The organism is Saccharothrix sp. NBAS 001 (genome assembly GCF_056640475.1).
In genome coordinates this window covers 1,765,415-1,823,085 of the sequence record NZ_CM153251.1, presented here as the reverse complement: position 1 = coordinate 1,823,085, position 57,671 = coordinate 1,765,415, and the positions used below count along the sequence as shown (strand labels likewise).

General features: G+C 74.2%; 42 protein-coding genes (2 of these 42 running past the window's edge). 20 read left to right on the top strand and 22 right to left on the bottom strand.

Annotated features, from left to right (window positions below):
- Positions 1-671 carry the 3' portion of an alpha/beta hydrolase gene (locus AC0HI0_RS08000; protein WP_480931634.1) on the top strand. Its footprint begins 505 nt before the window's first position, so 671 of the gene's 1,176 nt are visible here — the last part of the coding sequence; the start codon falls outside the window, past its left edge; the stop codon is at positions 669-671.
- Positions 668-2,752, top strand: coding sequence for a bifunctional lysylphosphatidylglycerol flippase/synthetase MprF (locus tag AC0HI0_RS07995; protein ID WP_480931633.1), 2,085 nt, complete (start codon positions 668-670; stop codon positions 2,750-2,752). The genes AC0HI0_RS08000 and AC0HI0_RS07995 overlap by 4 nt, the downstream gene beginning before the upstream one ends.
- Before the next feature lie 69 nt (positions 2,753-2,821).
- Here the strand turns inward: AC0HI0_RS07995 and AC0HI0_RS07990 are convergent, their stop codons facing one another.
- From AC0HI0_RS07990 to AC0HI0_RS07970, 5 genes are all read right to left on the bottom strand, one after another.
- Entirely contained in the window at positions 2,822-3,265 is a 444-nt protein-coding gene (locus AC0HI0_RS07990) for a hypothetical protein (protein ID WP_480931632.1), read from the bottom strand.
- A 61-nt stretch (positions 3,266-3,326) separates the two neighbouring features.
- Positions 3,327-3,800, bottom strand: coding sequence for a hypothetical protein (locus AC0HI0_RS07985; protein WP_480931631.1), 474 nt, complete (start codon positions 3,798-3,800; stop codon positions 3,327-3,329).
- Positions 3,769-7,893, bottom strand: coding sequence for a DNA polymerase III subunit gamma/tau domain-containing protein (locus tag AC0HI0_RS07980; protein WP_480931630.1), 4,125 nt, complete (start codon positions 7,891-7,893; stop codon positions 3,769-3,771). Before AC0HI0_RS07980 ends, AC0HI0_RS07985 begins: the two co-directional genes overlap by 32 nt.
- Positions 7,893-8,195, bottom strand: a complete 303-nt coding sequence (locus tag AC0HI0_RS07975; RefSeq protein WP_480931629.1) for a type VII secretion target — start codon at positions 8,193-8,195, stop codon at positions 7,893-7,895. The genes AC0HI0_RS07980 and AC0HI0_RS07975 overlap by 1 nt, the downstream gene beginning before the upstream one ends.
- A 435-nt stretch (positions 8,196-8,630) precedes the next feature.
- Positions 8,631-9,233, bottom strand: coding sequence for a TetR/AcrR family transcriptional regulator (locus AC0HI0_RS07970; protein ID WP_480931628.1), 603 nt, complete (start codon positions 9,231-9,233; stop codon positions 8,631-8,633).
- Positions 9,234-9,335: 102 nt separating this feature from the next.
- Between AC0HI0_RS07970 and AC0HI0_RS07965 the strand changes: the two genes are divergently transcribed.
- On the top strand, positions 9,336-10,061 hold the full coding sequence (locus AC0HI0_RS07965; protein WP_480931627.1) for an SDR family NAD(P)-dependent oxidoreductase: 726 nt from the start codon (positions 9,336-9,338) through the stop codon (positions 10,059-10,061).
- Positions 10,062-10,102: 41 nt separating this feature from the next.
- A complete protein-coding gene (locus AC0HI0_RS07960; RefSeq protein ID WP_480931626.1) occupies positions 10,103-11,149 on the top strand; it encodes a hypothetical protein in 1,047 nt (348 codons plus the stop codon).
- A gap of 5 nt (positions 11,150-11,154) precedes the next feature.
- Here the strand turns inward: AC0HI0_RS07960 and AC0HI0_RS07955 are convergent, their stop codons facing one another.
- On the bottom strand, positions 11,155-11,913 hold the full coding sequence (locus tag AC0HI0_RS07955) for an SGNH/GDSL hydrolase family protein (RefSeq protein WP_480931625.1): 759 nt from the start codon (positions 11,911-11,913) through the stop codon (positions 11,155-11,157).
- A gap of 91 nt (positions 11,914-12,004) precedes the next feature.
- On the opposite strand from AC0HI0_RS07955, the gene AC0HI0_RS07950 reads away from it, so the two are divergent.
- Entirely contained in the window at positions 12,005-13,339 is a 1,335-nt protein-coding gene (locus AC0HI0_RS07950; protein WP_480931624.1) for a CoA transferase, read from the top strand.
- Positions 13,340-13,429: 90 nt separating this feature from the next.
- On the top strand, positions 13,430-14,548 hold the full coding sequence (locus tag AC0HI0_RS07945; protein WP_480931623.1) for a hypothetical protein: 1,119 nt from the start codon (positions 13,430-13,432) through the stop codon (positions 14,546-14,548).
- Positions 14,549-14,887: 339 nt separating this feature from the next.
- Here the strand turns inward: AC0HI0_RS07945 and AC0HI0_RS07940 are convergent, their stop codons facing one another.
- From AC0HI0_RS07940 to AC0HI0_RS07925, 4 genes are read right to left on the bottom strand one after another with little or no spacing between them, the layout of a single operon-like run.
- A complete protein-coding gene (locus tag AC0HI0_RS07940) occupies positions 14,888-16,072 on the bottom strand; it encodes a CHAT domain-containing protein (protein WP_480931622.1) in 1,185 nt (394 codons plus the stop codon).
- Positions 16,066-18,147 (bottom strand): hypothetical protein, encoded by a 2,082-nt coding sequence (locus tag AC0HI0_RS07935; RefSeq protein ID WP_480931621.1) that lies wholly within the window; start codon positions 18,145-18,147, stop codon positions 16,066-16,068. The genes AC0HI0_RS07940 and AC0HI0_RS07935 overlap by 7 nt, the downstream gene beginning before the upstream one ends.
- Complete coding sequence (locus tag AC0HI0_RS07930; protein ID WP_480931620.1) at positions 18,144-19,118, bottom strand: hypothetical protein; 975 nt, start codon at positions 19,116-19,118, stop codon at positions 18,144-18,146. The genes AC0HI0_RS07935 and AC0HI0_RS07930 overlap by 4 nt, the downstream gene beginning before the upstream one ends.
- A 2-nt stretch (positions 19,119-19,120) precedes the next feature.
- Positions 19,121-20,461 carry a hypothetical protein gene (locus tag AC0HI0_RS07925; RefSeq protein ID WP_480931619.1) on the bottom strand — a complete coding sequence of 447 codons (1,341 nt, stop codon included), beginning with the start codon at positions 20,459-20,461 and terminating at the stop codon, positions 19,121-19,123.
- Positions 20,462-20,560: 99 nt separating this feature from the next.
- Here AC0HI0_RS07925 and AC0HI0_RS07920 point away from each other — a divergent pair, with 99 nt between their 5' ends.
- The 3 genes from AC0HI0_RS07920 (at position 20,561) to AC0HI0_RS07910 (ending at position 25,287) form a co-directional block, all read left to right on the top strand.
- Positions 20,561-21,676 (top strand): PA2928 family protein, encoded by a 1,116-nt coding sequence (locus AC0HI0_RS07920; RefSeq protein WP_480931618.1) that lies wholly within the window; start codon positions 20,561-20,563, stop codon positions 21,674-21,676.
- A 44-nt stretch (positions 21,677-21,720) separates the two neighbouring features.
- A complete protein-coding gene (locus AC0HI0_RS07915; protein ID WP_480931617.1) occupies positions 21,721-22,494 on the top strand; it encodes a hypothetical protein in 774 nt (257 codons plus the stop codon).
- Positions 22,495-22,587: 93 nt separating this feature from the next.
- Positions 22,588-25,287 carry an AfsR/SARP family transcriptional regulator gene (locus AC0HI0_RS07910; RefSeq protein ID WP_480931616.1) on the top strand — a complete coding sequence of 900 codons (2,700 nt, stop codon included), beginning with the start codon at positions 22,588-22,590 and terminating at the stop codon, positions 25,285-25,287.
- A gap of 26 nt (positions 25,288-25,313) precedes the next feature.
- Here the strand turns inward: AC0HI0_RS07910 and AC0HI0_RS07905 are convergent, their stop codons facing one another.
- From AC0HI0_RS07905 to AC0HI0_RS07890, 4 genes are all read right to left on the bottom strand, one after another.
- Positions 25,314-27,944, bottom strand: coding sequence for a CHAT domain-containing protein (locus tag AC0HI0_RS07905; RefSeq protein ID WP_480931615.1), 2,631 nt, complete (start codon positions 27,942-27,944; stop codon positions 25,314-25,316).
- A gap of 89 nt (positions 27,945-28,033) precedes the next feature.
- Complete coding sequence (locus tag AC0HI0_RS07900; protein WP_480931614.1) at positions 28,034-28,237, bottom strand: hypothetical protein; 204 nt, start codon at positions 28,235-28,237, stop codon at positions 28,034-28,036.
- 260 nt (positions 28,238-28,497) lie between these two features.
- Positions 28,498-30,954, bottom strand: a complete 2,457-nt coding sequence (locus AC0HI0_RS07895; RefSeq protein WP_480931613.1) for a VIT domain-containing protein — start codon at positions 30,952-30,954, stop codon at positions 28,498-28,500.
- On the bottom strand, positions 30,951-31,532 hold the full coding sequence (locus AC0HI0_RS07890; protein ID WP_480931612.1) for a helix-turn-helix domain-containing protein: 582 nt from the start codon (positions 31,530-31,532) through the stop codon (positions 30,951-30,953). Before AC0HI0_RS07890 ends, AC0HI0_RS07895 begins: the two co-directional genes overlap by 4 nt.
- 275 nt (positions 31,533-31,807) lie before the next feature.
- Here AC0HI0_RS07890 and AC0HI0_RS07885 point away from each other — a divergent pair, with 275 nt between their 5' ends.
- The 4 genes from AC0HI0_RS07885 to AC0HI0_RS07870 all read left to right on the top strand — a co-directional run bounded on the left by AC0HI0_RS07885 (position 31,808) and on the right by AC0HI0_RS07870 (position 36,541).
- The gene (locus tag AC0HI0_RS07885) at positions 31,808-33,028 is read left to right on the top strand and encodes an alpha/beta hydrolase family protein (protein ID WP_480931611.1); all 1,221 of its coding nucleotides are present in this window, start codon (positions 31,808-31,810) and stop codon (positions 33,026-33,028) included.
- Positions 33,029-33,663: 635 nt separating this feature from the next.
- A complete protein-coding gene (locus AC0HI0_RS07880) occupies positions 33,664-35,358 on the top strand; it encodes a serine/threonine-protein kinase (RefSeq protein ID WP_480931610.1) in 1,695 nt (564 codons plus the stop codon).
- 70 nt (positions 35,359-35,428) lie between these two features.
- Positions 35,429-35,965, top strand: coding sequence for a hypothetical protein (locus tag AC0HI0_RS07875; RefSeq protein ID WP_480931609.1), 537 nt, complete (start codon positions 35,429-35,431; stop codon positions 35,963-35,965).
- An 87-nt stretch (positions 35,966-36,052) separates the two neighbouring features.
- Complete coding sequence (locus AC0HI0_RS07870; RefSeq protein WP_480931608.1) at positions 36,053-36,541, top strand: hypothetical protein; 489 nt, start codon at positions 36,053-36,055, stop codon at positions 36,539-36,541.
- On the opposite strand, the gene AC0HI0_RS07865 is transcribed toward AC0HI0_RS07870, so the two are convergent.
- Positions 36,486-37,451: a GntR family transcriptional regulator gene (locus tag AC0HI0_RS07865; protein WP_480931607.1), complete on the bottom strand. Its 966-nt coding sequence runs from the start codon at positions 37,449-37,451 to the stop codon at positions 36,486-36,488. The two genes, AC0HI0_RS07870 and AC0HI0_RS07865, sit on opposite strands and share 56 nt — an antisense overlap.
- Positions 37,452-37,617: 166 nt before the next feature.
- On the opposite strand from AC0HI0_RS07865, the gene AC0HI0_RS07860 reads away from it, so the two are divergent.
- Both AC0HI0_RS07860 and AC0HI0_RS07855 read left to right on the top strand, forming a co-directional pair.
- Positions 37,618-39,555 (top strand): sensor histidine kinase, encoded by a 1,938-nt coding sequence (locus AC0HI0_RS07860; RefSeq protein ID WP_480931606.1) that lies wholly within the window; start codon positions 37,618-37,620, stop codon positions 39,553-39,555.
- Between the two features lie 17 nt (positions 39,556-39,572).
- The gene (locus tag AC0HI0_RS07855) at positions 39,573-40,235 is read left to right on the top strand and encodes a response regulator (RefSeq protein WP_480931605.1); all 663 of its coding nucleotides are present in this window, start codon (positions 39,573-39,575) and stop codon (positions 40,233-40,235) included.
- Between the two features lie 6 nt (positions 40,236-40,241).
- On the opposite strand, the gene AC0HI0_RS07850 is transcribed toward AC0HI0_RS07855, so the two are convergent.
- Positions 40,242-41,717 (bottom strand): alpha/beta fold hydrolase, encoded by a 1,476-nt coding sequence (locus AC0HI0_RS07850; protein WP_480931604.1) that lies wholly within the window; start codon positions 41,715-41,717, stop codon positions 40,242-40,244.
- A 493-nt stretch (positions 41,718-42,210) separates the two neighbouring features.
- On the opposite strand from AC0HI0_RS07850, the gene helR reads away from it, so the two are divergent.
- Positions 42,211-44,406: an RNA polymerase recycling motor ATPase HelR gene (helR, locus tag AC0HI0_RS07845; protein ID WP_480931603.1), complete on the top strand. Its 2,196-nt coding sequence runs from the start codon at positions 42,211-42,213 to the stop codon at positions 44,404-44,406.
- A gap of 34 nt (positions 44,407-44,440) precedes the next feature.
- On the opposite strand, the gene AC0HI0_RS07840 is transcribed toward helR, so the two are convergent.
- Positions 44,441-45,031 (bottom strand): chloramphenicol phosphotransferase CPT family protein, encoded by a 591-nt coding sequence (locus AC0HI0_RS07840; protein ID WP_480931602.1) that lies wholly within the window; start codon positions 45,029-45,031, stop codon positions 44,441-44,443.
- 90 nt (positions 45,032-45,121) lie between these two features.
- On the opposite strand from AC0HI0_RS07840, the gene AC0HI0_RS07835 reads away from it, so the two are divergent.
- Both AC0HI0_RS07835 and AC0HI0_RS07830 read left to right on the top strand, forming a co-directional pair.
- Positions 45,122-46,219: a hypothetical protein gene (locus AC0HI0_RS07835; RefSeq protein WP_480931601.1), complete on the top strand. Its 1,098-nt coding sequence runs from the start codon at positions 45,122-45,124 to the stop codon at positions 46,217-46,219.
- Positions 46,220-46,397: 178 nt separating this feature from the next.
- Positions 46,398-47,297: an aminoglycoside phosphotransferase family protein gene (locus tag AC0HI0_RS07830; RefSeq protein ID WP_480931600.1), complete on the top strand. Its 900-nt coding sequence runs from the start codon at positions 46,398-46,400 to the stop codon at positions 47,295-47,297.
- 56 nt (positions 47,298-47,353) lie between these two features.
- Here the strand turns inward: AC0HI0_RS07830 and AC0HI0_RS07825 are convergent, their stop codons facing one another.
- The 3 genes from AC0HI0_RS07825 to aspT (AC0HI0_RS07815) all read right to left on the bottom strand — a co-directional run bounded on the left by AC0HI0_RS07825 (position 47,354) and on the right by aspT (AC0HI0_RS07815) (position 52,466).
- Positions 47,354-48,817, bottom strand: a complete 1,464-nt coding sequence (locus tag AC0HI0_RS07825; protein ID WP_480931599.1) for a trypsin-like serine protease — start codon at positions 48,815-48,817, stop codon at positions 47,354-47,356.
- 283 nt (positions 48,818-49,100) lie between these two features.
- Positions 49,101-50,735 (bottom strand): bifunctional aspartate transaminase/aspartate 4-decarboxylase, encoded by a 1,635-nt coding sequence (locus AC0HI0_RS07820; RefSeq protein ID WP_480931598.1) that lies wholly within the window; start codon positions 50,733-50,735, stop codon positions 49,101-49,103.
- A 30-nt stretch (positions 50,736-50,765) separates the two neighbouring features.
- Positions 50,766-52,466, bottom strand: coding sequence for an aspartate-alanine antiporter (gene aspT / locus AC0HI0_RS07815; protein WP_480931597.1), 1,701 nt, complete (start codon positions 52,464-52,466; stop codon positions 50,766-50,768).
- A 247-nt stretch (positions 52,467-52,713) separates the two neighbouring features.
- Between aspT (AC0HI0_RS07815) and aspT (AC0HI0_RS07810) the strand changes: the two genes are divergently transcribed.
- A complete protein-coding gene (aspT, locus tag AC0HI0_RS07810; RefSeq protein WP_480931596.1) occupies positions 52,714-54,363 on the top strand; it encodes an aspartate-alanine antiporter in 1,650 nt (549 codons plus the stop codon).
- A 38-nt stretch (positions 54,364-54,401) separates the two neighbouring features.
- Here aspT (AC0HI0_RS07810) and AC0HI0_RS07805 read toward each other — a convergent pair whose 3' ends face one another.
- Together AC0HI0_RS07805 and AC0HI0_RS07800 are read right to left on the bottom strand one after the other, a co-directional pair.
- Positions 54,402-55,376, bottom strand: coding sequence for a hypothetical protein (locus AC0HI0_RS07805; protein WP_480931595.1), 975 nt, complete (start codon positions 55,374-55,376; stop codon positions 54,402-54,404).
- A 427-nt stretch (positions 55,377-55,803) separates the two neighbouring features.
- Positions 55,804-56,619 carry a CPBP family intramembrane glutamic endopeptidase gene (locus AC0HI0_RS07800; RefSeq protein WP_480931594.1) on the bottom strand — a complete coding sequence of 272 codons (816 nt, stop codon included), beginning with the start codon at positions 56,617-56,619 and terminating at the stop codon, positions 55,804-55,806.
- Between the two features lie 239 nt (positions 56,620-56,858).
- On the opposite strand from AC0HI0_RS07800, the gene AC0HI0_RS07795 reads away from it, so the two are divergent.
- A protein-coding gene (locus tag AC0HI0_RS07795; RefSeq protein ID WP_480931593.1) for an FAD/NAD(P)-binding protein crosses the window boundary here: on the top strand, positions 56,859-57,671 show its beginning. The gene runs 1,053 nt beyond the window's last position; the window shows 813 of its 1,866 coding nt (coding positions 1-813); it begins with the start codon at positions 56,859-56,861; the stop codon falls past the right edge of the window.

Below are 57,671 nucleotides of genomic sequence, written 5' to 3'. Positions count from 1 at the left end.
TGCTCGTGCTGGTGACCGGCCAGCCCGGCGCGCCGGAGGACTGGATCGTCTCCGGGCGGCTCCAGGAGCTGCTGGACGACTTCGCCGTGCGGCACCGGGGGCAGGCCCCGGTGACCGTGGTGGTCGACCCGAACGGCGACGAGTTCGGCAACACCATGTGCATGGACTCCGACATCGCCAAGGCCGACACCTACCTGGCGCGGGACGTGCCCGCGTGGATCAGGGCCCACCTCCGGGTGGAGTCCAACCCGCTGAGGTGGGCGTTCGGCGGCTGGTCGTTCGGCGGCACCTGCGCGCTCCAGATGGCCACCCGCCACCCGGAGGTCTACCCGTCGTTCGTCGACCTGGCGGGCGAGCGGGAGCCGGCGATCAGCGAGGACCGCGCCGAGACAATACGGTTGGCCTTCCACGGGGACGTCGGGGCGTTCACCTCGGCGACCCCGTTGGCGTTGATGGCGCGCGGGCGCTACCCGGACGTGTGGGGGTACCTCGCCGCCGGCGGGGACGAGACCGAGGTGCAGGGGTGGATGAACGAGGTGTCGACGGCGGCCCGGAACTCCGGGATGACCGTCCGGACGGAGGTCGTGGCGGGGCAGGGGCACTCGTGGGGCGTGCCGACCAGGTCGCTGCCCGCGGCGCTGGACTGGCTGGCGCCGCGCCTGGGACTGTGACCGGGTTCGAGACCTGGGCGTCCCGCGCGGTCGGCGCGGTGCCGCACCTGGTGCGGCGGGTGCCGTTCACCGGTTCGGTGGTCGCCGTGCTGGTGCTGGTCGGCCTGATCAGCCGCACGGTGTGGCGTCCGCTGTGGCGCGAGCCGTGGTTCCACGAGGTCGCCTACGGGGTGCCCGCGCTGCGCGAGGGCAAGGTCTGGACGTTCGTCGTCGGGTGGTTCTTCACCCTCAACCCGGTCCAGTTCGCCGGCGGGGTGCTGCTGTTCGCGGTGCTGGTCGGCGCGTGCGAGCTGCGGCTGGGCACCAGGCGCGCGGCGTGGGTCGCGGTGGTCGGCCAGTTCGGCGGGATCACGGGCGCCTCGCTGCTGGTGTGGGCGCTGTCCGCGACCCAGTGGACGTGGGCGCAGCACGTGGCGCAGGCGCGCGACGTCGGGTTCACCACCGGCGCGCTCGCGGTCGTCGCGGTCACCTCGGCGACGTTGCGCTCGCCGTGGCGCCTGCGGGTGCGGGCGGCGCTGTGGTTCTACGCGACCGTGGCGTTCCTGTTCGAGGGGACGCTGACCGACGTGTCGCACGGCCTGGCGGTCCTCGTCGGCATGGTGGTCGGGCAGCGGCTGTGGGGTGTCGAGCCCGGCTACGCGCCGCGCACCCGCCGCGAGACCCGGATCCTGGCGTTCGGCGGCCTGCTGGCGCTGGTGGTCGTCGAGCTGGTGGTGCTGCTGTTCCCGGGGCACGGGCCGTTCGGCGAGACCTCCGGCGACGCCGCGCCGCTGGTCGACGTGCTGATCGACCTGGTGCTGGTCGGGTTCGTGGCCAACCAGCTGCGCTACGGCAAGCGGTGGGCCTGGTGGGTGGCGGTCGTGCTCGGCGCGCTCAACGTGCTGGGCGCGGCGTTCGCGCTGCTGCTCATCCTGCTCGACGAACTGCCCGAGGGCGCGCCGGTCGCGTTGAGCAGCGGCCTGCTGTGGCTGGGCGAGCTGGCGCTGCTGCTGTTCAACCGGGGCTCGTTCCGGGTGCCGATGCGCCGCCGGCTGATCGGCGGGGTGGCCGCCGACCAGCTCAACCTCAGCCGGGCCCGCCGGGTGCTGGCCGAGGTGGGCGGTTCGACCATGTCGTGGATGACGGTCTGGCCGGAGAACCGGTTCTACTTCACCCTCGACGGGCGCGGGTACGTCGGCTACCAGCGGCACGCCGGGGTGGCGATCGCGCTGGCCGACCCGGTGGTGCCCGCCGGGACGGCGGCCGAGGCGGTGCGCGAGTTCGCCGCGATGAGCGAGCACGGCGGGCTGGTGCCGTGCCTGTTCTCGGTCACCGACGAGGTGGCGCGGGCCGCGCGGGCCGAGGGCTGGCAGACCGTGCAGATCGCCGAGGACACCGTGGTCGACCTGCCGGGCCTGGCGTTCAAGGGCAAGAAGTGGCAGGACGTCCGGACCGCGCTCAACCACGCCCGGCGCGACGGGCTGGAGTTCCGGCTGGTGCGGCTGGCCGAGCAGCCGTTCGCGATCCTGGCGCAGGTGCGGGCGATCTCCGAGCAGTGGGTGGGCGACAAGGGCCTGCCCGAGATGGGGTTCACCCTGGGCGGCGTGGACGAGGCGCTCGACCCGCAGGTGTGGGTGGGGTTGGCGATCGACGGCACGGGCAGCGTGCACGGCGTGACGTCGTGGCTGCCGGTGTTCGGGCCGGGCGGCGTGGCGCGCGGGTGGACGCTGGACGTCATGCGCCGGCGCACCGACGGGTTCCGGCCGGTGATGGAGTTCATGATCGCGTCGGCGTGCCTGGAGCTGCGCGACAAGGGCGCGGAGTTCGTCTCGCTGTCCGGCGCGCCGCTGGCCCGGGGCGGCTCGGCCGACCTGGAGGGCGTCGACCGGGTGCTGGACAAGCTGGGCGGCGCGATGGAGCCGCTGTACGGGTTCCGCTCGCTGCACGCGTTCAAGGCGAAGTTCTCGCCCCGCTACGAGCCGGTGCACATGGCCTACCGGGACGAGGCCGACCTGCCGAGGATCGGCTTGGCGCTGGTCCGCGCCTACCTGCCCGACGCGTCGACCCGCCAGCTGCTGGCCGCCTCGTTCAGCAAACCCTGACCTTTGAAGTCCACTGTGGACGTCCGAAGTGGACGTCCACAGTGGACTTGAACCCGGCGGTCGGCCGGGTCAGGAAACCTGGTCGCCGAGACCTTCGCGGAACCACGACGTCATGTTCGCCTCGGTGCGCGGGAACCAGCGGTTCTCGGTGGCGAAGTCCTCGGGCGTCGGCGGCGTCCGGAACGCCGGCCGCTCGTCGCGGTTGTAGCGGATCTGGTAGCGGAACGGCGTGTCCACGATGTACTCGAACCCGACCCACGACCCCAGGCCCTCGGCGTACATGCCCTTGCGCAGCTCCTGGAACGCCCGCCACACCTCCGGCGGGACGTCCCAGCCGCGCACCGACTCGTCGGCCATCCGCACGCCCGCCTCGGCCTGGGTGTGCCGCCCGATCATGTCGGCCCGCAGCACCAGGCGCTGCCAGCCCTCGGGCAGCGTGGGGAGCACGGCCTGGGTGATCTCCGCCAGGGCCTGCTGCTGCTCGACGGGGCTGAGCTGCGGCCAGTTCGGCATGGTGTGGTGTCCTCCTCGGACGCGCCCGGTCGGCGGGCGCGGTACTCGTGGCGTCCGCAGCCTACCGCTGCGGTTGCCCGGCTTCCCGGTCGCGCACGGCGGCTTCACCCTCGTCCAGGACCGCCCGCAGCCACGGCGGGACGTGCTCCTCGGTGCGCGGGAACACCTCCAGGTCCCGGACGAACGTCGTCGGGTGCAGCGCGGGCCACCACTTCGGGTCCTCGTCGTAGTTGAACGAGACCTCCGGCTCTCGGCCGCGCCGCAACACCAGCCGCGCGGAGAACCACGTGCCGCGGTCCTCCTCGTACAGCACGCCGCGCAACTCCTGGAACGCGTCGATCACCACCGGCGAGAGCACCACCGTGCCGGGGTCCGCGCCCCGCTCGTCGCGCACCGACACCGCGTAGTCGTAGGCCAGCACGGTCGCGGTGACCGACAGCGCCAGTTCCGACCAGCCCGCCGGGGCGGCCGACGCGAGCGCGTTGGCCGCCTCGGCGACCAGCTCACCGGCCCTTGAAGCGTTCGAGGGGTCCATAGTTCACCTCCGGCTTGTTCGGGAACACCCGTTCCTTGGTGACCACGGAATCCACGATCGGCCTGCGCTGCTCGTCCAGCTCCGGCGTCCCGTCCGGCCCGGTCTTGTAGGTGACCTCCTGCCAGCGCATGGTCACCTCGCCCGGCACGCCGTCCGCGTCGCGCTGCATCCGCACCTGGTAGTTGCGGATGTCCTGGCCGGGAGCCCCGGCGAAGTTCGTCAGCGCCACCTCCTGCGCCCGCCACGACGCCGCGTTCGTCCAGCCGTCCCGGTAGTTGCCGGAGTTCGACGCCGCCATCTGCGGGTGCATGTTGAGGTACTCGCCCAGGCCGCCGAGTTCGTTGGACACCAGGTGCCCGCCCGCCCACTTGACCCGCGCGTCCTGGGCCTCCTGGTCGGTGCGCGGGCGGTCCGGGGTCTCCGGCGGGAACGCCGCCTCGCCCTCCATCTGTGCCCGGCGCTGCGCGCCCCGGTCCTTCTGGTCGTCGCGGTAGTCCGCGGTCTGCCCGCCGGCCTCCACGTCGCCGGTCATCGAGTCGGTCTGCCCGTGGCGGTCGGTGTGGAAGGTGAGGAACAGCTCGTCGTTGTGGTAGTTCGGCACCCGGTACTGGACGTCGGGCAGCAGCGGGTGGCCGAGGTCGGGGTTGAAGCCCGCCCACTTCTGCGCCTCCTTGCCCACCGGGTTGCCCTCCGCGTCCAGCGCGGTGTTCTGCTTCGAGCCCGGCTCGGCCTCGACCCACTTCACGTTGCCGTGCTCGTCGGTGAAGAACGTCGTCCGGGTGCCGTTCGCGTGCACCACCGGGTAGGCGGTGTGCTCGGCCAGCGGGGTGTGCCCGCGCAGCGACGGCGGCACCGGGTCGGGCGTGGTCGGCCGGTGGAAGTCCGGGTCGGCGTTGCCGTCCGGGATCATCGGCCGTTCCTGGTGCGGCACCTGGATCGGCGGGTCGTGCACGGCGATCGGCACCGGCGGGTCCTGCGGCGTCGCACCCGGCCGGTGCGTGGGCCGGTCCCAGTCCACGAACCGCTCGTGGAACGCCGGGTCGTCGGGGTGGATGACCCGGGTCGGCGGCGGCGGGTCGAACGCCGGGTCGTCGGCACCGGGGTCGTCGCCGTCGCCGCGCGCCTGCGCGTCGTCCGGGTCGAGGTCGTGCTTGTCGGCGTCGGGCGTGTCCGGGGTGAACGCGTCGTCGCCCGCCTTGGACGTGCTGCCGTCCGGGTAGTGGGTGTCCCACTCGCCGTTGGGCGGGATGCGGGGAGTGCGGTTGCCGTTGGCGTCCACGTCGTAGTCCGACGAGAACACCCGGCCCTGCGAGTCGGTCCAGGCGGGCTTGTTCGGCGCCAGCACGGGGGTGTCCAGTTCGCGCGACAGCCTGCGGGCGAAGTCGTTGGAACCGGCGTCGCAGCCGATCAGCCGGATCGGCCGGCCGTCGTAGTCGCCGCTGCGGCGCAGGATGTCCGCGAACTCCTCGGGCGAGTAGGTGTGGTCGCCGATCCGCGCCCGGCCGTCCGGGGTGACGTGCACGTCGACGGTGTAGCGGCCGTCCGGGTCGGGCCGCACCCGGTGCGGCAGGTCGCCCATGGCGTCGTCGCCGCGGTGGAAGGACGTGCCGGACGGCGTGGACTCGGCGTGCCGGCGGTTGACCTCGTCCGGACCGGGCCGGTCCTGGGCGGGGTGCTGCGGGCCGTCGGCGTCCGGCCGGTGCTCGGGACCGTCCGGACCGTCGTGGTGCGGCCGACCGTCCCGCCCGTCGCCGTGCCCACCAGGCCGTTCCCCGTCTGGGCGCGCGTGGTCCGGGCCACGACCGGGGCCGGTGTGCTCCGGGGTGCGGGGCGGGCCCGACTGGTGCGGCGCGTTCGAGGTGTGCGGATTCGGCCCGTGCTGGCTCGGCGCGTGCTGGCTGGGCGCGTGCTGGCTGGGCGCGGGGCCGCGGCTGACCGGCGGGGTGTTGCCGGACGGGCCGTGTGCGCCCGACGGGCCGTGGGTGCCGGGAGGCGTCCCGTTGAACGGGCCCTGCGGTCCGTTCGGCCGCGCCGGAGGCATCGGTCCGGGCTGCTGCGGGCGCGGGCCGTGGGGCGTCGGGCCGGTGTTGCCGGGGCCGGCGTGCGACGGGTTGGTGGTCGAGGGGCCCGGGTTCGAGGGGCCGCCGTGTGCCGGTCCGGTGTTGGCCGGGCCCGTGTGCGAAGGGCCTGTCCGGGACGGGCCCGCGTGCGACGGGCCCGCGTGCGACGGGCTCGTCGGCGACGGTCCGGACGACGACGGGCGGGGGCCATCCGGGCTCCGGGGACCGGGCGTGCCCGATCCGAGGTCGCCGCGACTGCCGGGCGTCCCGGTCCAGCCGCCACCACCGCCGGGCCGCGTGCCGCCACCGGGAGCACCACCCGGCGTCGAGCCGGGCGACCCGCCCGGCGAGGTGCCGCCGGGCGCGTGGCCAGGACCGCCGGTCGGCGAGTTCCCTTGCGGCGCAACGGAGTTCGGGTCGCGCGGGGTCGGGGCGTGCGGCTGGTCGGGACGCGCCGGAGCGTCCGGGCTCGCCGCTGTCGACGTCTGCGTGTGATCGGTCCGCACCGGACCCGGGTTCCCGCCAGGCCCACCACGGGTCTCCCCCGCCGGCGAATGCCCGCCGGGAGCGGAGTTCCCACCGGGACCACCCCGCGTCTCACCGACAGGCGCGTGCCCGCCGGGAGCAGGGTTTCCGCCGGGACCACCACGAGTCTCGCCAACAGGCGACTGCCCGCCGGGAGCAGAGTTCGCGCCAGGTCCACCACGGGTCTCACCAACAGGCGCGTGCCCACCAGGCGCAGAGTTCGCGCCAGGTCCACCACGAGTCTCGCCGACGGGCGCATGCCCACCAGGCGCGGGATTCCCGCCCGGCCCACCCCGGGTCTCGCCCACTGGTTGGCGGCCGGCGGGGGTGGTCGTGCCGGGAGGCATGGCGTTCGGGTTGCCGCGCGGCTGGTCGGTGTCGGGGTGGCCGGTGCTGTCACCGCGCCCCGGCCGGGTGCCGGGGGTGCCCGGTGAGCCGGGGTCGCCCGAGCCCGGCCGGGTGCCGGTGTCGGACGGGGTGGAGCCGGAAGTGGTGGTGGTGCCGTCGCCTGGCCTCGGCGACCGGGGGTCGGCCGGATCGGCGGAATTCCCGGTGTCGCCCGGGTTGTCGGTGTCGCCGGGACGGCCGGGGTCGTCCCCGTCGCCGGAACTGCCGCGGGTGCCGCCCGTGGGCGCGTCCACGTCGGTCTTCCCGGTCTGGAGGAAGCCGCCCTTCTTGATGTTCTTGGGGTCGAGCACGTCCAGGCCGGTCGCCTTGCCGGCGAGCTTGCCGACCACCTTCATGACCTTCTCGAAGACCTCGACCAGGCGCTTGAGCATCGGCGAGACCCGCTTGACCGTGTTGAGCAGGTCCTTGACGATCTTCGCGATCTTCGCGGCCCACTTCGAGATCGCGGTCACCGCCTGCGCCACGATCACCGGCGTCCCGAACCCCAGCGAGAACGCCGCCTCCAAGACCCACGCGATCAGCTTCCCGACCAGGTCCGCGATCAGGTCGCGCACCATCTCGCGGACGAACCCGACCACCATCCCCATCATGCCCACGACCGTCCCCACGGTCGAAGCGGCCGACGCGGCACCGGTCAGCGCGTCACCGTGCACCTGCGAGTTCGTCAGGTAGGCCGCGGCGGCCGCGCCCTCCCACCCGGCGGTGCCCTTGGCGACGGCGGCCTTGTAGTCCTCGGCGACCTTGCCCAGCTCGGTGCCGACGTTGCCCCAGGTCGTCGAGTACGACTCGATCACCGGCGGGTTCCCGGCCAGCCAGTCGAGCATGTCCTTCAACGGCTGCATGTGCTCCATCAGGAACGACGCCGCCGACGACAACAACGTCCCGAACGGGTCGATCGCCATCGACGCCGCGTCGGCGGCCAGGCCGACCATGCCCAGGCCCGCCTCGACCCAGTTGCCGTCCTTGATCCCGTTGAACGTGTCCATCGCCGATTCCGCGATGGAAAACCCGGTCGCCCACCCGTTGTCACCCGTTCCGGCGTTGAAGAACGAGCCGGACTCCGCAGGCGGTGCCGCGACCAGGGGGTTCTCCCCGGCCATCAGTCAGCCGCCTGGAAGCTGTCGCGGATGGACTCCTCCATCTCGCGGTACTGGGCGACGGTGCCCCGCACCGCGGTGCCGGCCGCCTCCATCGCCTCGACCGCGCCCTGCAACGCCTGGAGCCCCCACGACTCCACCGGGTCCAGCATCATCCGGAACGGCTGGCAGAGAATCCCGTACGCGTCGGTGGGCATGGAGACGGTCTGCGCCGCCTGCACCGCGCCCTCTATTCGCGCGCTCAGATCCTCCAGCTGCTTGCTGTGACCGTCCAACGTCCCCGCGACGATCTCGAACCCGGCCATGCCCCGTCCCCCGAATCACGTTGCCCACGACGCCCGGCGGTGGCCCGGTGCCGTCAGCGTCACTGTATGAATGCCGACGCGGTCACGTCGAGTTCGGTTCCGGTTAACCTGGAAATCGCACGTCACGGGCGGTGACGGGGATCACTCGACGGCTGCGCGCCGCGCCGAGCGCGTTGCGCGACCTCGGTGACCTGGTGAAGGACGAGTAAGCCATCCCGTTGCCGTCGTGCGCGTCGATCGACGAGCCGGTGGACTTCTTCGAGAACCCTCGGCTTTCGGGAAGGTGCCGCCAAATCCCCCGCACGACCCGACCGCGCCCGCGCGACAACGCCGACCGGGCAGCGAGATTCTTGGTGGCCGTCGGGAAATCGGCGTGGACTCCGGGTCGGTCAATGCGGTCGTACCGGACGACCTGTCAGGTATGACCGGCACCTGTCAGAGCTGCCCGGCGGCCGGGATCGGGTGCGCCGCCTCGGCCCGCAGCCCGTCCAGCACGAACGCCAGGCAGCGCCGCCAGGCGTGCGGCGCGGTCTCCATCGACTCCCGGATGACCTGCGACATCCCCCAGGTCAGCGCGGTCAGGTCGGACAGCTCGAAATCGGCGCGCAACCGGCCGGCCGCCTGTGCCCGCGCGACGATCCGCTCCGCGTACCCCGCGCCGCGCGTGCACACCTCGGCGATCTCCTCGGAACCCGGGAACCGGCGGGCGAGCGCGTCGTTGAGGCCGTGGTCCTCGGCCTGCAACGCGAACACGCCCTCCAGGAAGCCGGCGAACCCGGTCCACGGGTCCGGGTCGGCCAGCGCCGCCTCGGCGATCCGGTCCAGCACGGCCAGCCGCTCCGGGAAGATCGCGTCGAGGAACGCCTGGCGGACCGGGAAGTGCGCGTAGAGCGTGCCGATGCTGACGCCCGCCCGGCGCGCGATGTGCTCCAGCGGCGCGGCCAGCCCCTGCTCGGCGAACACCTCGGTGGCAGCGGCCAGCAGTCTGGCCCGGTTGCGCGCGGCGTCCGCGCGCAGCGGTTTCGGTTCGGCTGCCATCCCGTCATCATACGAAATCGAGGGCACCCTCAGGTTCGTGCTAGCGTCGGCGGGGAAGTCGAGGGCTCCCTCGACTTGGCTCCGTCCCCACGAGAGGCACCCATGTCCACCAGCAAGACCGCTGTCGTCATCGGCGTGGGCCCCGGCCTGGGCCTGTCCATCGCCCACCGGTTCGGCCGCGAGGGCCACGCCGTCGCCCTGGTCTCGCGCACCGCCGCCCGGCACCCCGGCTACGTCGCCGACCTCGCCTCGGCGGGCGTGCGCGCCGAGGCGTTCGCCGCCGACACCCGCGACCGCGCGGGCCTGCTGGCCGCGCTGGACACCGCCGCCGAGCGGTTCGGCGGCCTCGACGTCGTCTACTACGGACCGGGCGCGGTCGACCTCGACGGCCCGCTCAAGTCGATCACCGACATCGGCTCGGCCGACGTGCGCACCGCCATGGACTGGGTGTACCCGGCGGTGGACGTGGTCGAGCACGTGCTCCCGGCGATGGTCGCGCGCGGGTCCGGCTCGCTGCTGTTCGCGGGCGGGTTGAGCGCGGTGCTGCCGATGCCGCCGCTGGGCGCGGCGGCGCCGGCCGCCGCCGCGCTGCGCAACTACGCGGTGACCCTGCACGCGGCGCTGGCCGACCGGGGCGTCTACGCGGGCAGCCTGACCATCGGCGGCCTGATCGAGCGCGGCGACATCCACCGCGCGGTGCTGGCGAACCCGGAGCTGTTCGGGCCCGCTGCGGCCCGCACTCTCGACCCGGACGACCTGGCCGAGATCGCCTGGCGGCTGCACACCGACCGGGACCGCGCCGAGGAGGTCGTGAACGCCTTCGGCTGAGAACGCGGAACCGGGCGGCCGCCGCTCCCGTCTGCCGTGGGGTGAGCGGGAGCGAGCGGGTCTGGTTGAACTCCGCGGGTGCGCGGGCGTGGACGGTTGCCGGCCTCGCGGCGGCAGCGGCGGTGTGGCACGGGTGGGCGATCACCGTCACCCCGGAACGGCCGACGTTCTGGGTGCTGGTGTTCGCCGACCTGCTCGTGGCGGGCCTGGCCGGGTGGCTGGGCACGTGGTGGCCGCGCACGGCGGTGTTCGAGGCCGGCGAACTGGTGCTGGGCGGGGTCCGGATCCGGTACGACGAGATCACCGGCACCCGGTTCGGGCACGTGTCGGCCAAGCCGTTCTGGCTGGCGTTCTGGCTGCCGCAGTCCCTGGTGATCGGCGGGTTGCTGGCGCTGCGCCGGTCCGACGCGTTCGACCGCAGGGTGCTGGAGATCGACACGCCGGCCGAGCGCTACCGGCTGCGCTGGCGCTACCCGCACCCGTGCGAGGAGTTCACCGCGGCGCTGCGCGCGGCCCGCCCGGACCTGGAGGCGTCCTACGGCCTGGACGGGCGCGACCGCGCGCTGGACCTGACCCCGAAGCTGTCGGTCGGCGGCGGGTTCCTCGCGATGGGCCTGTCGGTGTGGGCGCTGTGCACGGTGTTGCTCGGCGTCGAACTCCTGGACCGGGCCACGGTCCAGCGGCCGGCGCCGGGCGACGCCGTCGCCGCGCCGATCCAGTCGCTGACCAGGCGGCTGGCCGGCTACCCGGCCGTGCCCGGGGTGCCGTTCGAGATCACCACGACCGGCTGCGAACGGGAGAACAACGCGTTCCTGGGGCGCTCGCCCGAGGTGGTGACCATCGCGCTCGACGTCCAGGCTGCGGTGCCCGGCGGGGTCGCGGACGAGTTCGAGGCGAAGCTGCGCACCGACACCGGGATGAGCGGCTACGTCGGCCGGCTGGACGGCAACAGCCCGGTGCAGGTGAGCGTGCCGGAGGACCGCCGGCTTTCGTTCCGGATCTCCACCGGCTGCGTCGAGGTGGCCGACGAGCCCCGGCTGCGCGGGGAGCTGGGCGCCGCGGCGACCGCCCTGGGGCTGGGCCGCTGACCCGGTCAGACCTTCGGCAGCGCCTCGACCGACGTCCAGCCGGTGTGCTTGGCCGGGTGGTCGTCGCCGGAGGACCGGCCGCGCAGCCGGCGGGCCAGCCACGGCCCGACGTGCTCGCGGTAGTAGCGCGCCTCGGTGGCGAGCTTGCGGGCCACCACCGGGTGCTCGACCGGGTCGGGCGTGGTCGGCCGGCCCAGCGCGGTGAGCACCAGGGACGCCACCCGGCTGTGGCCGGCCGCGTTGAGGTGCAGCCGGTCCGGCGACCAGTACGCGGCCCGGCGCACCTCGGCGTCGTTGAACGCGTCCACCATGGTCAGGCCGTACCGCCGGGACAGGGCCTTCACCGCACGGGTCAGCGCGACGCCCCGGCGGTGGATGGTCCGGCCGAACGGCAGCCGCTGCGACGGGTCCGCGCCGCTGAGCAGCACCAGCCGCACGCCCGCGTCGGCGCAGCGCCGGACCGCGTGCTCGGTGAGCCGCACCAGCCGGTCGGCGTCGATGCCGGGGCGCATCATGTCGTTGCCGCCGCCGTTGAGCGTGATCATGGTGGGCAGCGGGTCCATCGCGAGCGCGAGGTCGAGCTGCGCGGTGACGATCGGCTCCAGCAGCCGGCCCCGGACCGCGAGGTTGGCGTACTGGACGGGCGCGCCGAGCCCGGCCGCCAGCCCTTCCGCCACCCGGTCCGCCCAGCCGCGGCACGAGCCGTCCGCGCGTTCGTCCCCCACGCCCTCAGTGAAGCTGTCGCCGATGGCCGCGTATCGCACTGCAACTCCCCCTCGTCCACTACGCCATTCAGGATAGGACGCGGGTTTCGCACGGCGTAGCGGGCGTGCGGTGTGCTGGAGGATGGGACGTGTGACGCACAGGGACGACGCCGGGACGGCGCAGGCGTGGGCAGCGCTCGGCGGGCCGCCCGCCGACGTGGAGTTCGACCTGGTCCGGGGACCGCTGGCGGCCCGGTTGCCGGTGCGGGAACTGGCCCGCGCGACGGTCGGCGCGTGCTCGCTGGCCGCCGCCGCGCTGCTGGGCCACCGCAACGCGACGCCGCCGCCCGCCGTCCGGGTGCACGAGGGCGCGGTGGCCACCGCGTTCGTCAGCGAGCGGCACCTGCGGATCGACGGGCGGGCCCCGGTGTGGTTCGCGCCCCTGTCGCGGTTCTGGCGCACGGCCGACGGCTGGGTGCGCACGCACGCCAACTACCCGCACCACCGGGCCCGGCTGCTGGGCGCGGCGGGCGTGCCCGACCCGGGTGACCAGGACGCGGCGGTCGCCCGGGTCGCCGAGGTGTTCGCGGCCCGCTCCGCCGCGTCGGTGGAGCAGGAGGTGTCCGCGGCGGGCGGCCTGGCCGTCGCGGTGCGGGGCGTGTCGGGCGAACGGCACCCGCTTGTGGAGACCCGGCTGGTCGGCGGCGGCGAACGCGGCCTGCCGCCGGCCGCGCTGCCCGCGTCGGGCGTCCGGGTGCTGGACCTGACCAGGGTGTTCGCCGGGCCGGTCGCCACCCGGACGCTCGCGCTGCTGGGCGCGGACGTGCTGCGGCTGGACCCGCCGGCGCTGCCCGAGCACGTCGACACCCTGGCCGACACCGGGCTGGGCAAGCGGTCCGCCGTGCTGGACCTGGCCGTGCGGCGGGACGTGTTCGAGGAGCTGTTGAGCACCGCCGACGTCGTGGTGACCGGCTACCGGCCGGGCGCGCTGGACCGGTACGGCCTCGCGCCGGACGCCCTGCTGGAGCGGCGGCCGGGCCTGGTGGTGGCGCAGCTGTGCGCGTGGGGCTGGACCGGTCCGCGCGCGGGCCGGCGCGGGTTCGACAGCCTGGTGCAGGCGGGCAGCGGGATCGCCGAGGTCGAGGGCGACGACCGGCCGGGCGTGCTGCCGGCGCAGGCGCTCGACCACGGCACCGGGTACCTGCTGGCCGCCGCCGTGCTGCGCGGGCTGGCCGAGCGCGCGCAGACCGGCGGGCGGCACGTGCGGCTCTCGCTGGCGGGCACCGCGTCCTGGCTGCTGCACGACCTGCGGCCCGCGACCGACGACGGCGCGGAGTACGACCCGGCCCCGTGGGTCGCCACGACGGCGTCGCCGTCCGGCGAACTCCGGCACGCGCGCTCCCCCGTCGGCTACGACGGCGTGCCCGCCACGTGGAGCCGCCCGTCGGGCCGGTGGGGCGCGGACCGCGCGCAGTGGCTCGGCTGACCGGGCGCGACCGCGGTTGAACGCCGCCGGCCGGATCGTGGATCATGGCCGATACGCCCGGATTGCTGGAAATCGGCGAGAGGTGACGCCATGCGACCCGCCTACCTGGAGCCGCGCACCGACCTGCCGGCCCTCCAGGACTGGTCGACCGGGCTGATCCTGGCCGAGCTGCGCTCGGGGGCGAAGGTCACCGGACCGCTGTCCGGGGTGTCCGCGGCGGCCGTGGTCGCGCTGGTCGTGCTGCTGCCGGCGACGCCCGGCACGGTGGTGTCGATCGCGCTGCTGTGCCTGGCGGCGCTGGTGTTCGCGATCGGGCCGCTGATGCACCGGGTGGAGACGGCCCCGGTCCGGAACGGTCTGCTGGACGGCCCGTGGCGGCGGGTCCCGGCCACCGCCGCGGCCGACGAGGAGGGCGTCCACGACGAGCGGCTGATCGTGTTCGACGACGCGACGATCGTGCTGCGCGGGACGCTGCCGGGGTTGCCGGAACTGGTGCTGGACCGGCAGGAGGTGTTCCTGTGCGGGCCGGACGCGCGCGGTCGGGCGGTGGTGCGGGTGGCCGGGCTGTGCCGGATGGACTGGGTCCGGGTGGACCCGCGCCCGGCGCGCCCCCGCGAGCGGCTCGCGCGGGTGCCGGGCCGCCCGCTGGACGACCCGGCGGTGCGGCGGGCGCTGCGGGGCTTCCGGCTCGGCGGGCGGGCGTGGGTGTGGAGCGCCGGCGGGGCGGTGCTGGGCGCGGCGATCGCGGCGATCAGCGTGTGGCCGCTGTCGGTGCCCGGCCTGGCGGTGGGCGGGCTGCTGCTGGCGGTGTCCGCGCTCGGCGCGCCGAGCGCGGTGCGGATCGGCCGGCTGTACCGGGAGGCCGGCGCGGGCCTGCACGCCGCGCGGGAGTGGACGCCGGTCCTGGTCTCGCTGTTCCCGTGGGAGCCCTACCACGAGGTGGCGGGCCTGGCCCGGCTGCCGGGCGGGACGGCGCTGGTGCGGTTCCCGTTCCCGAACCTGGACGTGATCGCCAACGTCGCCGACACCGGCACGATGTGGATCGCGGGCACCACCACGGGTGTGGTGGCGGTCGGCGTGCCCCGGCTGCCCGCGCTGACCGTGGCGGTGATCCAGCCCGATCGCGACGAGCCCGACGACGCGCCGCAGCCGTGGCTGCTGCGCACCCGTGACCCGGGCCTGCGCGAGATCCCCGCCCTGCGGAGCTGACCGCCAGGTCTTCTCCGGGATCACGGCCGTGATCCTTCGGCGGCGCAGGCAGTTCCGGTTGGCTTCGGAGGAGTGCGCCTTCTCCGGCGGCCACCTCGTCCGGACGGGTGCGAGGCCGACCGGCTGGGAACCCGGATCCGGTCCGGCACCGTCCGCAACCGGGGGCTGTCGGTGGTCTGGCCGGGGGGTGGGCACGAACGCCGACGGCAACCCGGCGGCGTCGACCGCATCCGGCGCGGAGCGCGACGCACCACCCGCAGCACGCTCTGTCGCGCGGGCGACGGCAACGGCCCATTGGCCACCACTGCGGCGAACCCAGATCCGAACCCCGAACAGCCCCTAGCGCTGCGGGGCCCACGCGGTGCCGAACGCCGCCCACACCACCGGGGAGCACGCCGGGTCGCCGGTCCGCTCCCAGCGGGTGGCCCGCTCGCGCTGCCACGCGCCGAGCGCGGCGACCGGGTCCGGCGCGGACTGGGCCGCGTCCACCGCGAGCACCACGCCGTCGAGCACCGGCGTGGGCGGGAAGCCGGGCACCAGCGCGGCCAGGCCGGCGTCGGTCGGCAGCGTCCAGCGGGTCGACACCACGTACTCCGCGCCGCCGTGCACCAGGGCCGCGACCAGCCCGGTCGGCTCGGCGAAGCGGGCGTCGCCGCCGCTCTCGCAGGCCACCAGGGCGACCCGGTTCGGGATGCGCCACGGCCGGGGCGCGCCCGGCCGGTGCCCCAGCGCGATGTCGGCGGCGGTCAGCGGGCGGTGCGCGCCCACCGGGGCGGCCCGGCCCGTGGTGCCCGTGCCGCACGACAGGTGCAGCCGCGCGTCGAGCCCGTGGCCGCCGGTCGTCACGTGCCCGACGTAGAGCAGCCGCCCGGCGTCGCGCAGCGCGTGTTCGAGCACGTCCCGGTCGATGTCGTCGCGCCGCACACCACCGGGGGCCTGCCCGGCGGCCAGCGCGGTCAGCTCCGGTCCGGGTGGGCCGAGCACCGAGCCCAGCCCGGACGCGTCGCCGAAACCGGGCACCCTCGGGTCGAGCACGCCGACCACCGGGCCCTCGAACGGCGACACCCGGCGACCCGCCGCGTTGCGCACGGTCGCGGGCGGCAGCACGGACACCTCGGCGTTGTGGACGGTCCGCTCGCCGTCGTCGACCCGCAGCGCCTCCCACGGCACCAGCGCCGTCGAGGGCGACGGGCTGATCCGCAGGTGCGGCCGCGCGCCGGCGGTGAGCACGCCGTTCAGCTCGACCGCGAGCGCGGTGGGCAGCAGCGCCCCGGCCAGCCGGGTGGCCAGCTCGATCTCGCGGTCGCGGTCCACCAGCGGGCCGTGGGCGAGCGCGCGCACCAGCGCGTCGCGCGCGCTCTCGCCCGGCAGCGGCGACGGTGTCGCGCGCGCCAGGTCGGCCAGCGGGCCCTGCACGGCCGACCGGGGCAGCACCTGCACGCGCGGCCGGTCGGGTTCGTGCTCCCACCGCCACGACACGTACAGCTCGCCCGCGTCCACGAACTTGACCTGCACCGCTACCACGACGCCACCGCCTGGTCCGAGCGGACGGGGATCCCGTGGCGCCGCTCGGCGAGGTCGATCCACCGGTCCAGGGCGGACGGGACCGCCGGGTCCGGCCGCACCCTGGGCGGCAGGGCGAACCCGGTCGCCGGGAACGCGGGGTCCTCGCCGGTGCTGCCCGCGAACGAGGCCGCGTACGGGAGGTGGTCGTCCTCGGCCTCGGGCGGCAGCGGCAGGAGCACGAGTTCGCCGCGCCCGGTCGGCGCCTCCGGCGTCTCCCCGGCCGGGCTCAACGAGGCGGTGCCCGCGATGTGGTCGATGTAGGCGGCGGCCAGGTCGACGTCGCCGACCGCCGCGAGCGCGGTGAACGCGGACCGGATCGACGGGGCCGCCGCCAGCGCCACCCACTGCTCGCGCATCGGGCCGTGCGCGAACCGCTGCCGCACCGCCTCGGCGGCCAGCGCGCCCGGCAGCGCCCGATCCAGGGCCCGTCCGCTCAGCTCGCGCCGGGCTTCACCGTCCACTGTGGACGCCCACCGGACCAGCGCGTCCGCCCGCCACCACGCGCAGCCCAGCGCGACGTGCCACAGCCCGGCCCGCTCCGCCAGGTCGGCCGCCTCGCCGTACTGGTCGTCCGCCGCCGCGTACTCGCCCAGACCTTCCAGCGCCGACCCGCGCACCTGCCGGACGGCGATCTGCTCCACGGCGGTCGCCCAGTCGCCCGGCGGCACCCGGTCGAGCATCTCCAGCGCCGCGCGCGGCCGGCCCAGCACCACCTCGACGGCGGCCCGCCCGTGCAGGCACACCAGCAGCCGCGCCTGGTCGCCGGACTCCCGCAGCAGTTCCTCGGCCTCGGCGTACAGCGCCAGAGCGCGGTCGTTGGCCGACTCCAGGTACGCCAGCCGGGCCAGGCCGAGCACCGAGGTCGCGCGGGTCGCCACGTCACCGGTCGCCCGCGCCAGGTCGCGGGCCAGCCCGAGGTGCTCGGCGCTGCCCGCCCGGTCGCCGGTCCCGTCCGCGATGCCCGCGAGGGTGACGTGCACGAACGGTGCCAACTGCGGCGCGGACGCGTAGGCCAGGTCCAGTGCCCGCGCTGCCTCGTGCGACGCTTCGCCGAACCGGCCGCTCGCGGACAGCACGGCCGCGCGCACGGCGAGGATCGACGGCTGCGCGCCGGCCAGCCGCTCGGCCTCGGCCAGGTCGGCCAGGGCGTCGTCGGGCCGCAGCACCTGCCGCAGGTGCTGGGCGCGCGCGACCAGCGCGCCCACCAGCACACCGGCCGTGCCGTAGGTGTCGCCGACGCGTTGCAGGACGGTGCGGCCGAGCGTGATCGCCTCGGTGGTCCAGCGCAGCGGGTCGACCAGACCCGCCAGGTTGCCCGCCACGCCCGCCCGGCAGACCAGCGCCTCGACCTCGTCGGAGCCGACGGTCTCCTGGTAGGCGGCCTCGAACGCGGCCAGCGCGCCCGCCCGGTCGCCGGACATCGCCAGCATCGCGCCCTGGCTGTTCAACGTGCCGCAGCGGTGCCAGCGCGGGCTGATCGGCCGCACGTCCCCGGGCTGGTCGACCAGCCTGCGGTACTCGGCGGCCTTGATCGGGTCGCCGGCCGCCTCGGCGATGGCGGCCAGGTTCGCGTGCGCGTGCCCGGCCAGGTGCGGCGCGTGCGCGGCGGCGAGCCCGGCGCAGGTCAGGGCTTCCGCCTCGGCCTCGGCGAAGTGGCCGTCGGCCAGCAGCAGGCAGGCTCGGACGTGGTGCAGCACGACCGCCTCGTGCGGCTGGGCGGTGGCGAAACCCCGTTCGACGTCCCGGCGCGCCTCGTCCAGCCTGCCCAGTTTGACCAGGACGTCGGCGCGCGAGCCGTGGATGACCGCGTGCGTGGACGGGTCGGCGAGCGCCAGCGCGTCGGTGAGCCGCAGCACCGCCCGCTCCTGGTCGCCGCTCGCGTCCAGCACCGCCGCCAGGTTGACCAGGGTGGTCGCCCGCTCGCCCTCGCGGGCGACCTGGAAGGCGGCTTCCAGCGCGGCGACCGCGCCCGCGACGTCACCGGCCTGGAACCGGTGGATGCCGTCGTTGTTCAGCCGCGCCCACCTGCTCACCGGCGGCCCGCCAGCCGTTCGGCGAGGGTGGCGTCCGGCGCGTCCGGCCGGGTGCGCGCGTAGGCGATGATCTCCGCCCGGCGGGCCGGCGCGTCCGGGTCGTCGGGAACCTCGGCGGGCGCGGCGAACTCCGGCGCGTACACGGTGAGCCGGCGCGCCGCGGGCGGCAGCAGCAGGACGGTCGGCGGCACGGGGGCGCTCCCGGTGCGCCGGCCCAGCCCGTCGGTCCCGTCCAGCCGCAGGTCGACCGGGCCGAACCGGCCCGCGAGAGGCACGTCCGGGCGCGGCCCGGCGGGCACCGCCACGTCGAGGAAGGTGGCCCCGCCCCGGCGGACCACGGCCCACCGCGCGTCGGCCGCCGCGTCCACCGCGCCCGCCGGGACCAGCGCCCAGTCGACCGGGTCGGCCCCGCTGTGCACGGTCACCCCGTCCGCGCCGGCGGCGTCCCCGGCGGCCAGGGCGAACTCCGCGCGGGTCGCGACCGGCGCGGGCAGCACGATCCCGAAGTCCTCGGCGAGCGCGGCCAGCCGTTCGGACAGCCCCGCCACGACCGGGTCCGCCGGCACCGCCGCCAACGCCCGCGCGGTCGCGTCCTCGTCGTCGAGCAGGTGTTCCACGGCGGAGGTCGCCAGGGCGCGTTCGGCGCGCAGCACCACCGGGTCCAGCGCGGGCACGCCCGCCTCGCCGGACGCGGGCCACCACGCCTCCAACCAGTTCAACTGGGCCAGGGCGCGGCCTTCGGGCCAGGCGGCGGCGGTGATCTCGGCGGCGTCGCCGAGGATGCCGGCCGCCGCGTCCTGCCCGTACGCCTCCCACAGCCAGTCCGCCGCGCGGTCCGGGTCGTGCACGCGCGCGGACGGGGCGGCCTCGCCCAGCACGTCCCACGCCAGCACCGCGCCGCGCGCCTCCAGCAGCGCGGCGCGCTCCGGGTGCGGCCACCCGCCGACCTCGATCCCCGCTCCCCTGGTCACCCTCATCCGGCGGCCCGCCGTTCCAGCGCCGAGCGCAGCCGGTCGCGCTGGTCGAGGATCACCGACCGGAGCACGCCGTCGAGCACGTCCCACAGCCCGTCCGCCGGCACGGTCTCCCGGCGCAGCTCACGGCCGTGCGTGCGGACCCACAGCCGGCGCAGGTACGCCTCGCGCACGCCGTGCACGTCGGCCCGCACGCCCTCCGGCACCGCCGACGGCATCCGCTGCGCCCGGCGCACGTACGCCTCCCGCTCCCACCGGCCGCGCAACCGGGCCGCCGCGTCGCCGGTCACCGCTTTCGGGCCGGTGCCCGACAGCCCGGCGACGGCTTCGCGGCCGAGCACCATCACCACCCGGCCGGCCTCGTCGGCGAGCTGCCACGGCCCGGCCGAGCGGGCGATCTCCCGGCGCACCAGCGCGGGCACGTCGTCCAGCGCGTCGCGGTGCGCGGTGGTCAGCGGCACGAACAGCCGCTCCACGATGGACCGGTCGAACGGTTTGGGCAGGTTCTGCTTGGCCGCCGTCTCGCCCAGCTCCGGTCGTCCGGGCCGGTCCCGGTCGGACAGCCCGTGCGCCCGCGCCGCGCCCGGCTCGGCCAGCTCCGCCGCGCCGCGCGCGCCCGCCCGCCCGGCGACCAGCGCGTCGAACAGCGCCTGGTCCGGGTCGGTGGCGCAGGTGGCGAGGAAGTCGGCGGGGCGCGCCCGCCCAGCACCCACCGGCCCAGAACCCTCCGGCCCAGAACCCACGGGCACAGCACCGATCGGCACGGAGTCCACCGGTTCGGCACCGGCCGGCGCGGGGTGGTCGGCCCACGCGGCGTCGAGCAGGCGGGCCAGCCCGGTCGCGTTGGCCGGGTCGGTCACGAACCCGCGCAGCCCCGCCACGGTCGGCCCGTCCTGGTCGTGCACCTCGGCCAGCACCGCAGCGGCCCGGTCGGCGGCGTTCGGGCTCAGCCGGGGGTCGCCGTGCACGGTCGCGAGTTCGTAGCAGCGCTGGAAGTAGAGGTCCTGCGGGTTGCCGTCGGTGATGCCCGCGCGCCGGCGCGCCTTCTTCACCACCAGGAACCACGCGGCGGTCGCCGCCAGCACCGGCCCGGCCCGCACGATCCGGTCGCCCAGCGCGTCGGCGTGCTCGGCGGCGACCGCGCCCGCCGCGAACTCCGGGCGCAGCACCGGGCGCAGCACCAGCGGGTCGAGGATGAGCTTGACCGTGCGGGCCAGCGGGCGGCCCGACTCGTTGCTCAGCGGCGCGACCGCGTCACCCAGCCGCGACCACGCCCGGTCGATCAGCAGCCCCCTCGGCGACGCGGTCTTCCCGGCCGCCGCCCGCGCGCCAGTAGTCACCCCGCGAGCCTAGCCGGTCGGACGTCCGCGCTGGTCGCAGGCCGTGGCAGCGCCGATCCTGTGATCGGTAGGACCGGTCCGCGCCGCACCCTGTGCACCATGAAGATTCCGCAGCCCGACCCGGTGTACGGGACGCCGCCGCAGCACTACCCGGCCATGCCGTACGGCATGACGCCGCGCCGGTCGTGGCGCGGACCGCTGGTCCTGCTCCTCCCGCTGGCCCTGTTCGCCTGCCTGTTCTTCGGCGGTTCCTACCTGGTGACGCCCGAACCGGACGTCCAGGCGGAGGGCGGTCTGGGCTTCGCCGTCGTGGACGGCCGCGAGGTGCTGCTGGTGCCCTACACCCGGCACGGCCCGCGCGGCATGTTCCAGCTGCTGTTCCAGGACATGTTCCAGGTGCGGCTGGCCGCCCGCGACGCCGGCACCGGCGAGCTGCGGTGGGACACCCAGCTGTCGGACGAGCTGATCTGGAAGGCCGACGTGCTGGCCGCCGGCGAGCGCTACGCCTACGTGGCCACCGACTCCGGGCTGGTGGTGCTGGACCTGGCCACCGGTGCGAAGGTCGCCGAGGGCGCGGCCGTCGAAGGGCTCGGCTCCTCCTACATCGCCGCGCGGTGGGCCTACCGGTTCGACGCCGAGAACCGCCGGTTGGTCACCATGGGCGGCGACGGCCGGGTGTCCACGATCGCCCTGGACAGCGCCACCGCCACGCCCGCCGACCAGCGGACCACCGCGGCGTGGGCCGGGCAGCTGTCCGAGCGGGGCGCGCCGGGTGCCCAGGCCGGCACCCGCCCGCAGGCCGAGTACGCCGGCGGGCAGGTCGAACTGGTCGGCCGCGCCGACGGCGGACCCGGCCACACCCTGGTCAAGGTCGCCTCGGACGGCGGCCGGACGGTCGTCGGCGACACCGTGTTCCAGCAGGCGGGCCTGGTCGTCACCGGGACCGCGCCCGCCGGGGCCGGGTCCGAGCAGGTGCTGGTCGCGCACAACCGGGGCGTGAACGACCCGGCCCGTCAGCTCAGCGCGGTGTCGCTGGCCACCGGCAAGGTCGTCGGCACCATCCCGGTCGGCACCGGCTCGTTCACCGCGGCGGTCACCAGCCCGCGCGGCGTCACCGCGGTCGGCGCCGGAGCGGTCGTGGCCGCGCTGTCCCCGGACGGCCGGCTCACCGCCGTCCCGTTCGGCTCCGCCGACTTCTTCGGCAACCCTTCCTGACCCCGTCACCTCCCGCTCGCTTGAGTCGCGAAAGGATTCCCGCCATGAAGGTCTTCGCCTGGGCCGTGCTCCTGATCGGTCTCGCCTGCACCGCCGCCTACATCGCCAACGGCGTGACCGGCGACGACGAGTTCGCCTGGCTCAACGGCTGGATGGCAGGCCCGCTCCTGCTGCTGTTCGGCGTGCCGATGTTGTTCACCACCGCTCGGCTGACCAGCGGCATGTCGCTGACCGGCGGCGTGCCCAAGTCGTTGCGGGGCGCGCCGATCGGCATCGGCCGGGTGGTCGGGGTGGCCCGCACCGGCCTGACCGTGAACGACCAGCCGCAGCTGGACATCCGGCTGGAGATCGACACCCCGGACGGCCGGACGCTGCCCGGCACCGCCCGGCAGCTGGTCGACCTCACCGACCTGGCCGCGGTGCAGATCGGCGCGACGCTGCCGGTCCGCTACCTGCCCGACGGCCGCGCGGCGCTGGCCACCGACGCCTCGCCGGGCGAACTCCAGGCCGCGCTCGACCAGGTCCAGCTCGCCAAGGGCCTGGTCACCCCGCAGCAGCTGCACATCGGCCGCCACGGCGTCGACGCGCAGGCCGTGGTGCTGTCCATGGTGCCCACCGGCGAGGTGCGGCACGACCGGTCCGTGGTGAACCTGACCCTGCGGGTGACCCGGCCGGACCGGGCGATGTTCGACGTGACCCAGCAGAAGGCCGTGCCGGCCAACACGGTCGCGCAGCTCCAGCCCGGTTCGGTGGTGCGGGTCAAGTACCTCCCGCACGACGAGTCCGAGGTCGTCGTGCTGACCCAGTTCGCGCCCTGACCCGACCGGGGTGCGCACGGCCCGTCCCACCGGGGCGGCGGGCCGTGGCCGAGGCGGCGAGGACAATGGTCCGGAAATCGCTGCGGAGGTGTGGTGGAGTTCTGTCTGCTCGGGGAAGTGGCCGTGCGGTCGGCCGGCGGGCCGGTCGACCTGGGGCCCGCCATGCAGCGGTGCGTGCTCGCGGCGCTCGCCGTGGACGTCGGGCGGGTGGTGCCGGTCGGGCGGGTCGTCGAACGGGTCTGGGGCGTCGACGCGCCGCCCCGGGCACGCGCCACCCTGTCCACCTACATCTCCCGGCTGCGGCAGGTCCTGCCCCCGTCCGCGATCGTGTGGCGCTCCGGCGGGTACGTGCTCGACGTGCGCCCCGAAGCCGTGGACCTGCACCGGTTCCGGGCGCTGCGCAACGCCGGTGACGTCGTCGCGGCCCTGGAGCTGTGCCACGGCGACCCGCTGACCGGCCTGGACGGCGACTGGGCGCGCGCCGAACGCGACCTGCTGCGCCAGGAGCGGCTGGCCGCCGAACTGGACCTGGTGGACGACCTGCTGCGGCAGGGCCGAGGCGAGGGCCTGGTCGCCGACCTCGCCGGGCTGGTCGCCGAACACCCCTGGGACGAGCGGCTGGCCGGCCAGTACCTGCTCGCGCTCTACCGGGCCGGGCGGGCGGCCGACGCGCTGGAGCACTACCGGCGGGTCCGGGTCGGGCTGCGCGACCACCTCGGCGCGGACCCCGGCGAACCGCTGCGCGACCTGCACCGCCGCATCCTGGCCGCCGACCCGGGCCTGCACCCCGGACCCGCGCCGAGCGCGGGCGTGCCCCGGCAACTGCCCGCCGCGCCCGAACCGTTCGTCGGCCGGCCCGCCGAACTGGCCCGGCTGGACGACCTCGACGGCACCGCGGTCATCTCGTCCATCGCCGGCGTCGGCGGCATCGGCAAGACGTGGCTGGCCCTGCACTGGGCGCACCGCAACGCCCACCGCTTCCCCGACGGTCAGCTGTTCGTGGACCTGCGCGGGTTCGGCCCGGAAGCCGACCAGGTCGACCCCGCGACGGCCGTGCGCGGGTTCCTGGAGGCGCTGGGCGTCGACCGCGACCGCATCCCGGTCGAACCGCACGCCCAGACCGCGCTGCTGCGCACCACCGTCGCCGACCGCCGGGTGCTGTTCGTGGTGGACAACGCCGCCGACACCGGCCAGGTCGTGCCACTGCTGCCCGGCACCCGGTCGTGCGTGGTGCTGGTGACCAGCCGCAACAGGCTGCCCGGCCTGGTCACCCGGCACGGCGCGCGCCCGGTGCCGCTGGACGTGCTGACCGCCGCCGAGGCGCGGGCGCTGCTGGTGCGGCGGCTCGGCGCGGACCGCGTCGCCGCCGAACCCGACGCGGTCGCCGAGCTGATCGCGCGCTGCGGCGGGTTCCCGCTGGCCCTGGGGATCATCGCGGGCCGGGCCCGGTCGAACCCCGGCGCGAGCCTGGCCGCCGCCGCGGCCGAACTGCGCGAACTGGGCCTGGCCGCGCTGGACGACGGCGACCCGGCGGCCAGCCTGCCCGACGTGCTGCGCTGGTCCTACCGGGCGCTGCCCGCCGAGCAGGCCGCGGTGTTCGCGCTGCTCGGCACCGCGCCCGGACCGACCACCGACCTGCGCGCGGCGGCGAGCCTCACCGGCCTGCCCGCCGGGCGGGTCGCCGCCGCGCTGCGCGGACTGCACCAGGCGTCACTGGTCGACGTGGACGGCGCGGGCCGGTACCGGATGCACGACATGGTCCGCGAGTACGCCGCCTGCCGCGCACGCGAGCACCTGTCGGCCGGCGAGCGCTCCGCCGCGCTGCGCCGAGCCGTCGACTTCTACCTGCACACCGCGCACGCGGGCGACGTGCTGCTGGACCCGCACCGCACCCCGATCCGGCTGGAGGCCGCCGCGCCCGGCAGCACCCCGGCGCCGTTGGCCGACGACAGCGCCGCGCTGGCGTGGTTCGAAGCCGAACACGCGTGCCTGCTGGCCGCCCAGCAGGTGGCCGCCGGGGAGGGCCGGCACCTCGCGGTGTGGCACCTGGCGTGGGCGCTGTCGACCTTCCACAAGCGCACCGGCCGTTCGGCCGACCAGGTCACCGCGTGGCAGTGCACCCTGGCCTCGGCCGACCACCTGGCCGACCCGACCGCGCGCATCCAGGCCCACCGCCAACTGGGCCGCGAGTACTCGGTGACCGCGCGGCACGACGAGGCCCTGCACCACCTGCACGCCGCGCTGGAGTCGACCGCCCACGACCCCGCCCAGCAGGCCGTGACGCACTGGGCGCTGGCGTGGGCGTGGGAGATGCACGGCGGCGACCACGAGGCGCTCGACCACGCGGTGCGCGCGCTGGCGCTGCACGACCGGATGGACGACCCGATCGGCCGGGCGATCGCCCTCAACCAGGTCGGCTGGTACCAGGCGAAGACCGGCCACCACGAGCGGGCGCGCGAGCACTGCGAAGCCGCCCTGGCCCTGCACCGCAAGCACGACAACCGCGACGGCCAGGCCAACACCCTCGACAGCCTCGGCTACATCCACCACCACACCGGCGGCCACGACGAAGCCGCAGGCCACTACCGCGAAGCCATCGCCCTGTACCGGGAACTCGGCGACACCTACGAAACCGCCAGCACCCTCAACCGCCTCGCCCACACCCACCTCGCCCGGGGCGACCACGCCGAAGCCCGCACCGCGTGGCAGCAAGCCCTGGCCCTCTACGAGTCCCAGCACCGCACCGCCGACGCCGACACCGTCCGCCGCCAACTCGCCGACCTCCCCCGCTGACGCCGGGCACCGGCGGCCCGGCCGGTTCAGCGCCGGCCGCTGCCCAGGCAGACGAACGGACGGCGCAGCGGGTCGACGGCGATCGCCTCGGCCAGCGCCACCGCCGGTTCGGCACCCGCCGCCAGGAGGCGGTGGTAGTCGTCCATCGCGGCGGCGCACGCCTGGTCACCCACGCGGCTGAGCGGGGCCACCACCATGTGCGAGCCGCTGGCCAGCAGCGCGCTGGCGAAGCCGAGCGGCTCGTCACCGGGCCGGATGCGGTTGAGGGCCAGCTCGCAGGAGGCCAGCACCACCTGGCGCGGCGGGTCCGGCAGACCGGCCACCTCGTGCGCGTACAACGGGCCGTCGCCCAGCTCCAGCCGGGAGAACAGGGCGTTCTCCGGCTCGTGCACGCCGTGCGCGGCGAGGTGGGCGATCTCCGCGCCGTTCAACGCTTCCAGCACGTTGCCGACCGTGGCGCGGTCGTCGGACAGCAGGGCTGCCGTCGAGTAGTACGCGCCCAGCTTCTCGATCTCGCCCACGGCGGCCGGCAGGTCGGGGCCGCGCGCCAGCACGGTGCGACCGTCCGGGCGACGTTCGGCGCGGTCGGCCGCCAACCACGCGGTCGCGGACGGGGCGACCACGGTCGGCCGTCCGTGCAACGACGGCAGCACGCCCCACGGGATCGCGTAGAGCGCACCGGTCGGGACGATCACCAGGTCGCGCTCGCCGATCAGGTCCGCCAAGGGCCGGACGAGCTGGTCGTCGATCAGGTCGGCCTGCTTGCGCGCGGACGCCGACAGCACGTCGGCCAACAGGCCCGGCAGGTGGTCGGGGGCCAGGGCGTTGAGGTCGGCGTTGAGCATCCGGGCCGCTTCCCCGGCCCGCTCCGAGGAGCCCAGCCTGGCCAGCCGGACCCCGGAGGCCACCACCACGACCGCGACCAGCGCGTCCTCCGAGGACGCGAAGCTCACCAGGGCCCGGTCGCCCAGCTGCGCCATCACCTCGGCGAGCCCGGCCACCGGGCGCGACCGCCCCCACCGGCCGGTGTGCCAGCCCAGCCGGTTGGCCTCGCGCATCCGCTCGGCACGCCGGGCGCGCAGCGCGGTGGTCGGGTGGCCCTCGTGCTTGGCCTGGTGGATCGACTGGGTGAGCGCGCGGATCTCGGCGATCCGCTCGGCGAGTTCGGGGTTGTCGAACCGGGTCAGCGGCTCGTAGCGGTAGGTCTGCGCGCGGGTGCGCTCCAGCCACGCGAACAGCCGGCGCGGGTTGCCGCCGGAGAGCACCAGGTGCACGGCGAGATCGGTCAGGTCCCGGCCGTGCAGGGCGGTCCCGGACAGCAGCTCCAGACCGCCCATCCGGTCGCGCACGTGGTCCAGGTCGGTCAGACCGGCGCGGATCTCGGACAGCGCGGCGGTGTGCTGCCCGCGCGCCACGGCGAGTTCGGCCCGGCACAGCCGGCGCAGCATCCGGTACTCGATCGGGGCCAACCGCCCCGGCCGGGGCACGCTCGCCAGGACCCGCTCGGCCGCGTCCAACGCGCCGCGCCGGATCTCCAGCCGCACGGCCAGCATCCGGGCCAGCGCCGCCTGCTCGGCGAGCCTCGGCGCGGGCAGGCCGTCGGCGAAGTCGAGCGCCCGCCGGGCCAACGCCCGCCGCGACGCGGCCTTGGGCTCCCCGTCGGCGGACAGCGCGACGAACGTGTCGACCCGCAGCGCGACCAGCGTCGCGTTCGCGACGCACGTCTCGCACCCCCACCGCCGCATCCGCTGCCGAGCCGACCCGGCCATCGCGCGCGCCAGGTCGAAATCGCCGGTCATGTAGGCGGCGACGGCCCGGTACAGCTCGACGTCGGCCAGGTCGCGGGTGACGCTCTCCTCGGCGCGCATCACCGGGAGCACGCTGTCGAGCTGGTTGCCCGCCTCGTCGGCCAGGCCGGCGGCCATCAGCGCCTGCGCCCGGTGCAGGCCGAGCAGCACCGGCACGTCGAGGCGCTGGGCGCGGTAGGCGCGCTCGCTGGCCTCGTAGCGCCGCAACGCCGCCGGCACGTCACCGATCCGCAGGTCCAGCCGCCCCAGCGCGTAGCTGGCGTCGGCCGCCCGGGGCGTCAACCCGTGCTCGGTGGCCAGCGCCACCGCCCGGTCGAGGACCTGACGCGCCCGCCCGACCGAACCCAGCGTGATGTGCGCGGCGCCGAGACTCCACAGCGTCTTCACCAGCGCCTCGACCAGCCGGGGTTCGGCCGGGTCGGACGCGAGGCGGCGTTCCTCGTGACCGAGCGCGGAGTCCAGCACGGCGATGCCGTCCTCGGCGCGCCCGGCGTGCAGGAGCAGCAGGCCCTGGTTGTGGTCGACGCTGCCGGACAGCTCGGCCCGGAGCGCCGGGTCGGCCACCTGACCGATCAGCCGGCGGACGTCGTCCAGCGCGGCCAGCCCGGCGGTGAGCCCCGCGGTCTCCGAGGTCAGCGCGGCCAGCGTCGAGGAGAGCCGGATCCGGGCGACCAGCCACTCCTGCCGGATTTCCGGGTCGGCCGGATCGATCCCGTCGGCCAGGCTCAGCCCCCGCTGAAGGTCCCGCACCGCCGCACGGTGCTGACCGGAGCACGACGCGTCCACCCCGCTCCGGTGCAACTCGCGCGCTTCACGGATGACCACGGCCTCGTCACGAACAACGGTCACAGGCACCCAACCATGACATCACAGAACACAACCGAACAAAGCCCGCCGACCAGGTCCGGCCGGCGGGCTTCGCGATCACATGTTAATGATCAGGGGTTTGACTTCTTCTGGACACAACCTTGCCCAGTGCACACCGGCTCGAACAGGCCGTCCTCGTGCGTGTGCACGTGGTTGTGCTCCACATTCCCCTTGTCCTGCCCGGCTTCCCGGTCATCCTTCCGGGTGTCCGGCGAAGCCGCCGCACCCTTCGGGCTCTCTTCGCCCAGGAATTCCCGTTCGGTGGTCGTAGACATTGCGATCTTCCTCCCCCTGAGGACCTGCTCAGCCTTGACATCAGACCCGGACAACTCCACCGAGTCACGTTCAGCGGCCCCTCGTTCCGCACGAACAGGCTAATGGTGGCACAACGGAGTAATGATCAGGAGGGAATTTCGCAACATCCAGTAGCAAACCTGCGGTGACATGCGACAACAGCCTAAGCATTCACCCATTCCGGTAAGCGCCGGTGCAGGCCGGACACGCTATGAAGCAAAGTGTCGTACATCACTCACGTTCATCGGCGTTTCCAGAACGGCACCCGCTTCCGGGGTGTGGCGAGACCTTCCAGGGTCGCGACCGCGCCGGCCAGCAGCCGCGCGACCTCGGCCTGATCGGCACCCGGCCCCCGGGCGGCCACCAGAGCCGACTTCACCGCCGTCGCCAAGTCGGTCAGCGACCTGACCTGGTCCGAGGACTCCCCGGCCGCGGTCCACCCCGGTGCCAGACGGACGATCTCGTCCGCCAAGCGGGTCAGCGCGGCCTGCGCACCCCCGGCCTCGACGGCCCGCAGGGCCTCCAGTTCCCGAGCCACGAACCCCGCGAGCGTCTCCGGCGGGGGCGTCGTGTCCCACGGGGGCGACGGCTCCGGCGTGGCCGATGTCTCCGGGGCCGGCGACGCCTCCTTCATGGGAGACGGGGCCACGGGCGACGGGGCGGGCGGCGGCACGGGGCGCGGCGCGGGCCCGGACGGCAGTGGCGGACCGGCGGCGAACCGGGGTGCCGAAGCGGCCGGCTTGGGCACCGCCAAGGCATCCGACGACATCCGCATCCGACGCTTCGCGTACGGCGCGGCGACCGGTGCGGCGGCGGGAGCGGCGGCGAAGCCACCACCGCCGAACGCGGCGGGCTCCCAGCCCGAAGGCGACTCCACCGGCTGCGTCACCCGGTGGACCTCCCCGGACTCGTTGACCACCCGCGAGTCGACCGCCACGAACGCGGTGAACCGCGACAGCACCCCGAACTCCAGCGAGGTCGCGACGATCCGGCGTTCCAACGCCGCCAGATCGCCCACCCCCACCACGTACCGGTCTTCCAGGTCGCGCACCCGCGCCCGCGCCCACAGCGCCGACAAGCTCGGGTTGTCACTCGACACGGCCGAGACCTCCTGCCGCCACCCGCCGTCGCCGGACAAACCCACCCCGTCCAACCGCCCCCGGTACCGCCCGGTGACCACCACAGGCGCGCCGTGGAACAGATCGGGCAGCGGTGACGGCGCGAGCGAGTCGACGTCGACCCCCTCGGCGTGCACCGCCAGACCGGTCAGCACGGGCGAACCGATCCGGCGGTGGATGCCGCGCAGCGCCTCGTCCAGCCGGTCCTCGGACTCGACCAGCTCGAACCGGCCGGCGGTGCCGGCCAGCCGCTGGAGGAACGCCTCGTTCACCGCCCGGTCGATGCCGACCGTGTGCACCCGCACCCCGGCCAGCGGCGTGGCCAGCTCCCGCAGCAGCCGGTCCTCGTCGCCGACCTGGCCGTCCGTCACCAGGACCAGCACGCGCTCCCGGTCACCGGCGCGGCCCAGCAACTCGCCGGCGCGACGCAGCGGCGCGAGCATCTCGGTGCCGCCCCGCGCGTCCAGACCCGCCAGGAACTCCACCGCGCGGTAGCGGTGGCGGTCGCTCGCCTCGACGAGCCCCTCCGGCAGCGCGGTCGGTGTGTCCACCACGTCGTCGAAGGCGAGGACCGCGAACCGGTCCCCCGCCGTCAGGCTGTCCACGATCCGCCCGGCCGCCCGCCGCGCGGCCACCATCTTCCAGCCGTGCATGGAACCCGAGCGGTCCAGCACCAGCACCACGTCGCGCCCGCGCGCGGCGAGGTCGGACTTCGGCGGCAGCACGGTCAGCGCGAACGTCCCCGCCTCGCCGCCCTCGTCCGGCCGCACCGCGAGCGCGGTGCGCACCACGGCGTCGTCGGCGAACCTCAGGCGCAGCAGGAAATCGCGGTCGACCCGCGCACCCGGCTCGACCTTCACCCGGAATCCGCGCGCGGTCCGCTCCGTCACGGTCGCGTGCAGGCTCGCGGACGGTGTCGCGGCCGGCAGCCCCGCCGTGTCGACCTCGACCTCCACCGACAGCCGCACCGGGTTCGGGAACCCCGGCAGCAGCACCGGCGGGCTGATCCGCGACGCGTCGGGCACCGCGTCGGTGTCGGCCGCCACCCCGTCGCCGACCTGCCCGCCCGCCAGCGGTGTGCCCGGGATGTAGCGCGGCGCGACGACCAGCGGCAGCCGGTAGGTGGCCGCGTCGTCCTCGTACGCCAGCGCACCGGCCAGCGTCAGCCGCACCGTCACCCGCTCACCGGGCAGCACGTTGCCGACGCGGGTGGTGAACACGCCGGGCCGCTCCTCCTCCGCGATGGCCGCCCGCTTGCCGCCGGCGATCGCCTGGTCGTACTCGGCACGCGCCTCGCCCCGCTCCTTGAGCACCCCGTCGACCACCCGGTCGTCGGCCTCCATCCGCAGCGCCGTCACCGCCGAGCGGGACGGCAGCGGGAAGATGTAGGTCGCCTCCAGCGGCTCCGCGTGCGGGTTGTGGAACGTCTGGGTGATGCTCGTCTGCGACGCCAGCCCGGTGATCGAGGCGCGGACGTCGACCGCTTCCAGCGGCAGGTTCCCGCGCTCGGTGCTCAGGCAGCCGAGGCCGTCGTCGCCGGCGGCGGGCGCGGCGTCGATCACCTCGATGGGGGTGGTCATTGGTCTTCCTCTCCGGTGTTCGGTCCGGTGTGCGGGGCCAGGCCCAGGCGGGCGAGCAGGTCGAGCAGGGGTGCCGCGGCGGTCGCGATCTCGGCCAGCTCCCCGGCGTCGGGGAGGCGCTCGGCGGCGTCGAGCACGACCGTGACACTGTCGTTCAGCCGGACGGTCGGCACGACCCTGACAGTGTCATGGCCGGTGCCGGCGGGCGGCTCCGACGGGACCGGGGCGACCGCCCGTTCCCGCCAGAAGCCCTCCGTCCGGGTCGGCGCGCCGGCCAGCTCCGCGAGTTTCGCGTCCGTCGCGCCCATCATCACCAGTTGGATCTCGGCCAACGAGTGTCCGGAGGCCTGGAGCTTCTTCACCGCGACGATCTGGAGCAGGTGTCTGCGCCCGTAGAGGGCGGTTCTCCCCCGATGAGCAGCCGGCCGGTCGACCAGGCCGATGGTGGTGTACCACCGGATGGCGCGCCCGTTCGGCAGCTCCCGGACCCGGCCGTTGCGCTGCCCGTCGTAGTTCTCGGCCAGCAGCGCGGCGACCCGCTCCGGGAGCTCTTCTATCGTCCAGAGCTCGTCGTTCACATGGGCAATCCTGCCCCTTGGATTCGACACTGTCAATATTGCAGTGTCAGGTTCCCTCGGGCGGGGGTGGTCTGCTCCCAACCGCCGCGATTCGGCCATTCGGGTGACGACGCAGCGTCCGGCCGCCGGCCCGTGATGCTTTCGTCGCCGGCGTTGTCACCCGAACGGCGTGGGACGCCCCCGGCCCACGGGCTGACGACCGCTCATCCGACCACCCGTGATCGTGAACGCGGACCGGCATTCCCGCCGGCGTCCCAGGTCCCGAAAGGATCGCGGTGTCCAGAACTCTCACCCGGCTGACCACCCTCGGCTCGGGCGTCGCGCTCGCCGCGACACTCGCCACCCCCGCCCACGCCGCGCCGCTGCGCCCCGACCTGCCCCCGCCGTCCGGCGTGCTGCCGGTCGGCACGACCGAACTGCACCTGGTCGACCCGGCCCGCCCGGACCCCTGGCAGCCGCACCGGCGGCGCGAGCTGATGGTGACGATCAGCTACCCGTCCCGGCACTCGAACGCGCCCCGCGCGCCGTGGGTGCCGCCGGAGGTCCTGGCCAACACCTCGACGTTCCAGTACCTGACCGGCCTGCCGGGCCTGTCGCTGGACCTGGCCGGCGTGCGCCGGCACGCCCGCCCGGACGCGGCCGTCGACCTGCGGCGCGGACGGCTGCCCGTGGTGCTGTTCTCACCCGGCGGCGGGATGGCGCGCGAAACGTACGCGACGCTCACCGACGACCTGGCGAGCCGGGGCTACCTGGTCGTCACGATGGCGCACACGTACGAGTCCGGCGCGGTGCGGTTCCCGGACGGACGGGTCGCGCAGCCGATCGACATCCCGTGGACGGTCGAGGCCAACCGCACCATGCTCACCGCCCGGATCGCCGACACGCGCTTCGTCCTGGACCGCATCGCCGACCTCGCGGGCGGCCGCAACCCCGACGCCGAGGGCCGCCGCCTCCCGCCCGGCCTCGACCGTGCGCCGGACGTGAAGCGGGTGGCCATGGTCGGGCACTCGATCGGCGGCTACGCGGCGGCCGAGACGATGCTGCTGGACCCGAGGATCAGGGCGGGCGTGAACATGGACGGCTCATTCGCGTCGTTCGACGACCCTTACGTCCCGGGCGAGAGCACCAAGACCAGCCTCGACCGACCGTTCCTGCTGATGGGGACCACCCCGGCGGGCGTGGACCCGACGCACGGGCCCGGCGCGGCGGACCGGAGTTGGGCGGAGTTCTGGGCGGCGCAACGCGGGTGGAAGCGAGACCTGGCGCTGGTCGACGGCGGACACCTCGGGTACTCCGACCTCCAGTCGGTGCTGCCGCAACTGGGGTCGGCCATGCCGGTCGAGGCGCGGACGGGTGCGATCGGGACGGTCGACCCGGTTGCGTCGCTGCGGGTTCAGCGCGCGTACCTGACGGCGTTCCTGGATCTGCACCTGCGCCACCGGCCCACTCCCCTGTTCGAGGGGACTGCTCGGCTGCCGTTCCGGGTGGTGCCCTGAGGCCGCACCGCAGGACCGCACCGCACCTCACCGCACCGCCGCACCTCCGCACCGCACCTCCGCACCGCACCTCCGCACCGCACCTCCGCACCGCACCGGGGCCGCACCAAGGCAGTGAGGCCGCACCGGGCGGCCGCGCCAGGCGGCGCGTGCCGGGGACGCGTGCCGGGGGCTCGTGCCAGGCCGTCCGGTCGTGCGGTGCGGTGCGGTGCCGTGCCGTGCGGTGCGGTCGTGCGGTGCGGTCGTGCGGTGCGGTCGTGCGGTGCGGTCGTGCGGTGCGGTCGTCGGGCAATGCTGTGGAGTTGTGACCTCCCTGGTCTGTGGGACTGCTGTGGGATGGCTGCTGCGGTGTGCCGTGGCAGTAGGGCTGCCTCCAGGTGATGTCGGTTCTCGGGGTCGGTTCTCGGTGTCGGTTCTCGGGGTCGGAGGGGCGGGGGTGGGTCGTCGCATTGAGGTGGTCGCCGGAGACGCCACTGTGCCTATTTGGCTCATGCTTCGAGACCGCTGTTTGGTTGTCATGCGGGCTTCGGTTCACTCGAAGGTGTTGGCCGTAAGCGGTCAGTGGGGGTTGGGTGGGTTGAGGGGGCAGTAGGGTCCGCTGGGGTGGTCGGTCCGGACGGATCTCGGTGGGGGACATGGCAGACGTGGGGCAGCTGATCGGCGCGCGCCACCGGCTGGTCGAGCCGCTGGACTTCGGCGGTATGGGGCGGGTTTGGCGGGCTCGGGACGAGGTGCTCCAGCTCGACGTGGCGGTCAAGGAGGTGTGGCTGTCGCCTGGCATGTCGGACGTCGAGAGGGAGGAGCGGCTGGCTCGCGCCCGGCGGGAGGCGCGCAACGCCGCCGTCCTTCGCGACCACCCGAACATCGTGGCCGTGCACGACGTCGTGACCGAGGACGGCGTGCCGTGGATCGTGATGCGCCTGGTGTCCGGCGAGTCGCTGGAGCGACGGCTGGCGAAAGGGGCGTTGTCCCCGGCGGAGGCGGCCAAGGTCGCCGGGGACCTGCTCAACGCGTTGGAGGCGGCGCACGCTGCGGGGATCGTGCATCGGGATGTCAAACCCGCCAACGTGTTGTTGGCCGATCGCGGGGACGCGCTGCTCGCGGACTTCGGGATCGCCGTGCATTCGGCGGACACGTCGATCACCGGCACGGGGGCGTTGATCGGGTCGGTCGAGTACATGGCTCCGGAGCGGCTCAACGGGGCTGATGGGCTGCCGGAGAGTGATCTGTACTCGCTGGGTGTGACGTTGTTCCAGGCGGTGGAGGGGCTTTCGCCGTTTCGCCGGGACACGCCGACGGCCACGCTCACCGCCGTGCTGTTGGAGCCGACGCCGTTGCCGTCCCGCGCCGGCGCGCTCGCGCCGTTGATCGCCGCGCTGCTGGACCGGGATCCGGCGCGACGGCCTAGTGTCGCCGGGGCACGGAGTCTGCTCGAAGCGGCGACTGGTCCGATCCACGTGCCGCCCAGGGCGACTCGGCGCATGTCGGGGTTCGCCGACGCCCAGCCGGGGTCGGGGGTGGGTCCGGTATCAGGGGTGCGCACGGCAGCAGGGGTGAACAAGGTGGCGGCGGCTGCGGGGGCGGTGGTTCTGGTGGCTGCCCTGGGGTTCTTGCTGCTTCGGGGGACCATCATGAGAGGCGTGTCGGAGGCGATCGGCGAGATCGGATCGACTACTACGACCCAGGGTTACACGCCGACCACGGACTACTCGGCGGTCTACACGACCCGTGACGAGTCCACGACGTCCGCAACCACCACGACCGCGACCACCACTACTACAGCCGCGTTCGACCCGACCGACTTGGACCGTGAGTCCACCGACCGCACGCCGCTGACGTCGGTCGGTCTGCTCCCGGACTCGTTCGTGGACGTCAAGGGCGTCCGGTACAACCTGACGAACGCGGGCACGCGTCGGTGCGTCACCGACCAGTTGAGCGACGCCGTGCGTGCCATCCTGGCGCGTTCGGGGTGTGGTGATGCGCTGGCGGCCACCTACGTGGACGCGTCGGACCAGATCGTCGTCATGGTGTGGGTGGTGCCGATGGCGGACAAGCAGACCGCCGAAACCGCCTACGACGCGTACGACTCGGGTTCCTGGGGCGTCCTGTGCCCGACCACCAGTCCCGGTTCGCAGGTCTGCGACTCCGGCGCCGACACGGACGGCGCGGTGCGGCGCGCCTACACCCACCGCACCCACCGCTACCTGATCCACACGACGTCGCTCTACATCAACCTCACCCGGGACACGTCGGCCGTTCCGTGGCTGGACGCGGCTGCGGACAAGGCGGCCTCGGCGGCCGGACCCCTGAACTACGCGGGCAACAGGTGATGTCGGGGCAGCGCATGTGATGCTTGTCCGGTGGTGACGACGTGAAGGCAAGGACCACGGGGAGCGGCGCATGGCGACGGTGACGCGGCTCGCCCACGTCCGGCTGGTGAGCAGGCCCGCGTATCGGCTGATCACCTTGGGGGACGCGGACAACGACGCGGGCGTGGGTGCCGAGGACGCGATCCGGCGGTCGACCGTGGACGTGGTGGCGGCGAGCGACTACGAGCTGTTCGTCCAGTGCGCCCAGGACTTGGTGCCGGTCGCGGTGGACGTCGAGGTGTGGTCGGGCGAGCCTGTGCCGGTCGGTGGGCCGTGGTCGGCCGCGCGGGGGTTCGCCGTGGAGTTCCCGAGCGGCACGTTCGTGGTCGGCTCCCCCACCGGGGCCGTTGCCGACGGAGAGTTGCCCGAGGGGCCTGGCCGCTACGCTTTGGACGTCGTGCACCGGGGCCGGGACGAGGCTCGGGTGTTGAGTCGGCGGATTCTCGTAGCGGACGACTTCGTGGGGTCTGTTCAGCGTGCTGCCGAGGTGCACGCGGAGGGTGTGGAGTTCTACCTGATCCGGTTGTGGCGCACCGGGGATCTGCCGGATGAGGAGGACTTGGACTGACGTCGGGCGGCGGGCGGGTCCGGCCTGTCGGACCGGAGATTGCGAACACCGCCCGGAGCGCGTGGTCGGGGTGGAATACTCGGTGACATGATCGAGACCGCGATGATGGCGGGGCACTTGGCCGCGCACGGTGTCTGGTCGGTGTCCGACGGTGAGACGCTGATCCCGTTCCTGTCGCAGGAGACGGCGGACGGGCAGCGGACGTTGAAGCGCTACTTGATGGACGACCTGCGCGAGGCGGCGCGTGCGGCGCAGGACGCCTTGCACACCAACAAGGATGGCGCGGTCCGTGCGGTGTTCGTGGTGGACACCTTCCTGCACACCGACGACGGCAAGGTGGACGCGCTGGTGGTCGAGGCCGTGCGCTACGGGCTGACGCCGGTCACGATGAAGGTGGCCGTTCCGTACGTGCCGCTGACCGAGACGACCGCGTTCGCCGTCCACAACCCGAGGTTCCTGGATCTCGTCGGCCTGGACAACCCTGATTTCGACGAGTTGGGTGCCGCGTTCTTCGAGGGTGTCAACTCGCACGAGCAGGCGGCTGCGGTGTGGACCGCCCACCAGGTCGGGCAGTGACTTCGGAGGGCTTCCGGCGCAGCCGCAGGAGTGCGGTGCGGAGTGCGGGATCGGGTAGGTGCCCGTAGCCGATCCGGAGGTCGCCGAGTTCTACTGTTCCGGGCTCGGGGTGGTGCAGGGGAAGTCCGGTCAGGATTTCGTCCACAATGGACTTCTTTCGGGCCAGGACGCGGGCGCGTCGGCGCATCGTGCTCGTCATCTCGCCCGTGTCGAGGAGCCAGGCGACGGCCAGCTGGGCGACGTGCGGTGGTTGTTCGACGGCCGACGTCACCGGCGCGGTCGCGTACCCGACGCGCAACGCCGGCCCGAACAGCCCGCTGAAGTCCCCCACCACCGCACGGGTCTCGGGTACCGGGCACGGTGTGGTGCCGTCGAGGACGAGCGCGTCGGGGGCGATTCGCAGGCCCGCGTCACGGCCTGTGGTCACCACCAGGCGGGCCGGCCGGTAGCCGTGCACGGCGACCAGGTGTCGGGTCAGCGCGTGCCGCAGTTCGGGCGTGCCGCACGGGTCTTCGGCAGACGGTGGGGGCGCGCTGCCGGCGTGCCGCCACGCCGCGCGCCAGGCCGTGCGCGGGAACGCCTCCACGCACAGCTGTCCGGGCCGCAGGTCGGGCACGGTCGGGTCCGCGCGGGCGCGGCGCGCGGTGGGCACTCCGACGACGTACGTCCCGGAGCCCCGCGCCGCCCGCACGTGCCCTTGCGCGGTCAGCAGGTCGTAGGCGGCGGCGACCACGCCCCGGGACACGCCGACCGCGTCCGCGAGCGTCCTGGTGGACGGCAGGCGCGCGCCGGGTGGCAGGCGGCCGGCCAGCATCGAGTCGCGCAGACGTGCGGCGAGTTGTCGGGGCAGGGGTTGGCCCGCGTCCCGGTCGAGGTCGACCGGGACGGTGAGCGGGGCCGCGAAGCGCATGGTGGGCACTGTCGCGGGTCGGCCGCGTCGACGACACCCGGTGGGCCGCCACGCGGGGGTGCGGGTTTCCGCCATGCCGCGCCTTGCCCCGCCCCGGCCGGGGACCTGAGACTTGCCCGGTGAGAGCGCTCGTCCGAGGAGCGCCGGCGCGGGGAGGACGGGCGTCGTGAAAGCCGGTTTCCTGGGCGCGGCGGCTGTTGTGGCGTCGTTGGCCACGGTGGTCTCGGTGGTCGCGGCGCTGGTCGGGCCGGCACCGGTGGCGGCGTTGGCGTTGTTGCTGAGTGCGCCGGTGCCGTTCTTCGCGGTGGGTGTGGTGGCGTGGCGACGCGCTGGTGGGCATCCGGCGGCGGTGGGGCTGTTCTTGTTCGGCTGTCTCCAGGCGGTGGTGTTCGCGCCGCAGTACGTGGTCGGCGTGGTCGATCCGGACGCGCTGTACTCCCCTGCGATGGTCGGTGTGGTGCTGCCGCTGGAGATGTTGTCCACGGTGTTGCTGGTGCGCGTGGTCGCGCTGCTGCCGGACGGTCGCTACCGGTACCGTCGGGAACGGCTTGTGCTGCGGGCGTTGTGGTTCGTGCCGTTGTTGCCGCTGGTCGTGTTGGCGGTCGCCCCGGTGGCGATCGTGCGCGACCCGTTCCTGTTCGACGGGTTGGAACTGGCCGAGGTGTTCGCCGGGCTGGTGTTGTTCTACCTGCGGTTCGCCCGCGCGCCGAGGGCGGATCGGGTGAAGGTGCGGTGGGTGGCGGTCGCGGCGGTCGGCGGGCTGGTCGCGGTGCCGGTGCGGGTGGTCGTGCTCGTGGTGGTCGAGAGCCGGGCGGAGCAGGGGCCGTGGATCCTGGCGTTCAACGTGGCGCAGGGTCTGGTGCTGTTGACCGGGATCGTGCTCGCGGCGGTGCGGGACCGGCTGTTCGACGTGGACGTGGTGGTACGCCGGTCGGTGACCTACCGGTTGCTGTGGCTGGCGGTGGGCACCGCGTACGTGGCGTCCGCCGCGTTGCCGGGTCTCACGGTCGGCGGCGCGGTGTCGGTCGAGGCCGTCGTGGTGGTGTCGGTGGCCGCCGCCGTGCTGTTCGCGCCGTTGCGCGCGCGGTTGTCGGCGCTGGCCAGGAGGCTGGTGTTCGGGCCGGAGGTGAGCAGCCACGAGTTGTTGGCGCGGTTGGGCGGCATGCTGGAACGGGCGTTCAACCCGGCCGAACTCGCGCCGCACCTGGCGGCGATCGTGCGCGACGGTCTGGGGTTGCGGTGGGCGGCGGTCGAGTTGGCCGGTCCGGACGGCCCGGTGCCGGCCGCCGGCGGCGAGGGGCCGGTGGCGAGCGTGCCGCTGACCCACGCGGGTGTGGTGCTCGGTGTGATCGAGTGCGGGCCGAAGGTGGACGGCGCGCCGCTGTCGGCGGCCGACGTCGAACTGGTGACGACGGTGGCCCGGCAGGCCGCGCTGGCCGTGCACAACGTCCGGCAGGCGCGGGAGCTGGACGAGTCGCGCACCCGGATCCTGGCCGCGCAGGACACCGAGCGGCGGAAGCTGGAACGCCGCCTGCACGACGGGGTGCAGCAGGAACTGGTGGCGCTGGTGGCGAAGATCCGGTTGGCGCGCAACGAGGTCGTGCGGGCCGGTGGCCGGGACGACACGTTGGGCGAGATCCAGGAGGACGCCTACCGGGTGATCGACGAGTTGCGCGAGGTGGCGCACGGCATCCAGCCCCCGCTGCTCAGCGACCAGGGCCTGGTGGCGGCGGTGCGCTCGCGGGCCCGCCGGCTGCCGATCCCGGTCGTGGTGCACGCCCGCGCGGCGGCCCGGTACGACGTCGGCGTGGAGGAGTCGGCGTACTTCCTGATCGCCGAGGCGTTGACGAACGTGCTCAAGCACGCCGAGGCGTCCGCCGCGACGGTCGACATCGGGCACGAGGAGGGCGCGCTGGTGGTGACCGTGGCCGACGACGGTCGCGGCCTGCCCGACCGGCCGGCCGGGGCGGGGCGCGCCGGGACGCCGGGGTCCGGGCTGACCGGGATGCGCGACCGGGTGGAGGCGGTGGGCGGGGCGATCGCGCTGTCCACCGCGCCGGGGCGCGGGACGACCGTCACCGCGCGTTTCCCGATCGTCCGCTGAGCAGAGAGGAACGCGTTGTGCCGCAACGACTCCGGGTGGTCCTCGCGGAGGACCACTACCTGGTGCGGGAAGGTACCCGGCGGCTGTTGGAGGACAGCGGTCAGGTCGAGGTCCCGGCCGCGGTGGGTGACGCGGTCGAGTTGTTGGCCGCGGTGCGCCGGTTGCGGCCGGACGCGGTGGTGGTGGACATCCGGATGCCGCCCGGTCACGGCACCGAGGGCATCGCCGCCGCGCACGCGATCCGCGCGGAGTTCCCGGCCATCGGTGTCGTGGTGTTGTCGCAGCACGCGAACGAGCACTACGCGCTGAGCCTGTTCCAGGAGTCCACGGACGGGTTGGCGTACCTGCTCAAGGAGCGGGTCGGTGAGCTGGACGAGCTGCTGCGGGCGATCCGCGAGGTGGTGGCGGGCCGGTCCGTGGTCGACCCGAGGATCGTGGAGGTGCTGCTGCGCGCCCGGAACCAGGGCTCGCCGCTGGACCGGCTCACCCCGCGTGAGCTGGAGGTGCTCGGCCAGATGGCGCAGGGCCGGGCGAACCGCTCGATCGCCGCCGCCCTGCGCCTGTCCGAGTCCACGGTGGAGAAGCACGTCAACTCGACTTTCGCCAAGCTGGGGCTTGGTTCCGAGACCGGGCGGCACCGCCGGGTCGCCGCCGTGCTGGCCTATCTCCGGTACCGCTGAACCGGCTCACGGGCACCTCTTGTCCGGTGGGAGCGGGCCGCCCGCGAGGTAGCCGCGCACGGTGTCGTCCACGCAGGTGTTGCCCAGGTCGCCGAACACGACGTGCTTGCGCGCGTCCACCGTGACCAGCCGCGAGGACCGCAGGTCGGCTCGCAGCGCGAGCGCCTGGCCGTGCGGGACGAGGTTGTCGCGCGTCGCGCCGACCAGCAGCGCGGGCAGGTTCCGGGTCACCCGGGTCGCCGGTTCCCGGGGTGGCGGCAGGAAGGCGCACGGGCGGATGTTCCGCTCGATCGGGCCGAACACGGGTTCGTCGGCGCGGTGGCGCTGGATGTCGCGCCAGTACTGCTCCGGGTCGCGCGGCGAGATCCCGTCGGCGCACATGATCGCCAGGTTGGAACTGCCGAACCGGGACAGCGTGCCGGTGCCGAACTCGGTCAGCAGTGCGCGCAGTTCCGGTGTCGGCACGACCGGCAGGCCGGCCGCCGCGTCGGCGAGCAGCCGCATCTCCGAGGCGATCAGCGCGTTGCCCGCGTCGGTGCCGTTCCACAGGCGGGCGAACGCGATCAGCGGCGCGACGTGGCCGTCCACGGTGAACTCGCCGACGCGCAGCGGTGTGTGTTCGGCGGTCAGGTAGACCGACCGGGCGGTGGCGAGCACGGCGTCGGTGGTGGTGCCGAGGTGGTGGGTCGAGTCGCGGGCGGCGGTGTAGCCGGCCCACTCGCGCAGCGCGTCCTCGTTGGCCCGCGCGCGGTCCGCGCTGAACATGGGCCCCCACTTGCGCAGGTCCATGGGGCTGTCCAGGACCACCCGGTCGAAGCGGCCGGGGAACAGCTCGTTGTAGACCAGGGCGAGCGCGGTGCCGTAGGAGAAGCCGAGGTAGGAGATGCGCGGTTCGCCCAGTGCGCGGCGGACGACGTCCATGTCCCGGGCGATGTTGCGGGTCGAGGCGTGCGGCAGTTCGGCGGCGTGCGCGCGCCGGCAGTCGTCGGCCAGGGCCCGGTTGAACGCCACCATCCGGTCGAACCCGGCGCGGTCGGAGCCGGCCGACCGCCGCCACTCGGACACGTCGTCCCACCCGCAGTCGATCGCGGGCCGGCTGCGGCCGGTGAACCTGGGGTCCATCGCGACCAGGTCGTAGCGGCCGGCGACGTCCTTGAGCGCGGGCCCGGCGAACAGGCCCATGTCCAGCGCGGGCGCGGGGCCGCCGCCGTTGAGGAACAGGGTGCCCAGCTTCGGTCCGGTGGCGGGGATCCGGGAGACCGCGACGGTGATCCGCCGGCCGCGCGGGTCGGCGTGGTCGAGCGGCACGGAGATGTCCGCGCACCGCCCGCCGGCGGCGTCGATCGCCTTGCCCACGTCGTCGTCCTGGTCGAGTCGGCAGGACTTCCACTGGGGTGCGGGCACGGCCGGGCTCGCGCCGGCGGCGGGCGGGACGGCCAACGCGACCAGCAGCGCGGTCACGGCCAGGGTGGCGTGCTTCATCGCCCGATCATCGGTCCGGGCGGCCGGGCGCGGCGAGGTCCACTCACACCCCCGGAACGGGCCGTTTCCGGCCCGCACGGCGAGCGCCGCACCGGTCGAGGCGCACGGCGCGCTTCTGTGAACCGGCCGTTCGCGGCCGGAACGTTCGTGAACCGGACGATCGTCCGCCGCCTGGCAGCCACGCGCCCACGACGATCGACACCTGAGGGTTTCGGGGACGGCCGATGCGGCCGGGCGAAGGGAAAGGGGGCTACCCGCGCCTTTCCACCATCAACATATAGCGCACCGGGGGGCTTGCGGCAAGACCCGGTCCGTGCCGCAGAATCGCCCGCCGAACCTGGAACTTCGCGGAGGACACCTCGGCCGGAGCCCGCTGCGGCACGGTCCGCGAAGGGACTTGACACGAGGTGGAAAATAAAAAGTCGGCGTGCCCTCCACCAGCCAGTGGAGTACCCGCCGAACGTGGTCTCAGATTAAACGCTGTGAGGGGCATGTGTCAACTCAGGGGTACGACGGGGAATTGCGGTCCGAGCGGGGTTACGTCGCCGGGCTCTACGCGCGGCTCGACGCCGAGCGCGCGCGGGTGAAGGCCGAGTTCACCGCCGCGCTGGCCGGCACCGGCGGCACGCCCATGGAACGCGACGACCAGGTGCGCGCGTCGGCCAAGGAGGTGCGGCGGCTGGAGATCGCCGACAACGGGCTGTGCTTCGGCCGGCTGGACACCCTTTCCGGCGAGCGCGGCTACATCGGCCGGATCGGCCTGTTCGACGAGGACGACGAGTACGCGCCGGTGCTGCTGGACTGGCGGGCCCCGGCGTCGCGCCCGTTCTACACCGCCACCGCCGCGAACCCGGAGAACATGCGGCGACGCCGACAGTTCCACACCAGGGGCCGCCGGGTCGCCGACTTCACCGACGAGGTGCTCGGCCGCCCGGACGCCGGCGAGCGCGGCGACGCGGCGCTGCTCGCGGCGGTGAACGCGCCGCGCGGCGAGGGCATGCGCGACATCGTCGCGACCATCCAGGCCGAGCAGGACCGGATCATCCGGCTGGAGCACCCCGGCGTGGTGGTGATCGAGGGCGGTCCCGGCACCGGCAAGACCGTGGTCGCGCTGCACCGCGTCGCCTACCTGCTCTACACCCAGCGGGAGCGGATGGAGCGGCACGGCGTGCTGGTGGTCGGGCCCAACCCGGCGTTCCTCAACCACATCGGCCGGGTCCTGCCGTCGCTGGGCGAGTCGGACGTGGTGTTCCAGACCACCGGCGACTTCGTGCCGGGCCTGCGGGTCACCGCCGAGGACGGCCCGGAGGCCGCGCGGCTCAAGGGCTCGCGCGGGATCCTCGACGTGCTCGCGGCGGCGATCGCCGACCGCCAGGCGCTGCCGGCCGAGCCGCTGCCGATCACGCTGGGCGGCGTCACGGTGCGGATCGACGCGGAGACCGCCGAGTGGGCCCGCGACGAGGCGCGCAAGAGCGGCCGGCCGCACAACGAGGCGCGTTCGGTGTTCACCGAGATCGTCACCTACGTGCTGACCGAGCGGGCGATCGGCCGGATCGGCCGGGGCTGGCTGACCAGGTCGGACCGCGGCGCGTGGGAGCGGATGCGCGCCGACCTGCTGCTGGAGCTGGGGCAGGACGAGGCGTTCGGCGCGGCGCTGGACGAGCTGTGGCCGGTGCTCACGCCCGAGGCCCTGCTGGCGCAGCTGTACTCCTCGCCCGAACGGCTGCGGGCGGCCGGGGCGGACCCGGTGCTGGGGCGGGCCGACGGCGAGGCGTGGACGGTGTCGGACACGCCGTTGCTGGACGAGCTGGTCGACCTGCTCGGCCGGGACGAGGCGGCCGACCGGGCCGCCGAGCGGCAGCGCAAGGCCGAGGCCGAGTTCGCGGCGGGCGTGCTGGACGGCCTGGTCGGCCGGCAGGACTCGATGGACGACGAGGACCACCTGTTCGCCACCGACCTGCTCGACGCCGAGGACCTGGCGGACCGGTTCGTCGAGCACGACACCCGGGAGCTGGTCGAGCGCGCCGCCGCCGACCGCGACTGGACCTACCGGCACGTCGTGGTGGACGAGGCGCAGGAACTGTCCGAGATGGACTGGCGGGTGCTGATGCGGCGCTGTCCGGGCCGGTCGTTCACGGTGGTGGGCGACCTGGCCCAGCGCCGGTCGCCGGCCGGCGCGACGTCGTGGGACGCGGTGCTGGAGCCGTACGTGCCCGGCCGCTGGGTCTACCGGTCGTTGACCGTGAACTACCGCACCCCGGCGGAGATCATGGCGGTGGCCGCCGCGCTGCTCGCCGAGTTCGCGCCGGGCGTCCAGCCGCCGGAGTCGGTGCGCGCGTGCGGCGTGCGGCCGTGGTCGAAGCCGGTCACCGAAGCGGGCCTGGCCGCCGCCGTGGAGGAGTTCGTGCGCGACGAGGCGGGCCGCGAGGGCACCAGCGTGGTGATCGGGCCGCCCGGCGTGCCGGGCGCGGTGCCCGCGTCGGAGACCAAGGGGCTGGAGTTCGACGCGGTCCTGGTCGTGGAGCCGGAGCGGATCCTCGCCGAGGGCCCTCGCGGCGCGGCGGAACTCTACGTGGCGCTCACCCGCGCCACCCAGCGGCTCGGCGTCCTGCACCGGGGGCCGCTGCCCGCGGCGCTGGCCGGGTTGGTCGAGGTCGGCTCGCCCGCCCCGGTGGGCACGGCGACCTGACCCCGGACGCCCGCGACCGCGTCGAGCGGGGTGTTCACCCGGCGCGGCGCAGCACCGCTCGGGCGAGTTCGGCGGGCGTTCCCGCAGCGGTGTCGACGGTCAGGTCGTACGGGACGCCGTGGTCGTGGACGGTGTGGAAGTGGCCGCGCGCGAGGCCGATGATCGGGTGGGCTCGCGCGCGTTCCCGCCGTTCCGCGACCTCCAGCGGGCAGGTGACCGCCACCAGCAGGACCTCCAGGCCGGACAGCGCGATCCGCCACCGCGCCATCAGGTCCGGGGTCAGCAGCAGTTCGTCGATCACCACGTGGTCGCCGCCGCGCGCGAACGCGGCGGCCGCCGCCCGGCCGGAGCGCAGCATCCGGCGGCCCACCTCGCCGTAGCGGATGACCGCGGTGGGGTGGCCGTCGGCGTCCCGGCCGGTGCGGTCGTAGCGGAAGCCGTCGTGGCCGAGCGGGCCGTCGCGGCCGCCTCCCCAGTTCGGCGGCACCAGGCCGAACAGCGTGTCGACGCCCCAGTAGACGTAGGGGGCGCGGCTCTCGTCCTGGATGGCGCGGGCCAGGGTGGTCTTGCCCGCACTCGACGTCCCGTTGAGCAGGATCACCCGGCCGGGCGGGTCGTTCCTCATCCGGGGCATGCTATGACCTCCTGACGAGCCGGCACCGCGAGGGCGTTAATTCCGCAGCGGCGAGCCTTTCGCCGAAGTAAGGTCCGAGGTGTGTCCGCGAGATCGCTGGTAGCGCTGGTGACGACCGCCCTGCTGATCGGTTCGACGTTCGCAGGCTCGGGCGTGCCGGCGTACGCGACGGCGCCGCAGCGGTGCCCCGAACTGGTCCCGCCGACCCAGGACGCCGCCGACCCGCGCTGGTACGACTTCGTGATGACCTACCGGTCGTCGTGCTCGGCGCAGCACAACGACGGCCGCCCGATCCCCGACGTCACGGTGTCCACCCTGGTCGACGGCCGGGTCACGCTGTCGGTCACGACGTCCACCGCACTGGCGGGCGCGTTCGGCTCGCTGAAGGTGGCGGGCAAGGAGTACATCGACAGCGGCGGCCACGGCTCGGCGTTGCAGTACGCGTTCCACGCCTGGAAGCACGGCGCGGCCCCGTCGGAGTGCTACAACCCGACGCAGGCCGGCGCGCGCGTGGACGACCGGGACGCGCTCGCCCCGTTCCACGAGCCGAGCACCAGCAAGGTGGTCTCGGTGGCGCAGAACGGTTCCACGTCGGTCTCCTACACCTCGCAACCCGCGATGTTCATCACCCGCGGCGACCCGGCCCCCGGCTACGGCGGCTGCCACGCCGCCGACTTCCAGCCCGCCACGGCCCCGTTCACCGCGGGCCGGTCCAAGGCGACGCTGACCGCGTCGGTGCACGTCGGCGCGGCCAACGGCTTGGCGGGCCTGGAGAACGTCGTGAAGCTCGCCGCCACCTACGACACCGGGGACGCGCCGTACGAGGAGTTCGACGCCGTCCTGATCGCGTACCTGCAGAAGGACTTCACCGCGAAGTACACCTACGCGAACGGCGTGCTGACGCCGCGCGGCGCGGACGCCTCCAGCACGCCCTCGGTCCGCTGCACGCCGTCCGGCGACTACTGCCTGGGGCTGTACTTCGCGCCCCGGCAAGGTGCCTACTACTACACGATGGACCGCGCCCTGCCCAACGCGTTCCGCGAGCAGACGACCCAGGTCACCGTGCCGGGCGTCGACGTGCCCGACCACGCCGGCCTGCACTACGAGACGTACCTCGCGGTGGGCGACAAGGACCGGGTGGCGTGGACGCTGGGCGAGCTGGCCCGCCGGGTGCCATGACCGGGCCGCCCCACCTCGACGCCCGCGAACCGGTGTTCGTGCGCGGCGACCACCACGTGCCCCACGACCCCGAACCGCGGTGAGATCATGCGTTGACGCCTGCCCGGCTGCCGGGCACCCCCTTCACCTCCTTCGTCACCAGCCGTCGAACCGACCGCCCGCGAAGGAGAACCACCTCGTGCACCTCGACATCCCCGACGTGCTCTACACGTCGCACCACAGCCCGGAGGGTCGGGCCTGGCTGGCCGCGCTGCCGCGCCTGGCCGCCGACCTGCTCGACCACTGGGACCTGCGCCGCGACGGCCCCACCCGGCACGGCATGGCCTCGCTCGTGCTGCCGGTGACCCGCGCCGACGGCACCGCCGCCGTGCTGCGCCTGCAACCGGTCGGCGAGCAGACCACAGGCACCGCGACCGGCCTGCGGACGTGGGACGGCGACGGGATCGTCCGCCTGCTCGACCACCACCCGGCCAGCGGCTCGGCGCTGCTGGAACGGCTCGACGCCACCCGCCCGCTGTCGGCCGTCGAGGACGACGACGAGGCGGTGGCGGTCCTGGCCGGACTGCTGCGCCGGCTCACGTCCGTGCCCGCGCCGGCCGGGCTGCGCACGCTCGCCGACGTGGCCGCCGCCATGCTGGCCGACGTCCCGGGCGCGCTGCCGCGCCTGGCGGATCCGGCGGAGCGGGAGCTGGTGCGCTCCTGCGCCGCCGCCGTCGCCGAGGTGCTCGGCGAACCCGGCGACCGGCTGCTGCACTGGGACCTGCACTACGACAACGTCCTGGCCGCGCAACGGGAACCGTGGCTGGCGATCGACCCCGAGCCGCTGGCCGGCCACCCCGGGTTCGACCTGCAACCCGCGCTGGACAACCGGTGGGAGAACGTGGACGACCCCGACCGCGTGGTCCGCCGCCGCTTCGACCACCTGGTGGACGTCCTGGCGCTGGACCGCGCGCAGGCCACCGCGTGGACGTTGGGCCGGGTCCTCCAGAACACCCTGTGGGACGTGGAAGACGGCAAGACCGCCGTCGACCCGGTGCAGCGCGCCATCGCCGAGGCGTTGACGCGCCGCCCGCGATAAAGGTCCACTGTGGACTCCACGTCCGCCGCGCGGCGGTGCGGCGGACGTGGGTCCGGTCAGCCGTTGGGCGTGGTGATCACCGAGAACACCGTGCCCTGCCCGGCGATGCGCTGGTTCAGGTCGGTGATGATGGTCTCGATGGGCACGTAGTTGTTCAGCTCGCCCGCCCAGCACGCACGGTCCCGGGACTGCTGGCTGCCTTCGAGGATGCCCAGCGCCGTGTGGTCGACCTGGCTGAACAGCGGCCCGCCGCTGTCACCGGGGCGGGCGCACAGGTCGGTGTTGATGCCGACGTCGGTGGACAGCACCCGGCCGCAGCGCGTGCCGACCAGGTAACCGCGGCCCGCGCCGCTGTCGTGCGAATCCGGGTAGTCGTTCACGTTCGAGCCCGAACCGGTGGCGCAGACCACCCAGCCGGGCTTGATGTCGGCCAGGGTGTGGGTGCCGGTGATGAACTCGTCGGCGGTCGTGGCCTGCACGCCGCAGGGCGTGTCGCTGTTGCTGTCGGCACCGCCGTTGCGGCAGTACTTGAGCACCCGGTTGCGGCCGGTGTGGTTGCCCAGCCACGTGTTCGCCGTGGTGGCGTCGACGTACTGGAGCGCCGCGTAGTCGTAGGGGTAGGAGTTCTTCTCGATGCCGTGCTGGTTCAGCACGCTGGTGCCGTTGTGCTGGGTCGGCGTGTTGTTGGTCTTGGTCGCCATGCAGTGGCCGGCCGTCAACACCCACGGCACGCCGGGGAACCCGCCGCCGGCCGAGCGCAGGTTGAACCCGGCGGTGCAGCCACCCCACGTCTGGGGCTGCCCCGGCACGGCGTCGCGCAGCATGTCCAGCCGCAGGCCGCCGCGCATCGGGCCGTGGTTGGTGCAGTACAGCGGGTGGCAGAAGCCCCAGTCCACGTTCGCCGTCGCCATCGGCTCGGGCTTGACCAGCGTGCGGGTGGCGACCAGGCCGGCGGGCTCGGCCGCGACGGCGGACCGGGCGCGGTCCGCCTCGACGGCGGTCGCCGCGACGCGCTCGCCCTTCTCGGCGGCGACCCAGCCGCGTTCCCACACCACGACCTGGTTCTCGGCTTCGCTGACCGCGGGCAGGTAGACGGCGTCCGGGCCCGCCCCGACCCGGGTGGCGATCCGGTCGCGCGCGGTGGTCAGGTCGGCCAGCGAGTAGCGGACCTCCTTGGTGCGCACGTTCTCCCGGTCCGGCAACGCCCGCAGGTACTTGTCGGCGTCGGCGGTCCTGGTCATCGCGACGACCAGCACACCACCGGCGGCGTGGTCGAGCCACATGCCGCCGTAGGTGGACCCGGATTCGCGGCGCAGCGCGTCGTCCAGGCGGGTGGCGTCGTCCTGGAGTTGCAGGCGGCGCAAGGCTTCCCGTTCGGACACCCGGTACGTCTCCGTCAGGTACCGCACGGATTCTCGGACCGAACCGGGGTCGAGCGCGCGGTGCACCCTCGGCGCGGCGGCGGCGCCTTGCACGGCGACCACCCCCGAAGCCACGGCGACCACGAGTGAGGCGAACACAGCCCCCAAGCGTCGTGCTCTACCCACGACATCTCTCCTCACGTTGACGGGCAACGGATTCATTGAACATCCGGGCGGGACTTCACGGGCAGGATCGGGGAATCACCGCCGAACCGCCACGAAACCTCGACGCAATCGTGATTGCGGAGACTCCGAACGGCACGTATCCGGCGCGCCCGGCGCAACCGGGCGTCCGCCGCCCGGCAGTAGGCTGGCCACGCGCGACACCGCCGCCCGACGACGTGTCGGGCGGCGGTGCGGCCACCGGGTTCGGCCGGTCGGCTCAGCCGGCCTTCCACTCGTCGTGGTACTCGGCGAACACGGTGTGCAAGTGGTGGCCGATCTTGAGGTAGTCCAGGTCGTCCAGGTTCGCCAGCGACACCCGGACCGACCACTTCGGCCCGTCGAAGCCGCCGCCGTTGAGCAGCACCACCGAGGAGTGCTCGGCCAGCCGGAACAGCGGGTCGATCGGCTCGTAGGTCGCCTCCAGGAACCGGGCGAACTCCGCGCCGTACACGCGTTCGGCCTCGGCCAGCAGGTCCAGCTCCAGGTAGTACCCGGCGCGCTGCGGGTCGTCGGCGATCTTCATGCCCGCGCCCTCGATCAGCAGCTCCAGCCTGGTCCGCACGATCTCCTGCACACGGGCCTTGTACGCCCGCCCCTCGTCCTGCATCGCGAACAGCGAGAACAGCCCCAGCTGGACCTGTTGCGGCAGGCTGAGCCCGGCGGTGTGGTTGAGCGCGACCCGGCGGGAATCGGCCACCAGGCGGTCGATGAACGGGATCGCGTCCGGTTCCAGCGACAACGTGCCGTAGCGGGCGCGCAGCCGGTCCCGCTCCTCGCCGGACAGGCGGGAGATCAGGTCGTCGATCACGTTGTCGTCGTGCAGGCCGATCAGGCCCAGCCGCCAGCCGGTCGCGCCGTAGTGCTTGGAGTAGGAGTACACCAGCAGGGTGTTGCGCGGCAGGTCGGCGGCGAGGGTGCGGAACCCGTTGACGAACGTGCCGTACACGTCGTCGGTCACCACGATCAGGTCCGGGTTCCGCTCGGCCACGATCCCGGTGATCTGGTCGCGCACCCGGTCCGACAGCGCCAGCGACGGCGGGTTGCTCGGGTTCACCAGGCACACCAGCCTGATCGACGGGTCGGCGAGCTTCGCGACCTCCTCGGTCGGGTAGCGCCACTGGCGCACGCCCTGCTCCACGAACAGGTCGGCGCGCACCAGCTCCACCTCGAACCGGTACTCGTCCAGGTCGGGGATCTCGATGTAGGGCGTGAAGATCGGCACCATCAGCGCGATCCGGTCGCCCTTGTGCAGCACGCCGTTCGCGATCAGCGAGTCGAAGACGTAGCACATCGCGGCGGTGCCGCCCTCGGTCGCGAACAGCTTCAGCTCCGCGTCCGCCGGGCGGTCGTCGAACAGCTCCTGGTGCAGGTAGGCACGGGCGACCTGCTCGGTGAGCGCGAGCATCCGGTCCGGTGTCGGGTAGTTGTCGCCGGTGATGCCGTCGGTCAGCTCGTGCACCCAGGCGTCCGGGTCGAAGCCGAACCGGTCGACCCCCAGCCGCACCGAGCGCTCCAGCAGGTCGATGCCGGGCAGGTCCGGGTGGGCCTTGACGAACGCCGCGAACCGGTCCGCGATCCCGTCCCGGGCGGGCATCCCGCCGAGGTTGTCCGCCGTCCACACCCGCCGGCTCTCGGCCAGCGAGAAGTGGCCCAGCGCGTAGAACGCCTCGCGCGGCCCGGTCGCGATCCAGTTCGGGTTGCCGCGCCCGGCGTTGAGCATCAGCAGCGCGGAGCGGGCCCGCTGGTCGTCGTGGTGGTGCTCGGCCAGCCGGATGAACTCGCCCTTGAGTTCGAACGGGCTGAGCCCGGCCAGCTTCTCCATCTCGGCCCTGGTGACGGACGACTTCGGCATGGCGACGGCCTTTCTGCCCGGTGCGGCTGGTCAGTGGTGCAGCAGGACGATCACAGCGCCCCAGATGGTCAGCAGCACGTTGCCGACCGCGTACGGGATCGTGTAGCCGATCGTGGGGATCTGGCTCTTGGCGGACTCGTTGATCGCGCCGATGGCGGCGGTCGTGGTCTGCGCGCCCGCCAGCACGCCCATCAGGATCGGCATCCGGATCTTGAGCACCCAGTGCCCGATCACGAACCCGACCAGCAGCGGCACGACCGTGGCGACCGCGCCGAGCAGCAGCAGGCCCCACCCGGCCTGCGCCAGGCCGTTGGTGAAGCTCGGCCCGGCGTTGATGCCGACGACCGCGACGAACAGGCACAGGCCGAGGGTGTCCATGAACCACTGCGCGCCGCCCGGCACGTTGCCGAAGGTCGGGTACTTCGCGCGCAGCCAGCCGAACACCAGGCCCATGATCAGCGCGCCGCCCGAGGTGGACAGGCTGATCGGCACGCCGCCCGCGTGCAGGGCCGGGATGCCGATGCAGCCGCCCAGGAAGATGCCCAGGCCGACCCAGATCATGTCGGTGGCGAAACTGGTCGGCACGGGCGTGCCCAGCTCCGCCGCGGCGGGCGCGACCAGCCGTTGCGGGCCGGTGAGCAGCAGCGTGTCGCCGCGTTCGAGCCTGGTCGAGAGCCGGAACGGGAACTTCGCGCCCGAACGGTGCAGCTCGGTGACGTACACGCCGACCATGAACGGTTCGCGGCGCAGTTCGGCGATGCTCTGCCCGAGGTGCGCCTTCGCGCCGGCCACCACGTGCAGCGTCTCGGTCCGGTAGCCGAGCAGCTCGACGTCGTCGGCCTCGGGCCCGATCTCGCGTTCCGGGTCGTAGGCGACCAGGTCGCCGCGGATCCCGCTGACCGCCACCACGTCCCCGGCGGCCAGCACGGTCCCCTGGTCCTGCGGCAGGATCCGGCCGTCCCGGCGGACCCTGGTGAGGTAGATCCGCCGGCCCAGCGCGGCCTGCGCCCGCTCGAACGCCTCGATGCTCTGCCCGACCACGGACGGGTGAACCACGGTGAACGCCCGCAGCACCACCTCGTAGTAGCCCTCCCCCACGTCCGGGTCGTCGGTGCCCGCGTCCAGCTCGCGGGCCAGCGCGGCGCTGTCCTTCGCCAGGTCGCGGCCGACCAGCCGGGGCAGGATGTTGGCCAGCAGGATCGCGCACAGGATGGTGCCCAGCGGGTAGGTGACCGCGTAGCCGATGGCCACCAGGTTCTGCTGCTCGGTCACCTGGTCGTGGGACAGGCCCGGGAGGCTGCCGATCGCGTCGCCGGCCACGCCGATCACCGCGGACTGGGTGAGCGCGCCGCCGAGCAGGCCCGCGCTCAGGCCCGGACCGTAGCCGAGCAGGGCGGCGAACAGCCAGCACACCAGCAGGCCCGCCACGCACACCACGACCGCCAGCAGCACCTGCGGCAGGCCGTCCTTGCGCAGGCCCCGGAAGAACTGCGGGCCCACCCGGTAGCCCAGGGCGAACAGGAACATGATGAAGAACAGCGATTTCACCGTGCCGTTGACCGGCACCTCGAACAGCCACCCCAGCGCGAGCCCGGCCAGCAGGCAGCCGGTGACCGAGCCGAGCGCGATCGCGCGGTGCCGGATGCGGCCCAGCAGGAACCCGAACGCGACGGTCAGGAACACCAGCAACTCGGGGTAGGGCTTGAAGATCTCGTCCCTGAGAAAGCTCATCGTCCCTCCGCTGAGCGTCCACAGAGGACGCCCTTCGGAGGCTAGGTCGGTCGCACCGGATCCGCGCGGGGGCGTCCCTCGGACAGGTGAACCGGTGGGGTGCTCCCCGGGCGTGCCCGGCCCGGCCGGGGCATAGTCCGGACGGGAGGGCACGCGTGGGCGCACCGGAGCGCCCGGACGGGCCGGCGGGCAGCGGAACCGGGCGGTCGGCGGGCGGCGTCCGGAACTCTCGGGGTAAGGCGGCGACATGGACTGGGTGCGCGAACTCCTTCAGTCGACACCGGAGATCGCCCTGTTCGCGTGCCTGGCCCTGGGCTACCTGGTGGGCAAGCTGCGGGTCGGCCCGATCCAGCTCGGCGGGATCTGCGGCACGCTGATCGTGGCGCTGGTCGTCGGGCTGCTCGGGGTCTCGCTCGACGACCAGGTGCGGACCATCGCGTTCGCGCTGTTCATCTTCGCGCTCGGGTTCGGCGGCGGGCCGCAGTTCTTCGCCAACCTCAACCGGTCCGGGCTCAAGCTCGGCGTGCTGTCGCTGGTCGAGGCCGTCACGGTGGTGGTGCTGGTGCTCACCCTGGCCTCCGCGCTGGACCTCGACGTCGGCACCGCGTCGGGCATCCTGGCGGGCGCGGCCACCGAGTCGGCGGTCGTGGGCACCGCCACCGAGGCGATCGGCAAGCTGGGGCTGCCCGGCCCGACCGCGACGGCGTTGCAGGGCAACGTGGCCACCGCCTACACCGTGTGCTACCTGTTCGGGCTGATCACCATCGTGCTGTTCACCAGCGGCCTCGCGCCCGCGCTGATGAAGATCGACCTGCGGGACGCCTCGAAGGCCCTGCTGCGCAAGCTCGGCGGCGACGACGCCGACGCGGGCACCGCGCCCGCCCTGCCGGGGCTGGTCGGCCGGGCCTACCAGGTCGACCAGGCCGCCGGGCGGACCGTCGCGCAGGTCGAGCGGTCGCTGCCCGGCCGGGCCACCGTGGAGCGGGTGCGCCGCGACGGCAGCGACCCCACGCCCGGCCCCGACCTGGTGCTGGCGGCGGGCGACGTGATCGTCGTGGTCGGCGAGCGGGCCGCGCTGGTCGAGGCGGAGAACCTGATCGGGGTGGAGCGGACGGTCCCGGAGACCAAGGCCACGCTGGAGACGCGCGAGGTCGTGATGACCGCGCCGGAGCAGCCGCTGAAGGCGCTGCGCAGCCACGGCGTGTTCCTGACCTCGCTGTCGCGCAGCGAACACCGGATGCCGTTGACCGACTCCACGACCGTGCGGCGCGGTGACGTGCTGACCGTCGTCGGCAGCCCGTCGGACGTGGAGGTCGCCACCAAGCGCATCGGCTACGCCGTGCCGCGCACCATCGCCACCGACTTCGTCTACCTGGGCCTGGGCGTCACGCTCGGCATGCTGATCGGCAAGCTCACCGTCCACCTGGGCTCGGTGCCGCTGTCGCTGGGCACGGGCGGCGGCGCGCTGCTGTCCGGCCTGGTGTTCGGCTGGTTCCGGTCGCGCCACCGGTCGGTGGGCAGCTTCCCGCCCGCCGCGGCCACCCTGACCAAGGACCTCGGTTTGGCCACGTTCATCGCGGCCACCGGCCTGTCCGCCGCGCCGCAGGCCGGGCCGCTGCTCAAGCAGTACGGCGTGCTGCTCCCCTTCGCCGGCATCGGGATGGTGCTGGTGCCCGCCCTGCTGTCGCTCTACCTGGGCCGCCGGCTGCTCAAGATCGAGCCGCCGATCCTGGTGGGCGCGATCGCGGGCCAGCAGTGCAGCACCCCGGCGATCTCGGCGGTGACCGGCGTGGCGGGCAACTCCGTGCCGCTCATCGGCTACACCGTCACCTACGCCATCTCCAGCATCCTGCTGCCCTTGACCGGCCCGGTGGTGGTCGGCCTGATCGGCGGGTAGGCGAGGGGGCGTCGGCGCGCGCCGACGCCCCCTGCGGGTCAGCCGCAGCGGTAGTGGCCGGGGACGCGGTTCTCGGTGCCGACCAGCGTGCGCTCGTCGGTGCTCAGGCCACGGGCGGTGAACCCGGCCGGGACCGACGTCAACGCGTCGGACACCGCGCCGTCACGCCACAGCACCGCCCGCTGGACCGAGCCGACGAACCGCGAGCCCGCCACCGTGCCCGCGCCGCCGATGGCCTGCGCCTGGACCGCACCGCCCCGGATCACCCGGGTCAGCGCGCCCCGCGCGGTCCACTCCGCGGCGGCGTAGGACGAGGAGGAGTCGACGCTGCCGACCACCCGGCCGTCGCGGATCGCCCTGGGCGTGCCCCAGCCGCCCGCGTCCGCCGCGCCCACGACCCGGTACTGGCCGTCGGTGTCCCACACGAACCCGCCGCCGGAACCGGAATCGGTCTGGGCGACGATCCGGCCCTGCTCGTCCACGTCGACCAGCGACAGGTACGACAGGTCCGGCGTCGGCAGCTCGCGGTAGGTGCCGGGCGCGGACGCCGGCCACACCACGACGACGTGCTGCCGGGTCGCGGTGGAGGCCGAGCCCACCACGTCGCCCCGGTTGTTGACCAGCCAGGCCGAGTAGCCGGTCCAGGACGGGCTGCCCGGCAACGTCGTGACGGTGCCGTCGAGGGCGACCTTCACCGCCGAGAACCCGTTGCCGCCGACGGTGTCGCCGACCACCAGACCGGAACTGTTGACATCCCGCAGGTGTGGCACGTCACCGCCGATGCGCAGCACGATCCGGCCGTTGTCCCACACCGTGCCGCGTGGCGTGCCGATCGACCCGAACTGGCCCTTGCGGCCCGTGACGCCGACCGCGTAACGGCTCCCGTCGTAGCCGGTGACGGTGCCCGCCTCGGCCCCGGCGGGCAGTTCCCACGCGGTCTTCTGCCACGTGCAGGCGGCAACGGGTGCGGCGAATGCGGCGGGCGCTGTCGCCAGCGCGAGCACCGCTGCCACCGTCGCCGTGACGATCCTGTTCCCTCGAACGGACAAGGCTCCCCCATCCCTCGCGGAGTTCCGGCGGCAAGAGGGTGACAGCGGCGGGCCGGTGCGGGAAGCCATCCGGCCGGCGGGCACCCGTTGCTCCCGCACGCCCAGTCGACACCCGGCCGGACAGGGCAGCGCGCGCCGCCGAACGGGCGTCCGTGCGCCGGATGCGCCACGACGACACGGCCGGTCGGCCGTGCCCGCCGGGGCACTGCGGGGCCCGGCGCAGCGCGTCCGGGCCAGTCGGCGCGGGCTTCCGGCCCAACGCGGCGGAACCGCCCGCCCCCGGCCGCCCACCCCGGCACCCCGTCGCTTCGGCACCGCCTTCGGGCACGCGGCCGGATCGGCGAGGTCCGCGCCGCTTTCCGTCCACAGTGGACGATCTGCGGCCCGGCCGTCAGGGCACGAGGCCCAGCAGCAGGACCAGGGTTCCGGCGGTCTGCAGGAGGAAGGTCGTGCCGGCGTGCATCCCGATCGACAACCGCAGGTCCTTCTTCCGCCAGACGAGCCACGGCCCCGGGAAGAAGAAGATCACCCGGGACACGAACACCCAGGGCGACCACAGGTGGTACAGCGAGAACAGGACCGTGCTGAGCACCGGCGCCCACCCGCCCAGCCGGGACAGGCGGGGCATCAGGAAGCCGCGGAAGTAGAGTTCCTCGATGATCGGCAGGGACAGCCCGGTCAGCGGGATGCACACCGCCAGCGTGGCGATCACGACCGGGCGCGGATAGCCGTCGACGTAGGCCGTGGCGCTGCCGCCCGCGCCCTCGAACGGGACCCACCGGAACAGCGACTCGTAGACGACGTTGTCCAGCGGTGTCAACGCGAACGCCACCGCCACGAACCAGACGACGAGAACGGCGACGATCGCGAGGAGCTTGCCGCGCGGAACCGGCTTGTCCAGGTAGCCCACCACTCCCCGCAGCGACCACCGGCCGTTGCGCCGGCGGCCCAGCCACAGCAGCAGGCCCAGCTGGACCGGCGCGAGCGCCACGCACATGGCCACCGCCCACCCCAGGAACGACGGGTAGCCGGCGGCCTCGACCAGCGGTCCGGCGGCGAGCAGGTACACCGCGACGATCAACACCCCGGGGACCAGGTGCAGCGCGATCGAGAGCGGGAGCGGGTGCTGATCGCCCAGCAGGCGCTCGGCCACTCGGCCCGACCGGGTGTTTCCCTTGGCGGACAGGGGGTTCTGGGTGCTATCCATGCCGAAGACCGTCGCCCGGTCCCCTGACACCGGGCTGACACGGCACCCACACGGCACGCGCCCCGGACGAGGGCGCGGCGGAGGTCGCCCGGAAGTCGTGGCGACGCCTCGTGCGGCGACCCGCGCCGCGAAAGCCGGTAACGTACGGCGGATCACCGGAAAAACTTCTTCCACGGCGAACGGTGCGGGCCGGTCGGCCAGGTCCGCACCGGCACGCCGGACAGGCGGGTGGTGGCATCGTGCAGCCTCGGGACCGGTTACCGCGAGTGGTGGTCGTGGGGGCGGGGTTGGGCGGCACCGCGACCGCCATCCGCATTCTCCGCTTCGCCCGCGAACCGCTGGAGGTCGTGCTGGTCGAACGCCGGTCCGATTACCGGAATTCCGGCGTCGCCTACCACCGGGACGGCAATCCCTGGTACCACGTGTTCAACATCCAGGCGGGTCGGATGTCGGCGTTCCGGGAGGACGTGGACGACTTCGTCGGGTGGGCCGAGCACGAGGCGGACCGGTCGGACTGGCCGGACGAGTGGCGCGGGCACGCGTTCACCGAGTCCGGTCCGGCCCCGCGCCGGATCTACCCCGAGTACCTGGCGGCCCGGCTCGCCGAGGCGGCGCGGGAGGCGGCCGAGGGCGTCGTCCTGGTCGAGGCGGACGGCGAGGTCGTGGACGTCCGGGTGGCCGGCGACCGGGCCGAGGTGGTGATCGACGGGTTCGCGCGGGAGGCCGGCGGCGACCGCGTCGAACGGGCGGTGCTGGCGGCCGACCAGGTGGTGCTCGCGACCGGGCTGGAGACCCGCTCCCCGGCGTTCGCGGCCGACGTGGCCGGGCACCCGGCTTTCGTCCGCCACCCGTACTCGAAGACCGGCGTGACCCGGCTGCTCGGCCTGCACCCCGACGCGGCCGTCGCGGTCGTCGGCACGCTGCTCAGCGCCTACGACTCCGCGGCGCTGCTGCTGCGCCGGGGCCACCGGGGCCCGATCCACCTGATCTCGCGGTCCGGGTTGACCCTGCGGACCTATCCGGACGACCACCGGCACCGGGTGGTCGACCTG

What these genes read in the sequence shown, in the direction of transcription:
- AC0HI0_RS07990 (WP_480931632.1), bottom strand. Translation starts at nt 3,265, where the DNA reads ATGCCGAACTGGCCGCAGCTCAGCCCCGTCGAGCAGCAGCAGGCCCTG.
- AC0HI0_RS07985 (WP_480931631.1), bottom strand. Translation starts at nt 3,800, where the DNA reads ATGGACCCCTCGAACGCTTCAAGGGCCGGTGAGCTGGTCGCCGAGGCG.
- AC0HI0_RS07980 (WP_480931630.1), bottom strand. Translation starts at nt 7,893, where the DNA reads ATGGCCGGGGAGAACCCCCTGGTCGCGGCACCGCCTGCGGAGTCCGGC.
- AC0HI0_RS07975 (WP_480931629.1), bottom strand. Translation starts at nt 8,195, where the DNA reads ATGGCCGGGTTCGAGATCGTCGCGGGGACGTTGGACGGTCACAGCAAG.
- AC0HI0_RS07970 (WP_480931628.1), bottom strand. Translation starts at nt 9,233, where the DNA reads ATGGCAGCCGAACCGAAACCGCTGCGCGCGGACGCCGCGCGCAACCGG.
- AC0HI0_RS07965 (WP_480931627.1), top strand. Translation starts at nt 9,336, where the DNA reads ATGTCCACCAGCAAGACCGCTGTCGTCATCGGCGTGGGCCCCGGCCTG.
- AC0HI0_RS07945 (WP_480931623.1), top strand. Translation starts at nt 13,430, where the DNA reads ATGCGACCCGCCTACCTGGAGCCGCGCACCGACCTGCCGGCCCTCCAG.
- AC0HI0_RS07920 (WP_480931618.1), top strand. Translation starts at nt 20,561, where the DNA reads ATGAAGATTCCGCAGCCCGACCCGGTGTACGGGACGCCGCCGCAGCAC.
- AC0HI0_RS07915 (WP_480931617.1), top strand. Translation starts at nt 21,721, where the DNA reads ATGAAGGTCTTCGCCTGGGCCGTGCTCCTGATCGGTCTCGCCTGCACC.
- AC0HI0_RS07900 (WP_480931614.1), bottom strand. Translation starts at nt 28,237, where the DNA reads ATGTCTACGACCACCGAACGGGAATTCCTGGGCGAAGAGAGCCCGAAG.
- AC0HI0_RS07895 (WP_480931613.1), bottom strand. Translation starts at nt 30,954, where the DNA reads ATGACCACCCCCATCGAGGTGATCGACGCCGCGCCCGCCGCCGGCGAC.
- AC0HI0_RS07880 (WP_480931610.1), top strand. Translation starts at nt 33,664, where the DNA reads ATGGCAGACGTGGGGCAGCTGATCGGCGCGCGCCACCGGCTGGTCGAG.
- AC0HI0_RS07875 (WP_480931609.1), top strand. Translation starts at nt 35,429, where the DNA reads ATGGCGACGGTGACGCGGCTCGCCCACGTCCGGCTGGTGAGCAGGCCC.
- AC0HI0_RS07870 (WP_480931608.1), top strand. Translation starts at nt 36,053, where the DNA reads ATGATCGAGACCGCGATGATGGCGGGGCACTTGGCCGCGCACGGTGTC.
- AC0HI0_RS07865 (WP_480931607.1), bottom strand. Translation starts at nt 37,451, where the DNA reads ATGCGCTTCGCGGCCCCGCTCACCGTCCCGGTCGACCTCGACCGGGAC.
- AC0HI0_RS07850 (WP_480931604.1), bottom strand. Translation starts at nt 41,717, where the DNA reads ATGAAGCACGCCACCCTGGCCGTGACCGCGCTGCTGGTCGCGTTGGCC.
- AC0HI0_RS07840 (WP_480931602.1), bottom strand. Translation starts at nt 45,031, where the DNA reads ATGAGGAACGACCCGCCCGGCCGGGTGATCCTGCTCAACGGGACGTCG.
- AC0HI0_RS07820 (WP_480931598.1), bottom strand. Translation starts at nt 50,735, where the DNA reads ATGCCGAAGTCGTCCGTCACCAGGGCCGAGATGGAGAAGCTGGCCGGG.
- aspT (WP_480931597.1), bottom strand. Translation starts at nt 52,466, where the DNA reads ATGAGCTTTCTCAGGGACGAGATCTTCAAGCCCTACCCCGAGTTGCTG.
- aspT (WP_480931596.1), top strand. Translation starts at nt 52,714, where the DNA reads ATGGACTGGGTGCGCGAACTCCTTCAGTCGACACCGGAGATCGCCCTG.
- AC0HI0_RS07800 (WP_480931594.1), bottom strand. Translation starts at nt 56,619, where the DNA reads ATGGATAGCACCCAGAACCCCCTGTCCGCCAAGGGAAACACCCGGTCG.